Genomic DNA, 57,671 nt, shown 5'->3' on the forward strand with positions numbered 1-57,671 from the left:
TAACAAAGGGTTAATGCGGGTCAGAGCCATGCCTCGGGCTGGCGCGCATAGGCGATATAGAGCGGATGTTTGGGGTGGCCGTCCTTTGTCAGCCCAAGATGCAGCAATTCCCGCCCCGAATCGCGCAGCAGCCGCGCCACCGCAGGCCCCCGGTCCATATGCGCGCCATGCGTCCCCCATGCGCAAACGATGCTGTCCGCCCAGTCCAGCGATTCGCGGATCGCCGCGTCATTACCCGGTCCCACCGGGTCCGCCTGCGCCCGCATCTGGCGCGGGTCGGTGGCGCGATAGGCAAAGATATTCACCACCCGGAACGCACCGTAACCCAAGGTCCGCGCCCGTCGCTCGCAGCGCTCCACGGTGGGGTCGTTCTGATATTCCGTCGCCGTCGAGGGGTTCAGCATCACGAACAGCACCCGCCCCCCCGGTGCCCATTCGCGGGTCAGCAGATAGCGATACCGCTCGCAATCCGAATAAACGGCGGTGGACCGGGTGGTCTCGGTCTGGTGGTGGCGTGTCAGCATCAGCGCAAGAAAAAACCCGCGGAAACCGCGGGTTTTCGCATCAATCCTGCCGGATCAGCCCTGACGGGCCTTGAAGCGGCGGTTGGTCTTGTTGATGACGTAGATGCGGCCCTTGCGGCGCACGACCTGGCAATCGCGGTGACGGCTCTTGAGCGAGCGGAGCGAGTTGCGAACCTTCATCGGTCTTCTCCTCATTCGCGGCGCTCGCGCGCCAAGGGTAAACTGAAACACCCCCGGCAATCCGGGGGCTGCGAAAAAATGGTGGGCGGTACTGGGATCGAACCAGTGGCCACTACGATGTCAACGTAGTGCTCTACCGCTGAGCTAACCGCCCCTGCCGCCACAGGGTCGCCCCTGCTTTGGTTCGCAGGTCTATACAGATACAGTTTCCGGGTTGCAAGAGGCTATCGCCACGGAAAATCCACGCTATGCTGATGCCATTGCGCCGAAAGCTCCGCCGATGGATCAGACCGCCCCCGTTTTCGACCTGCACTGTCCGCCCGACTGGACGGGAATCATCATCGCGGCCCCCCATTCCGGGCGATATTTCCCCGATTGGTTCCTGCGGGAAGCCATCTTACCGCTGCACCTTCTGCGCTCATCCGAAGATCCGTGGCTGGATTTGCTGATCGCAGGCGCGGCACGGCATGGGGCGGCGGTGCTGACGGCGCGGGTCTCGCGGGCGGTGGTCGATCTGAACCGCGCCGATTCGGACCTTGATCCGTTGCTGATTCAAGGGCTGCCGCGCCGGGTGACAGATGCGCGGGTCGCCTCGGGGCTTGGGGTGATTCCCCGCGTGGTCAGCCGGGGCCGGGCCATTTTTCCGCCTTTGCACCGCATCCCGCGTCCCGAAGCGCAGGCCCGGCTGGCGGCGCTGTGGCAGCCTTATCACGCCACGCTGGCGGCGCTGATGGCCCGAGGGCGGGCGCAGTTCGGGCGGGCCATTCTGCTGGACATCCATTCCATGCCGCATGAAGCCGTCGCCAGCCAGCCGCCCCCCATGCCGCAGGTGGTTTTAGGCAATCGTTACGGCGCCTCCGCCACAGCAGAAATCAGCGATACGGTGGCAGAAATCTTGCATGAACAGGGCTTTACCCTGCGCCACAACAATCCGTTCGCGGGGGCGCACATCCTGTCGGCACATGGCCTGCCCCGGATCGGCCAGCACGCGATTCAACTGGAGTTCGACCGCAACCTGTATCTGCAAGCCGACGGGCTGACGCCCTCGGATGGCTATGACGATTTCGCCCGGCGGCTGGATGCGGCGCTGGCCGGGATCATCGCCCGGCTGGCGCCCTCGCAGCGGCTGGCGGCGGAATAGTCAGGGCAGCTCGGCCAGAATCGCCTCTGCCGCCACGCGCGGGTCGGGGGCCTGCCAAATCGGACGACCCACCACGATATGATCCGCCCCCGCCGCAATCGCCGCCGCCGGGGTCTCGACCCGCTTCTGATCGCCCAGCGCCGCACCGGCGGGCCGCACCCCCGGCGTCACGATCAGCCGCCCCGCCGATTCGGGCAAGGCACGGATCAGCGCCGCTTCGCGCGGGCTGGCAATCACACCATCCGCCCCGGCCTCGAAAGCGCGGGCGGCACGGGTCGCCACCAGATCGGGAATATCCCCCGCCACCATCAGCCCGGCGTCCAGATCCGCCCGGTCCAGCGAGGTCAGAACCGTCACCGCAAGGATTTTCAGCCCACTGTCGCCCGCCCCTTCACGCGCGGCACGCACCACATGCGGGTCGCCATGCACCGTCAGGAAATCCAACCCGAATCGTGCGATTCCCCGCACGGCGGCTTCAACCGTGGCGCCGATGTCAAAAAACTTCATATCCAGAAAAATACGCTTGCCGTGGTCCTGTTTCAGCTCATTCGCCAGCGCCAATCCGCCGCCGGTCAGCATCCCCAGCCCGATCTTGTAAAAACCCACCGAATCGCCAAGTTTTTCGGCCAAAGCCAGACCCTGCAACGCATTCGGCACATCCAGCGCGACGATCAGACGGTCATCCATGATTTTCTCCGGCGTTAATCAGATATTCATGCCTGACCTGTAAGGCTTGCAGTCGAATCGGAACAGCCCATAATTCGCCTGCATGAAACGGAGGGTCGGATGTTACAGGAAATCGAGGCCATGACCGGGCTAAGCAGCACGCTGGTCGTGCTGGCGGTGGTGCTGTTCATCGCGGTGATGATGGCGGTGCGCATCGTGCCGCAATCGGAAAAATATGTGGTCGAACGCTTTGGACGACTGCGGGCGGTGCTTGGGCCGGGGATCAACTTTATCGTGCCGTTCATCGACCGGGTGGCGCATAAGATTTCCGTCCTGGAACGACAGTTGCCGACCAGCCGTCAGGATGCGATCACCGCCGATAACGTGCTGGTGCAGGTGGAAACCAGCGTGTTTTACCGGATTCTGGAACCGGAAAAGACCGTTTACCGCATCCGTGACATCGACGCCGCAATCACCACCACCGTTGCCGGTATCGTCCGGTCCGAGATCGGCCGGATGGAGCTGGATCAGGTCCAGTCCAACCGCGCCCAACTGATCGACCGGATCAAGGATTCGTTGGAAAATATGGTTGACGACTGGGGGATCGAGGTCACGCGGGCCGAGATTCTGGACGTGAACCTTGACGATGCAACCCGTGCCGCAATGCTGCAGCAGCTCAACGCCGAACGCGCCCGCCGCGCTGCCGTGACCGAGGCCGAGGGCAAGCGCCGCGCCGTTGAACTGGCCGCCGACGGTGATCTTTATGCCGCCGAACAGACCGCCAAAGCCAAGCGCATCCTTGCCGATGCTGAGGCCTATTCAACCGAGGCCATCGCCCGTGCCATTGCCGAAAACGGGCTGGAGGCCGCGCAATATCAGCTTGGCATCCGTCAGGTCGATGCGCTGACCCAGGTCGGACAGGGACCGGGCAAACAGGTCGTTTTGCTGCCTACCGCCGCACTGGATGCGTTCAGCGACGCCTTTGGCCTGCTGAAAGGGCGGGGGCCGAAAACATGATCTGGACGAATGGCTGGCTGTGGATCATCGCCGGGCTGGTGCTGGCAGGGCTGGAACTGATCCTGCCAGGTTACGTCTTTATCGGCGCGGCCATCGCGGTGGCGATGGTCGGGTTGCTGTTGCTGCTTGGCCTGTGGCCATGGTCACTGCCTGCCGCGCTGGTGCTGGTGGCCGTTCTGACGGCGCTGGTCTGGTGGTGGCTGCGTCGCTCTATGGGGGTGCAAAAGGGTCAGGTCCGCATCTGGGACCGCGACATCAACGACTGATGCCATTGGGATCAGAGTCTCGGGGCGAGGCCCTGTCAGGCGCGAAAATCATCGCCACCTGCGGGCCGGACCTGCTGACCTATCGCCGCGATAATTTCGACCATATCCCTTGGCCCGACCATTGGGACTTGCCCGGTGGCGGGGCCGAACCGGGCGAGGCGGCCGAAGCCTGCGCCCTGCGTGAACTGGCAGAGGAGTTCGGCCTCACCCTGCCGCCCAACCGCCTGCTGATCCGGCAGGATTATACGCCGTCCCATCAGCCGGGGCGCTATGCCGCCATGTTCACCCTCCACCTGACACGGGCCGAAATCGCCAGCATCCGCTTTGGCAATGAGGGGCAGGAATGGCAGATGATGCCAGTCACGGATTACCTGAACCATCCATGTGCCATACCGCATTTCCAGGCGCGCATCCGGGCTATACTGGATCTGCGCTAACCCTGCCAGATCGCCGCAGCCCGCCAGCCCATCAGCGCCATAACCACAACGCCCCAGCCACCCATAGCCTGCCTTGATCCGTCTGCATCCACGGCCAAACCAAGGCCAAGGCATTACGCTTGCCCCTTTCTCGCTCCTGCGTCGTCAGGCCGACGCACCACCGACGAGCGACATCCCTCTGGCGCCTGTCCAAACTCCCAAAGCCCGCCGCAGTCTGCCGATACCCCGGTTCAGCGCAGCAATACCGCCCCCTTTGAACCGAACCACACAACTGGCCTGAATGGTAAAAGGCGCGCGGTTTCAGCCAACCCCAGCAACCTGCGGATCGCATTTCCCGACACGATTTCCCGGCGCGCATCCGGGCCATGCCGGACCTGTCTGGCTATCTCTCGACCAGCCGGACCAAGGGCCGCAGCCCGTCGCCCTTGACCTGCCAACTGACCGAGAACGCCACCGTCGCAAGCGCCTCCAGCCAGAACACCAGCGACCAGCGGGCAATCACCTCACGCGGCAACCAGACCGAGGCCACCGCAATCAGCACCATACACGCCACGATCACCCAGCCGCAGATTCGATACAGGCGATTGCTGGCCCGCTTTTCCGGGGTCTTGCTGCCGCCGCGCACGAACAGCACCAGACAGAACACCGCCAGCGCCGCGAAAAACGCCACCGCACAGGCGTAATGCAACCGGCTGGCCCATGTCACCCCAAGCAGGCATTGCGCCATCGTGCAGACCACCGGCCCCGGCTCTGACGGCAGGGTCGGAATCCAGGCGACGCCCAAGATCCCCAGACTCGCAACGCGGGCGACATTGCGATCATTCAGCCACCGCGTCCCATCCGCATAGCCGCGATAGCTCCACAGAAACACCGACAGGGCGCAGAGCGTGCCGACAAAAACCTCGCGCATCGGGGAATAGTAATAGTCCGAGATCGTCGGCAACAGCCCGCCGCCGAACACCCCGGCATAGGCCAGCAAAGCCGCAGGCAGAAACAGCCCCAACTGACCGATGGCACGGCGCAACGTCAGATAAGACAGCACCAGATGGTTCTGCGCCCGCTGCCCGGCGCCGCTGGATTGATCGGCCATGATGCGCCCTCCCGACCCCAGCCTACAGCCCGCGCCAAACCCGTCAACCGGTCCGCTTGAAAGCCTGCACGGGTATCCCCATCTGCTCAGTATGACCCGCATCGCGCCGTGCCAGATTGGGCGGCGCACAGGCGGGGGCTGCAAAAGGACGCATCACATGAACATTGAAAAGTTCACCGAACGGTCACGCGGTTTCATTCAGTCCGCACAGACCATTGCCATCCGCGAAGAACAACAGCGCGTGCTGCCCGAACATCTGCTGAAGGCCCTGCTGGACGACGATCAGGGCTTTGCCAGCAACCTGATTACCCGCGCCGGGGGCGACGCCGCGGCGATTCTGTCCGCTGTTGACCGGGCGGTTGCCAAACTGCCCAAGGTCTCGGGCGGGGACGGTCAGGTTTATATCGACCCCTCGCTGGTCCGGGTTCTGGATGAGGCCGAGAAACTGGCGAAACAGGCTGGCGACAGCTATGTGCCTGCCGAGCGCATCCTGACCGCGCTGGCCGTCACCAACACCAACGCCCGCGACGCGCTGAGTGCCGGGCAGGTCACGGCGCAAAAGCTGAACGCCGCCATCAACGACATCCGCAAGGGCCGCACCGCCGACAGCGCCAGCGCCGAGGACACGATGGAGGCGCTGAGCAAATATGCCCGCGACCTGACCGAAGCCGCAGAGCAGGGGAAAATCGACCCGATCATCGGCCGGGACGAAGAAATCCGCCGCGCCATGCAGGTGCTGTCGCGCCGCACCAAGAACAACCCGGTGCTGATCGGGGAACCCGGCGTCGGCAAAACCGCAATTGCCGAAGGGCTGGCCCTGCGCATCGTCAATGGCGACGTGCCAGAGAGCCTTCGCAACAAAAAGCTGATGGCGCTGGACATGGGCGCGCTGGTCGCCGGGGCGAAATACCGGGGAGAGTTCGAGGAGCGGCTGAAAGCCATCCTGAAAGAAATTGAAAACGCCGCCGGTGAAATCATTCTGTTCATCGACGAATTGCATGTGCTGGTTGGCGCGGGCAAGACCGATGGCGCGATGGATGCCGCGAACCTCATCAAACCGGCGCTGGCGCGGGGCGAGTTGCATTGCGTTGGCGCGACCACGCTGGACGAATACCGCAAGTATATCGAAAAGGATGCTGCCCTTGCCCGCCGGTTCCAGCCGGTGCTGATTGAGGAGCCGACCGTCGAGGACACGATCAGCATTCTGCGCGGGATCAAGGAAAAATACGAGCTTCACCACGGCGTTCGCATCTCGGATGCGGCGCTGGTGGCGGCGGCGACGCTTTCGAACCGCTATATCACCGACCGCTTCCTGCCAGACAAGGCGATCGACCTTGTGGACGAGGCCGCCAGCCGGTTGCGGATGGAGGTGGACAGCAAGCCCGAAGAACTGGACGCGCTGGACCGTCAGATCCTGCAAATGCAGATCGAGGCCGAAGCCCTGAAGAAAGAGGATGACGCCGCCAGCCGCGACCGTCTGGAAAAGCTGGAAAAAGACCTGTCCAACCTTCAGGACCGCAGCAATGAAATGACCGCCCGCTGGCAGGCCGAGCGTGACAAGCTGGAAGGTTCGCGCAACCTGAAAGAGCAGCTTGACCGCGCCCGCGCCGAACTGGATCAGGCCAAGCGCGAAGGCAACCTCGCCCGCGCGGGTGAGCTGTCCTATGGCATCATTCCGGGGCTGGAAAAGCAGCTTTCGGATGCGGAAACCCAAAGCGATCTGATGGTCGAGGAGGCCGTACGCCCCGAACAGATTGCGGAGGTCGTCGAACGCTGGACCGGCATCCCCACCAGCAAGATGCTGGAGGGCGAGCGCGAGAAGCTGCTGAAAATGGAGGATGTGCTTGGCCAGCGCGTCATCGGCCAGTCCGAGGCCGTGACCGCCGTTTCCAATGCCGTCCGCCGCGCCCGCGCCGGTCTGAACGACGAAAACCGCCCGCTTGGCTCGTTCCTGTTCCTTGGCCCGACCGGCGTCGGCAAGACCGAGCTGACCAAGGCCATCGCCGGCTATATGTTCGACGATGACAGCGCCATGGTGCGGATTGATATGTCCGAGTTCATGGAAAAGCACTCGGTCTCGCGGCTGATCGGCGCACCTCCGGGCTATGTCGGCTATGATGAGGGCGGCGTGCTGACCGAAGCCGTGCGGCGGCGTCCCTATCAGGTGATCCTGTTCGATGAGGTCGAAAAGGCACACCCGGATGTGTTCAACGTGCTGTTGCAGGTGCTGGACGACGGACAACTGACCGATGGTCAGGGCCGCACGGTGGATTTCAAGCAGACGCTGATTATCCTGACCAGCAACCTTGGCTCGCAAGCCCTGTCGCGCCTGCCCGAAGGGGCCGACAGCGACGCGGCCCGCGCGCAGGTGATGGAGGCCGTCCGGGCGCATTTCCGCCCCGAGTTCCTGAACCGTCTGGACGAAATCATCATCTTTGACCGGCTCAGCCGCGAGAACATGGACGGCATCGTGAAAATCCAGCTTTTCCGGCTGGAACAACGGCTGGCACAGCGCAAGATCACGCTGGATCTGGACGCGGCAGCACTGAAATGGCTGGCGGACGAGGGTTACGACCCGGTGTTCGGCGCCCGCCCGCTGAAACGGGTGATTCAGCGCAGCCTGCAAGACCCGCTGGCCGCGTTGCTGCTGTCGGGCGAGGTTCTGGACGGCCAGACCGTCAAGGTCAGCGCCGGTGATGAAGGGCTGATCGTCGGCAATCGCATCGGCCGCGCGGGCCATAAACTTGGCGATGCGGGCAGCGGTCCGGCAACAGACCCGCACCCGATCCACTGACAGAAAAGCCCCCGGTTCGCCGGGGGCTTTTTTCTGACCCGGCTGTTATGTTCCGCCGTATCGGCCAAGGATAATCCGGCTGCTGACCGATGCAATCAGCGGCGACAGCGCAACCCGGTCGGTCAGGGCGGACAGGCTGGCCATATCGGGCAATGTGACCCAGGCGATTGCATCGACCTCACCGGAAAGGGACAGCACCGTTTCAACCCCTTCCTGCGCCGCCAGCCAGCGCAGGGCGGGATCACAGGGCCGCCCGGAAATCTGGATGGTCAGAATTGCCGAAACCAGCCCCACATGCTCTGCAATCCGGGCATGATAGCCCTGAATGATCCCCCGCTGTTCCATCGCCGCCACCCGATCCTGAACCGCCGTCCGGGACAGACCAACCTGCTGGCCGATTGCGGTGGCGCTGATCCGGGCATTTTGCGCCAGCAGGGCCAGAATACGCTTTCCGGTCCGGTCAATATCCATCGAAATACTGCAAATTGCAGGCCATTTCCGTCACTCTGCAAGGTGATCTTCAGGGGTGAATGTCATCATATAACCCCATCAGCAGGAGATGAAGATGCGCAAGATTTCCCCCCTCGATTTCACCGGCACCCGCGCATGGGATGCTTTGCCGGTCGAGACATTCACCGGCACGACAACGGTTCAGCTGCATTGGAGCGATGCGCCCTATAAATGGCACATCAACGATGGTCCCGAAGTCTTTGTGGTGCTGGACGGGATGGTTGACATGCGGACGCGCCAGAACGGCCAGACAGTCACGCACCGGCTGCAACCCGGCGATATTTTTCACGTCGGGAACGGCGATGAGCATGTCGCCCATCCCATCGGCTCCGCCCGTATTCTGGTGGTCGAACGACAAGGCAGCGTCTAGGCCACCCGATCACGGGCCGGCGCTGGGACAGATTGCACAGTCTGGGTTGTCCGGCCCCGTATTCATGCCCGACCGGAACACCCTGACGGATCGTCGTCCTAATGTGTCACCGGTGCCGGATCGTCGTCCTTGGGTGGCCTGACCTTGTAAACCACGCAATACAACGCCGGAACAAAGATCAGCGTAATCAGCGTCCCGGCGATGATCCCGCCCATCATGGCATAAGCCATCGGCCCCCAGAACACCTGCCGCGAAATCGGGATCAGCGCCAGCGAGGCGGCGGCTGCCGTCAGCAGGATCGGCCGCGCCCGGCTGTCTGACGCAACAAAAACCGCGCTCCAGTGATCATGGCCACGTTGCAGCAGAACCTGAACCTCATGCACCAGAATGACCGAGTTTCGGATCAGAATACCGATCAGCGCCAGCACCCCCAGAATGGCGACGAAACCCATCGGCACCCCAAAGGGCAGCAGCGTGGCAACCACCCCGATCAGCCCCAGCGGCGCAGCCATGAACACGATCAGCGACAGCCGGAAGGATTGCATCTGCGCCATGACCAGCACCGCCATGATCAGCAGCATGACCGGCACCACGGCCGCAATCGGGGCCTGCGATTCGCCCGAGGTCTCGACCGTGCCGCCAACGACGATCTGCACATTCGGCGGCAGGCTGGCGGCATAATCCGCCACCCGCTCCGCCATGGCGGCGACCAGCGTCGCGGGCTGATCATTGCTGGCGATGGCGGCCTTGACCGTAACCGTCGGCAGCCCGTCGCGCTGGATCACAAGGGGCTGCTCGGTGTCGAACTCGACCCGCGCCAGGCTCGCCAGCGGGATCGGCGTCCCGGTCGGGGTCGCCAGTTGCAGGTTGCTGACGGCCTCCAGTGATTGCCGGTCGGCCTGATCGCCACGCGCAATCACGTTAATCAGGAAAATCCCGTCACGAATCTGCGTCACCGTCGTGCCTGACAGCATCGCATTCAGCGCCCCGGCAATATCGGTGCTGGTGATGCCCAGTTGCCGGGCCTTGTCCTGGTCGATCTGGATGCGCAGCACCCGCGCCGGTTCATTCCAGTCCAGTGCGATGTCGCGCAGGCGCGGCTCGGTTGCCAGAACCTGCTCCAGCCCCAGCGCCGCATCGCGGGCCACATCCAGATCGGGCGAGGAGACGCGGTATTGCACCGGCTTGCCCACCGGCGGGCCGATTTCAAGGTTCTTCACATAAAGATCGACGCCGGGGAAATGGTCATGGGCAATCTGGTTCAGACGTGCCTTCAGCCGGTCACGGGCGGCCAGATCCGGGGTCTGAATGACGATCTGGCCCATATGCGGCCCCGGCGTCGGCACATCCATCGACAACACGAAACGCGGCGCACCCCGGCCCACATAAGAGGTCCAGAACAGCGCGTCGTCGTCGCCCTGCAAATAGGCCTCCAGCCGGTCCATGTCGTCGCGGGTGCGGGTGATGCTGACGTTCTGGCGTTCGTTGACATCGACAATGATTTCCGTCCGGTCCGAGGTCGGAAAGAACTGCTGCTCGACAAAGCGCATCCCCCAGACGGACACCACAAAAATCAGCATGGTCACGGCCACGGTCGCCCATTTGAACCGCATCCCGACCCGCAGCAGGCGATGGAAACTGCGCCGCAGCCAGCCGGGTTCGGCGCTGTGATGCTTCATCGTCTGCGGCAGCAGCGCCACCCCCAGAATCGGCGCGAACAACACCGCAACGATCCACGAAATCACCAACGACACGGCAATGACGACAAACAGGGAAAAGGTGAACTCGCCCGCAGCCGAGTTGTTCAGCCCGATGGGAATGAACCCCGCCACCGTCACCAGCGTGCCAGTCAGCATCGGAAAGGCAATCGAGGTCCAGGCATAGCTGGCGGCCTCGGTGATATTCTCGCCCAGCTCAAGCCGCGAAATCATGGTTTCAATGGCGATCATCGCATCATCGACCAGCAGGCCCAGCGCGATAATCAGCGCGCCAAGGCTGATCCGTTGCAAGGTGATGCCGTAGAGGTCCAGAATCACAAAGGTAATCGCCAGCACCAGCGGAATGGTCAGCGTCACCACGAACCCCGCCCGCAGGCCAAGGCTGATAAAGCTGACGATCAGCACGATCACCACCGCTTCGATCAGCGCGGTGATGAAATGGCCCACCGCATCCTTGACCACATGCGGCTGATCGGCAAACTTGTGCATCTGGATACCGGCAGGCAGATCAGCGGCAACACGATCCATCAGCGCGTCCAGATCCTTGCCGAACTCAAGGATATTGCCGCCTTCGCGCATCCCGATTTGCAGGCCGATGGCCTCTTGTCCCTTATAGCGGAACAGGCTTTGCGGCGGGTCTTGATAGCCGCGCCGGACGGTCGCCACATCGGCCACGTTAAAGAACCGGTCCCCGATCCGCAGGTTCACGGCGGCGATGGATGCGGCATCGTCGAACTGGCCGCCAACCCGGACAAAGACCCGTTCCGGCCCGGCCTGCACCACACCCGACGAGGCAATCGCGTTCTGCGCCGCCAGCGTATTCATCACCTGCGCCTGATTCAGCCCCAGCGCCGCCAGCCGGGTCGAGGAAAACTCAAGATAGATTTCCTCTTTCTGCTCACCCAGCAATTCGGTCTTGCCCGAGGCAGGCAGGGCCTGAACCTGCTTGCGGATGCTTTCCACCCGGTCGCGCAGCTCGCGCTGGGAAAAGCCGTCAGCGGTAAAGGCATAGATATTGCCGAACACATCCCCGAAATTGTCATTAAACTGAAAGCCCGCGAACTCTTGCGGGAAATCGCCGCGAATATCGCCCATCATGTTGCGCACCTGCTTCCAGACCTCTGGCACCTCAGGACCACGCACAGTCGGCAGCAGCTCCAGATAAACGACCGAGGTGCCGGGCATGGTCACGGATCGGGTGAATTTCAGTTCATCCAGCTCCTCCAGCTTGGTTTCGATGCGGGTCGTAACCTGATTCAGCGTTTCATCAATGGTCGCGCCAGGTAAGGCGGCACTGATAACCATGATTTTGATGGTAAAATTCGGGTCTTCCTCGCGGCCAAGGTTGTTATAGCTGATCGCCCCGGCAATCATGCTGATAATCAGCAGGAACCAGACGAAACTGCGGTGATGCAAGGCCCAGTCTGACAGGTTGAAGCGGTTGATCTTCATGGTTTGACGCTCCTGCCGACAGGTTGGCCTTCGGTCAGCGAATTGACGCCGCGGGTGACGATTTCTTCGCCCGCACTCAGCCCGCTGGCGACGGTGACGCGGCCTTCGATGCTGGCCCCCAGCGTCACCGGGCGGGCCGATACGGTGGCGGTGTCATCGTTGCGGGTGACAATCCACAGATACGGTTCATCGGGGTTACCAGCGATAGCCTGCTGCGGCACGGTCAGCACCTCGGCGCCCTCGCTGGCCAGCCTGGCACGGATCAGCGCCCCCAGCCGGAACGCCTGCGGATCATCCAGCCGCAGGTGCAGCCGCCGGGTGCGGGTCGCGGCATCGGCCATCGGGTCAATCTGGCGCAGGACCGCACCAACCTCATACGGGGCTTGCTCGCCGCTGCTATAAACGACAAAGCGGCTGCCCTCGGCCAGCGCGGCAAGGGCGGAATCGGGCAAGTCGATCACCGCTTCGCGCTCGTTCTCATCGGACAGTTGCAGCACGGGTTCACCAGCACTGACCACCGCGCCGGGGTTCTGGAATGTGGCGCTGATCACCCCGTCGAAGGGTGCACGCATCACCGCGAAACTGGCCGCATCGCGGGCGCGGATCAGTTGCGATTGTGCCTGATCGGCGGCGGCGCGGGCGCTGGCAAGGCCGCGTTCTGCCTGCTCAAGCTGTGCCTGACTGGCGACATTGCGGGCGGCCAGCGCACGGGTGCGGCTGGCCGTCGCCTCAGCGGTGGCAAGCTGTGTCCGGGCCGATTCCACGGCGGCCTCGGCGGCGCGAACGTCACTGTCCAGATCATCCGGGTTCAGTTCGGCCAGCAGATCACCCGTCGCCACCCGGTCGCCCAGATCCACCGGACGCGAGATCAGCCGCCCCAGCGTCTGAAACCCCAGCGCGACCTCGACCCGCGCCGCGATCACGCCGGGAACGGAACGGGCAGCCGGGTCGGTGAGTGCGACAATCTCGCTGACGACCGGCGGCGGCGGAAGCGGCGCGGCAGGTTTCTCACCCCCGCCCCAAGGCAGGGAAATCGCGCCGGAAACCGCAGGGAACAGCGCCAGAACGGCAGCAAAAATCAGGGTTCTGTTCATGGGCGGGCCTCTGGCATGGTGGTCGCGGTGGCGGCAATGTCGATCACCTGACGGCCCGGATAGATCAGTTGCGCACCGGCGGCGATGACCTTCTGACCGGGTTCCACCCCCGCGCCAATCACGATGTCCCCGGTGGTATAGCGCAGCACCTCAATCGGGGCGATCTGCGCACCACCCTGTTCGTCCAGCACCCAGACAGCAGGCTGGTCGCCCGTCTTGGCCAGCGCCGACCACGGCACCGCCAACCCCTCACCGGCAGGCATCTGCACCTGCCCCAGCACCGCCGCACCCAGCATCCCGGCATCGCGGGGCGCATCCTCGTCGATCAGCACCTTGATCGTCACCGAGCCGGTCTGCGGCCCGACCAGAGGCGAGATTTCCGTCACCTGCCCCCGCAGCCCCGGCCCGTCCATATCCAGCAGGGTCATATTCACCGGCATGCCCATCGCCTGATCCAGATGTTGCCGGTCGGGGCTTTGGAACACGGCCTCCAGCGGATGCAGGCTGGCCACCGACAGCGCGGTTTGCGCGGCCCCCATGATCTGCCCCGGCTCGACCGAGCGGGCGGTGATCACACCATCGACAGGTGCGGTCAGGATGGCATCCTCGACCGCGCGCTGCGCCTGTTCGACGCCGGTGCGGGCGCGCTCCAAGGCACCTTCGGCCGAGCTGAGCGCCTCATTCGCGGCATCGCGGGCGGCGCGGGTGCCGACGCCACGGGCCAGCATGGCGCGGGCGCGTTCGGCGGCCTGCGCGGCCTGATCCTGCGTGGCCTGCGCCGAGGCCTGCGCCGCCTCTGCGACCCGCAGCGCCTGTTCCTGTTGCAACGCATCCACCCGCGCCAGCGCCTGCCCCGTCACCACCCGGTCGCCGGCAGAAACCAGCACTTCGGTCACACGCCCGCCCTGCCGGAAGCCAAGGTCCACACTGTCACGCGATTCGATACTGCCGGTCAGGGACAGATCGAAACTCAGCGGGCGTTTCTCGACCTCGACCAGTTGCACGGGCAAAGGCACATCCGCCAATGCGGGCAAGGCCAGCACAACCAGAGCAGCAGCAAGACTGAAACGCAGGCGCATCGGCAGATTCCTTTCGCTTGTCCCACAGTTTTTGCGGCAATCCGCTGCGAAAGGAAAGCCTGCGCAGGTTATCCCGACCTTACGTCATCAGATGTTGACCTGGCAACCGCAGCCTGTGGCGGAATCCGGGCAAGCTGCACCATCAGGATGCCCGCCGCAATCACCGCCGCACCAATGGCGTCGGACAGGCCGAACCGTTCCCCCAGCAAGGCGGCGGCGATAGCCACGCCGAAGAACGGCGACAGAAAGTGAAACGTCGCCGCACGCACCGCGCCGATGCGCGTTACCAGCCGGAACCAGACGAAAGTTGCCGCGATCCCCGGCACCAGCACCGTATAAAGGAACGCCGTCACCAGCCGCGGCGACCAGTCCACAGCCGCAGGCCATTCGGTCAGCGCCGCCACCGGCAGCAGCGCCGCCGCGCCCACGCCCATTTGTAACCCTACGATCATCAGCACATTGCGCCCGCCGCCCGCACCACGCATCGCCAGCGTTGCCGCCGTCAGCGCGATCACGCCGCCAATCGCCAGAATCAGCCCGATCAGGTCCAGCCCGTGCGAGATCCGCACGCTCATAATCACCGCCACGCCGATCATGCCAAGAATCAGCCCGGCAAAAGCCATCGGGCGCAGCGGCTCACGCAGGACCAGCCAGCCGAACAGCGCCACCAGCAGCGGCATGGTCGAGGCCACGATGGACGAGGCCGACGCCTCGATCCGCTGCATCGCCAGCCAGCTCAACCCCAGATACAGCGCGTTCTGGCAGATGCCGAACACCACCACCGCCCGCCATTCGCCCCGCGTCAGCCGCCAGCTTTGCCCCATCAGCCGCGCCAGCCCCACGGCAATCACTGCCGACAGGGCAAAGCGGATCACCAGCGCCGTCAGCGGTGGTGCCGCCAGAACAATCATCCGCGTCGAGGTAAAGGCCGAGGCCCACATGGCCGCAAAAGCGACCCCCATCACGATTGCCCGAATATCCACCGCATCCCCCCTGACATCGGGCCAGCGTGGAAGCACCAGCCCGGACGGTCAACTGCGCCTGTCGCAACCCTGCCATGCGCAAGACACAACAATGCAAAAGGCCGCCCCAAAGGACGGCCCCCGCAACTGTCTGTCAGGCCCGGAAAGGCCCGCACAGAAATCAGCCGTTCACGCTGTCTTTCAGCGCCTTGGCGATGGTGACTTTCACCACTTTATCAGCCGGCTTGGTCATCATTTCCTGGGTCTGCGGGTTGCGGACCTGACGCTCGGGGCGTGCGCGGCAGCCGATTTTACCGACGCCGGGAATAGTCAGCGCGCCGCCTTCCGAGACGGTGCGGGTGATAACAGCGGCAACCGCATCCAGCGCGGCAGCAGCGGTTTTCTTGTCCGACTGCATTGCTTCGGCCAGTTCGGCAACGAATTGGGTCTTGGTCAGCGGCTTGACGGCAGGCGTAGCGGCCATGGTCTGTCTCCTCGGTGGTTTCCCGTCTTGCGGGCATTATTATCCGCCGTTGTCACGGCAATGCGACTGCTGAACATGGTTTCGGAGGCTTTTCAAGTATTTTCCGCATGAAACAGTCGGATTCCCCCACGTCCTGCCCCCCAACCGGCTGGTTTCCGCCCTAAAGAAAGGCCGTTTCGCTGAAACTGCGCAGCTTTCGGCTGTGGATACGCTCCAGCGGCATGTCGCGCAGCTTCTCCATCGCGCGGATACCGATTTGCAGATGGCGGGCGACCTGGGTGCGGTAAAAATCATTCGCCATGCCGGGCAGCTTCAATTCGCCGTGCAAGGGCTTATCGCTGATGCAAAGCAGCGTTCCATAGGGAACCCGGAACCGGAATCCGTTGGCGGCAATGGTGGCGCTTTCCATGTCCAGACCAATGGCACGGGACTGCGACAACCGCTTGACCGGGCCGGACTGGTCGCGCAATTCCCAGTTGCGATTGTCGATGGTGGCAACGGTGCCGGTGCGCATGATGCGCTTCAGCTCATAACCCTCCAGTTGTGTGATTTCGGCAACAGAATCCTGTAAGGCGACCTGCACCTCGGCCAGCGCCGGGATCGGCACCCAAACGGGCAGGTCGTCATCCAGAACGTGATCCTCGCGCAGATAGGCATGGGCCAGCACGAAATCACCCAGAGATTGCGAATTGCGCAGCCCCGCGCAATGGCCGACCATCAGCCAGACATGCGGGCGCAGCACGGCGATGTGGTCGGTGATGGTCTTGGCGTTGGATGGCCCCACACCGATATTCACCAGCGTAATCCCCTGCCCGTCGGCACGTTTCAGGTGATAGGCGGGCATCTGCGGCATTTTCAGCAGCGGCTCGATAGCCGCATCGCTGGTCGTGATCTCATGGTTTCCCGGCGCGACAAAGCCGGTATAGCCCGATGCCGGATCGGCCAGCGCCTGCCGGGCAAAGGCTTCGAACTCATCGACATAGAACTGATAATTGGTGAACAGCACAAAGTTCTGGAAATGCTCGGGCAAGGTGGCGGTATAATGCGCCAGCCGCGCCAGCGAGTAATCCACACGCTGCGCCGTGAACGGGGCCAGATAGCGGATACCGTCAATATCTTCGGCAAAGCCGTTCACGATATCATCGTTCATCGTGTTCAGGTCCGGCACGTCGAACACATCGCGCAGGGAATAGGACAGGACGCCTTCCTGCGGAACCGCCAGATCAGATTGCGAGGCCACGGCGAAATGAATCGGGATCGGGGTCTCGCTGTCACCGACCACCACCGGCACATCATGGTTGCGGATCAGCAAACCGACCTGCTGAATCAGATAGTTACGGAACAGGTCGGGCCGGGTAATTGTCGAGGAATAAGTGCCGGGGTTCACCACATGCCCATAGGACAGGCGCGAATCAGTCTGGCTGTGGCGCGTCGTGGTCAGGCGCAATTCCGGGTAAAAGGCGCGATAACGGGCATCCGGCCTGCGCCCGTCCATCGTCCCGGTGAACCGATCCAGCAGAAACCGGGTCGAGCGGTCATACAGTGCGATCAGCCGGTCAACGGCGGCTTCGGCATGGTCAAAGCTTTGGCGGTCCACATGATCCGGGGTCTCGACGGGCAGAAATCGGCTGTCCTGAGGCATCTTGTCGCTCTCCTCTTTGGCGGACCATGCCACCACGGGGGGGGGGCTGGCAAGCAGGCTGGCGGCATCCTATCTGTGCAATATGACACAGACACAAATCCCCTGGTCGGTTCTTGATCTGGCCCCCGTTCCCGAAGGCGCAACCCCGGCCGACGCCTTTGCCCGCAGCGTTGATCTGGCGCAACTGGTTGAACGCCTCGGTGCCAGCCGGTTCTGGCTGGCCGAGCATCACAACATGCCCGGCATCGCCAGCGCCGCCACCAGCGTGCTGATCGGCCATATCGCGGGCAAGACCAGCCGCATCCGCGTTGGTGCAGGTGGGATCATGCTGCCCAACCACTCCAGCCTGCAAATCGCGGAACAGTTCGGCACTCTGGCGACGCTTTACCCCGACCGCATCGACCTTGGCATCGGGCGCGCGCCCGGCGGCGATCAGGCGGTGATGCGGGCCTTGCGCCGGAATATGGTCAGCGATGATGATTTCCCCACCGATGTGGCGGAACTGCTGGCCTATCTGGGTGATCCGCAGCCGCAAGCGGCGGTGCAGGCACACCCCGGTCAGGGAACGCATGTGCCGGTCTGGATTTTGGGCAGCTCGCTTTACGGGGCGCAACTGGCGGCGGCTTATGGCCTGCCCTATGCCTTTGCCAGCCATTTCGCCCCCTATGCGCTGGATCAGGCGCTAGAGGTTTACCGCACCCGGTTCCGCCCCGGCCCATGGGGCGACAAGCCGCGCTTCATGCTGGCGGCGAATGTGATTGCGGCGGATACCGACGAACAGGCGGCTTTCCTGCACACCAGCGCGAAACAGGCATTCGCGCGGCTGCATATGGGCAAGCCGGGCCTGTTGCCCGCGCCGCGTGCCGACTGGGACCGCGATGTTCCCGAGGCGATCCAGCAGCAGGTGCGCGGCGTGCTGTCCGTGACTGCCTGCGGCAGTCTGGACACGGTGCGCCGCGAGTTGGGCGCGATGATTGCCCGCTGGCAACCGGATGAGCTGATCCTGACCGGCCAGATCCATGACAGCGCCGCCCGGCTGCACAGCTTTGAACTGACAGCGCAGGCGCTGGCCGGATGAAAAATGCACTGATCTTTGGCCATGGCTATTCCGCCGCTGCGCTGACCCGGCGTCTGGTGGCGGAGGGCTGGTCCATCACCGGCACCACCCGGTCACGCCCTGATGCGGTGGCCGCCGCCGGGGCCGTCCCGCTGATCTGGCCGGGCGCGGACGCCACCGAGGCGCTGGCCCGCGCCGATGCGGTGCTGATCTCGACCGCACCGGGACCGGATGGCGACCCGGTGATTGCCGCACTGCGCCCGGCACTGCTGGCGGCGCGGCCCAAATGGGTGGGCTATCTGTCCACGACGGTGGTTTACGGCGACCACGGCGGCGATTGGGTCACAGAACAAACCCCGCTGGAATCCACCAGCAGCCGCGGGCTGGCCCGGATCGCGGCGGAACGCGAATGGCAGGCGCTGGCCGATACGGCGGGCTGGCCGCTGCATATCTTCCGGCTGGCGGGGATTTACGGCCCCGGACGCAGCGCACTGGACAAGCTGCGGGCGGGCAAGTCGCGGCGGATCATCAAGCCGGGGCAGATTTTCTCGCGCATCCATGTCGAGGACATCGGGCAGGCGCTGGCCGCATCCATCACGCAAGGCGGGCCGGGGCGGGTCTGGAACCTCTGCGACGATCTGCCCTGCCCGCCGCAAGAGGTGATCGAATATGCCGCCGCCCGCGCGGGCCTGCCTCTGCCCCCGGCCGAGGATTATGCAACCGCCCCGATGACGCCCATGGCGCGGTCATTCTATTCCGACAGCAAACGGGTTTCCAACGCAGCGATCAAATCCGGGCTGAACCTGCGGCTGATCTTTCCGACCTATCGTGACGGTCTGGAGCCGCTGTTTCAGGGCGCGACCGAACAACAGCCGGTATAGCTTTCGCTGGCCCCCTGTCCTTCGCGCAGGACCAGCGCCCGCAGCCCATAGGCGCGGTCAGACATACCATCGGAACATTGCGCGGGCATCGCGGCAATGGTGATCTTTTGCCCGCCGCTCCAGCCCACGATCATCCGCGCCGGGTCACGGAACCACGCCCCGCCATGCGCCTCATACCGGGGATAGGTCATGCTGCTTTCAGGCGTGGCCCATTCCAGCGCATCGCCCTTGCGGGTGACGGACCAAAATGGCTCGGTGCCATGACAGGCGAAACGGGCAGGCAGTTCATCCGTGTTCCAGACATCGGTGCGGTAATTCAGAAACCGCATCGAAACCCAACCCGAGCCTTCGCCCGTATTGACCAGCCCCCAGCGGCCATCGTCCGATTCCGCAACAACCTCGATCCGGGTGGCATCGGGGGCAAGGCTGCCGATCACCGGCGCAGCGGCATCGGGACGGGCGCGGATGTTCAGCACATCGCCCGAGGCGACCTCTGACACGTCAAACAGCGTCGGCAGCACATATTCCGGCGTCGCCAGCGCCGGGCTGGCAGCAAGGCACAAGGCAAGGGTCACGGGTCTGAACATGGGTCTATCCCACAGCAACGCCGAATATCCGGCCAATCAGCGCGGTGATCGCCATGGCGGCAACACCCCAGAACAGCACACGCAGCACCGTACGCCCCATTGGCGCCCCTCCGGCCCGCGCACCAACGGCGCCAAGGATGGCCAAGGCCAGCAGGGTTGCAACCCAAACCACCGTGATCGCGTGACCGGCAGGGGCCAGCACCGCCCCCAAAAACGGCACCGCCGCCGCAACCGTAAAGGTTGCACCCGAGGCAAAGGCCGCCTGCAACGGATTGGCCGACAGCACATCCGACAGGCCCAGTTCGTCGCGGATATGCGTGCCAAGCGCGTCATGCTCGGTCAGTTCCTTAGCCACCTGCCGGGCGGTTTCGGGTGACAAGCCGCGCTTTTCATAGATTTCGGTCAGCTCCTCCAGCTCCGTATGCGGATCATCCACCAGCGCCCGTTTTTCGCGGGCAATATCGGCACGTTCGATGTCCGCCTGACTGCTGACCGAGACATATTCCCCCGCCGCCATCGACAGCGCCCCCGCCGACAGGCCGGCCAGACCGGCAATGATAATCGCATTGCGATCCGCCCCCGAGGCTGCAACCCCGACCAGCAGCGACGAGATCGACACGATCCCGTCATTCGCCCCCAGCACGGCAGCCCGCAGCCAGCCCGAACGGGAGATATAATGCGGATCGTCAGGGTGGGCGCTTGGGTGGGTATGACGGCTCATGGCGCGACCTTTCCGGGCAGAAGAATCAAGCCCGCAGATTTAGCGCCGAGACCCCCAGCACCTCAAGCACCTTTGCCTCGATCTGCGGGGCATTCATGGCGGCACTGGCATACATGGCGGCAGGGCTGGCATGGTCGATAAACGTATCGGGCAGAACCATGCTGCGGAACCGGAAACCCCGGTCAAACACACCCTGATCGGCCAGAAACTGCGCGACATGGCTGCCGAAACCACCGATAGCGCCTTCTTCAATGGTAATCAGCGCCTCATGTTCGCGCACCAGACGCAGGATCAGGTCATGGTCCAGCGGCTTGGCAAAGCGGGCATCCGCCACGGTCGGGGTGATCCCCCGCGCGACCAGCGATTCGCGGGCCGCCATGACCTCGGCCAGACGGGTGCCAAAAGACAGGATCGCCACCCCGCGCCCCTCGGTCACGATACGGCCGCGGCCGATTTCCAGCGGGATGCCGCGTTCGGGCATCTCGACCCCGGTGCCTTCACCGCGCGGAAAGCGGAAAGCCAGCGGGCCTTCGTCATAGGCCACGGCGGTGGCGACCATATGGCGCAGTTCGGCCTCATCCGCCGCCGCCATGACCACCATACCGGGCAGGCTGGACATGAAACCCACGTCAAATGCCCCGGCATGGGTCGCCCCATCGGCCCCCACCAGCCCGGCGCGGTCGATGGCAAAGCGCACCGGCAGGCGCTGGATCGCCACATCATGCACGACCTGATCATAGCCACGCTGCAAGAATGTCGAGTAGATCGCACAGAACGGCTTCATTCCGCCCGCCGCCAGTCCGGCGGCAAAGGTCACGGCATGTTGTTCGGCAATGCCCACGTCAAAACAGCGACGCGGAAAGCGGTCTGCAAACAGGTTCAGCCCGGTGCCATCCGGCATGGCGGCGGTGATCGCCACGATCTTGTCGTCGCGGCTGGCCTCGTCGATCAGGGTCTTTGCGAAAACGCTGGTATAGCTGGGCGCGTTGGACGCCGGTTTGTGCTGCGTGCCGCTGGCGACATCAAAGGTCGCGGTGGCATGGCCCTTGTCGGCGGCGCGTTCGGCGGGCGCATAACCCTTGCCCTTTTTGGTGATCGCATGGATCAGCACCGGCCCATCAGCCCGCGCCCGCAGCGTGCGCAGCAAGGGCAAAAGCTGGTCCAGATCATGCCCATCCACCGGGCCGATATAGGAAAAGCCCAGTTCTTCGAACAGAGTGCCGCCGATGGTCATGCCTTTCAGCATTTCCTTGGCCCGGCGCGCGCCTTCTTGCAAAGGGGCAGGCAGCAGACCAACCGCGCCCTTGGCGGCGGCTTTCAGCTCCTGGAACGGGCCTTCGGAATAGAGCCGGGTCAGATAGCTGGACAGCGCCCCCACCGGCGGCGCGATGGACATTTCATTGTCATTCAGGATCACGAACAGCCGCTTGCCCAGATGGCCGGCGTTATTCAGTGCCTCAAACGCCATACCGCCGGACATGGCCCCGTCGCCAATCACCGCGATACCATCGCCCGGATCACCACCCAAATTGCCCGCCATCGCCAGCCCCAGCGCCGCGCTGATCGAGGTGCTGGAATGGCCTGCGCCGAACGGATCATAGATGCTTTCACTGCGCTTCGTAAAACCGGACAGCCCACCCTCTTTGCGCAGGGTGCGGATCCGGTCGCGCCGCCCGGTCAGGATCTTGTGCGGATAGCATTGGTGGCCCACGTCCCAGACGATCTTGTCGCGGGGCGTATCAAACACCGCATGAAGCGCCACGGTCAGTTCCACCACCCCCAGCCCCGCGCCCAGATGGCCGCCGGTCTGTGACACCGCGCTGATGGTTTCCGCCCGCAGCTCATCCGCCAGTTGCCGCAATTCGCGGTCCGTCAGCGCCTTGAGGTCGGACGGCAGGCTTACGCGGTCAAGGATCGGGGTGTTCGGGCGATTGTCGGTCATGGCTGGCCTTTGCGGGCGGCTAAGTGTTTCGCGTGACGATAAAGCGCGCAAGCTGGCGCAAGGGTTCCGCCGCTGCACCATAGGGTTCCAGCGCGGCGATGGCATCAGCCACCAGCGTGTCAGAGCGGGCGCGGGCCTGATCCAGCCCCAGCAGCGACACAAAGGTTGCCTTGCCCGCATCGGCATCCTTGCCGACGCGCTTGCCGGTGGCGGCCTCATCGCCGGTCACATCCAGAATGTCATCGGCAATCTGAAACGCCAGCCCCACGGCTGCGGCATAGCGATGCAGCGCATCGGACGAGGCCCCGGCGATCAGCGGGCCAGCGGTAGCCGCAAATTCGATCAGCGCACCGGTCTTGTTGCCTTGCAGGCGGATAATATCATTCAGCCCCAACGGCTGATCCGCAGTTTCGGCAGCAATATCAAGCGCCTGTCCCCAGACCATACCCCGCGCCCCCGCCGCATGGGCCAGCGACGCAATCAGGGCCAGCCGCGCGGATTCCGGCCCGATCAGCGGGTCAGTCAGGGTTTCAAACGCCAGCGTCTGCAAAGCGTCACCGGCCAGAATCGCGGTGGCCTCGGACCATTTCACATGCACCGTCGGCTGCCCCCGGCGCAGGTCGTCATCATCCATCGACGGCAGATCATCATGCACAAGGCTATAAGCGTGCAGCATTTCGACCGCCACCGCCACCGGCATGGCCGCCTGTTCACTGACCCCATGCAGCCGCGCCGATTCCAGCACCAGAAAGGCCCGCAGCCGCTTGCCGCCCGCACAGGCATAGCGCATCGCCTCCGCCAGATCACCGGCGGGAAGATCGGCCAGTGCAAGGTTCAGCGCATCCTGAACCCGCGCCTGCGCCTGCTGCAACTGCTGCTGCATCAAAGCCCCTCGGCCGGGGCGGCGCCAACCGGCTGGCCCGAGGCGTTCAGCGTGATTTTCTCGACCCGCTCCTCGGCAGCTTTCAGCCGGGTTTCGCAATGCGCCCGCAGCTTTGCGCCGCGTTCATAAAGCGCGATGGATTCCTCCAGCGTGGCTTCGCCGTGTTCCAGCTTGCCAACGACGGTCTCCAGTTCCTTCATCGCCTGTTCAAAGCTCAGCGTTTCGATGTCATCCGCCATGTGTTTCCCCCAAGGTTTGCGCGACCTTAACGCCAGTCGCCAGCGGATGCCACCGCTGACCGGCGATCAGCCCGCCCGCAGGCGCTGGCCATCATGGCCCAGGATGCGCACATCCAGCAATGCCCCCTCGGGCATGTCGCGGTCGAATGACACTTCGGTGAATTGCTCCGTCCGCCCCAGACGCGGCCCCTCGGTCAACACCCGATGGGTAACGCCGACCTGCGCCGCCAGATGCGCGGCCAACGCGGCATCCCCCGCCGCCCGCAGCCGCGCCGCACGATCCTTGATCGCCGGCCCCGGCACACGCGGCATCCGCGCCGCAGGCGTCCCCTTGCGGGCGCTGAACGGAAACACATGCAGGAACGTCAGCCCGCAGTCATCCACCAACCGGACCGAGTTTTCAAACATTGCCTCGGTCTCGGTCGGAAATCCGGCGATAATATCGGCCCCAAACACAATATCGGGCCGCAGCCGCCGGGCCTCATTACAGAACCGGATCGCGTCATCGCGCAGGTGGCGCCGCTTCATCCGTTTCAGGATCATGTCATCGCCCGCCTGCAAGGACAGATGCAGATGCGGCATCAGGCGCGGCTCGGTCGCAATCGCCAGCATCAGGTTCTCATCCGCCTCGATGCTGTCAATGCTGCTGATCCGCAGGCGCGGCAGATCCGGCACCAGTCGCAGGATACGCATGACCAGATCGCCCAGACGCGGCGCCCCCGGCAGATCCGCCCCCCATGACGTCAGATCAACACCCGTCAGCACGACCTCATTAAAGCCGCGATCCACCAGCCGCTTGATCTGATCGACCACCACGCCCGCCGGAACACTGCGGGAATTGCCCCGGCCATAGGGGATAATGCAAAAAGTGCAGCGATGGTCGCAGCCGTTCTGGACCTGCACATAGGCCCGGTGCCGCCCGAACCCGTCAATCAGATGGCCCGCCGTTTCGCGCACCGACATGATGTCATCGACCTGCACCTTTTCGGTGCCATAATCCGGCACCGCCAGCCCCGCCCAGGTCGCGGGCTGCATCTTTTCATGGTTGCCGATCACACGCGCCACCTCGGGCATGGCGGCAAAGGTCTCGGGTTCCGTCTGCGCCGCACAGCCAGTCACGATGATCGGCGCACCGGGGTTTTCGCGCGACAGGCGGCGGATTTCCTGACGGGCCTTGCGCACGGCCTCAGCCGTGACGGCGCAGGTATTCACGACGACCGCCCCCGACAGGCCCGCAGCCTCGGCCATCTCGCGCATGGCCTCGGATTCATAGGCGTTCAGACGACAGCCCAGCGTGGCGAAAACCGGCGGCTTCATTGCAGCCATTCCGGCGTCAGCCAGCCTTCGAACACCAGCGCGGTCGGACCGGTCATCCAGACGCCATCCTCGCGCCAGTCGATCTCCAGCGCGCCGCCGTCCACGATCACCCGCACCCGCCGGTCGGTCAACCCGCGCCGAGCCGAGGCCACCGCCGCCGCGCAGGAACACGACCCCGAGGCCAGCGTGACCCCGGCTCCCCGTTCCCAGATGCGCAGCCGGATGGTGCTGCGGTCGATCACCTGCACCACCTCAACATTGGTACGTTCAGGATACAGCGGGTCATGTTCAAACCGCGCGCCAAAGGCAGGCAGATCCACCGATTCCGCATCATCGACAAAGAACGTCGCATGAGGATTCCCCATGCCGGTCGCCACCGGATCACCGTCAATCGGCAGATGCAGCAGGTCCACATCCCGCGCCAGCGGAATCGCCCGCCAGTCCAGCACCGGCGGCCCCATATTGACCCGCGTCAGCCCACCACCCGCATCTTCGGCCAGCAGAACCGCGTGATCCGTCCGCAGCCGCAGCGCAGTCTGGCCAGTCTCATCCATCAGCAGCCGCGCAATGCAGCGCGTGGCATTGCCGCAGGCGCCGCTGCGCGAGCCATCCGCGTTCAGAAACACCAGCCGCGCATCGGCATCCGGGTCCGTCTGAATCAGCGCCATCTGGTCGAATCCCACACCCATATGCCGGTCAGCAATACGCCGCACCAGATCGGACGACGGGGCCGGGCCACCATCGCGCAGATCGAAAATCACGAAATCATTGCCAAGGCCGTGCATCTTGAGAAAGCGCAGGCCGCCTGTTCGCCGCTGTTCCATGCCGGCCTTTTACGCCCATGCAAAAGATTTTGCCAGATGAGTCGTTTTTTCCCTTGACCCCCCGGCACGCCAGCCCTACTAAGCGCCCCTGTTGTGGGCCCATAGCTCAGTTGGTAGAGCAACTGACTTTTAATCAGTGGGTCACAGGTTCGAATCCTGTTGGGCTCACCACTTTTCTTCAGATTGCTGTCAGGTGACATGCGAGTTGTCCATTTGTGACAACTTTTTGTCCATTTTTGACAGATCTTCTGTCCATTGCGCATTCCAGGCTCATTCGACACTAAGTCCATCCGTTTTTCAACATGCCGTCCACTGGGACTGGGCATGTTGAGCGAAGCGAAGGAGGGAAGCGCGGAGACCTCAGCTATCGCAGCGGTTCCCGCCTTCGCGGTTGCGGCGCGCTCGTCATGTTGGGCAGAGAGCCGACACTCGCTGCGGACGGTGCTGACGACCGGCTTCGCGGGACAAGGCTGCCTCCTGATCGTAGAGGCGAATGCCCGCAGCGGCGCGGACTAGTTCGCCACAGACGCGCATGTCGTACTTGGCTGCGGAGCGCATTGCCATTTGTGGAATCTTGTGGCCTCCCGCAGATCGACCATCGAACTATCACCCACATGAGGGCTCTTGCCGTCCAGTCCAAATAGCCATCGGACGAAACTTGCAGAAGTTGACGAAGGTTATTAAAATAGTAATAACCCAATAAGGGTTTTTCTATGGTAAAACTGAAAGTGCGGAAATTCGGAAACTCCCTTGGGGTGGTGCTGCCCAAGAAAGTGATCTCGCGTCTGAACGCACAGGACGGCGCGCCCCTGTATCTGATCGACGCGCCGGATGGCGGCTATCGGTTGGTGCCCTATGATCCCAACTTCGAGCAGAAGATGGCGAAGGCCGAGGACATTATGCGGCGCTATCGTGACACGCTACATGTTCTGGCGCAATGACGGCATTCGCCTGGATGGATGGGCGGAGAACCGACTGACGGCAGTGCCGCGTCGCGGTTGCAGCGAAACTGCATTTTCCCAAAGGTTTGGCTCCCGAGCCTCACCAACTTTGACACGGCAGTCCAGTCAAGATTGATGTCTGCCGAGACAGCGAAGGCGCGAAGCGCAGAGACCTCAGTTATCGTAGCGATTCCCGCCTTCGCCGTTGTGGCGCGCGCGGAAAGCGGTCGTTCGCTTCGGCAGATGCCAATTTCGGGGAAGCGCACCGTTTCTAAGTCGAATACCGCTCTTTTTACTGAAATATCCCCAGCGGAAGATCAGGGACACCTCGCCGCAGGAGATCAATCCGTTCTTTTCCATACTTCTCAATTAGCCGAAGTTCAAAATCAGGCTCAATGTCAATCGCGAATGAAAATAATCCCCTTAGATAAAATAGAACTCCGGGATCAATATCTCCCTTCACCCAATTATGGATCAACGCTTTGATTTCTCTCTTTCGCTCCCGGCCAATCGACAAGGTGTGCTGTGGAGTGACAACGACTCCCGTAATAACTCGGCGATATTTCTTCGAGAGGTAAGCGGTTTTCTGGTGGTTGAGCCTGAGCCGCAGATGGGGAATGCCACGTTTATTGTTAACTATGACTTTCTCTATTCCATCAAGCCGCTCGGGCTCGAAAGATGAAACGAACAGGTCGTCAGCGTACCGTGTATACACCAACCCTTTTGCGTGGCATTCTTCATGCATACGGCGATCAAACTCGAACATCATGGCGTTTGTAATCGCGGGTGAACTTGGCGCACCAATCGTCAATCTACCGTTTCGACAAACTATATTTCCTATGAATTTCAGATCACGCTCCGAAAGCTCGATGCCGATAACCGTTGCTTGCTCATCAATATATTGAACTATCCGCGCCTGAGAGAACGATGGGAAGAAGCTTGCAAAGTCATAGCGATTGGTGAACTTCGTTTTACGGTGACGCTCGGCATTTGCTCTGATTCCTGTACCTTTCCTATAAGCAGTTGCAGATTCATGCAGGGGAAACCGGCTAATAAGTGCACGCACAATCCAACGTTGAATGGCTTTGAGTTCTCGGCTGGGATGCTCAATCACCCTTTCACCACCTGCCCGTTTTGGGATAGTGTAGACCTTGTAGCGACGACTCGCACTTTCCGACAAACTTATCAGCTTGGACTCCGGTATTTTAGCCGTTTTGCTTAGGATTTTGATCAACATATCAAGCTCCTACCAAGGCGCTGAACTCAGGATCTGCGCCAAGATAAATGGCCGAGATATTCAACATCAGAACATCTCGCTCAGTTTTCGCGCCATCTTTGATTTTCAGGATCATATTTTCCGTCCCGCTTGGCTTGAGGTGACCGTAGTCCCCCACCTCAATCAAACGCCCCGAGCCAACAAGGATGGATATAATTTGCTTCGTTTTCGAAGGCGCAATGTGACCTAAGAAAATCCCTTTGAGCACTGCCTCGATGTCTTCAACCGTTGCAATTCCAAGCATCGAAACGAGCATTTGTATTATCGCAAAGAGTTCAAAACTATCCATCTCTGCGAAGGTCCTGATCTGTAGCGCTCGCCGTGTCGCATGAAGTGGCGCTCTATCAATCAGGCGTTGAGAAACGAGATTGAAGTCCGGATTGCTGTAATTAAATTGTATATTCGGTTGGAAAATTGATACATCCGCAATCTTCTTTGCGGGACCTATTGAAATAAAGCTATCCTTCTTCAGGTGAGTGGCATTTATTACAAGTAGTATTTTTGCTGCTATCTCTGGAATGGCAGAGAAATAACCAGTCTCCGCGAGAGAGCCAGGAGCTTCGGGGAAGATCACAATGGAATGCGAGAGCTTGCCTATGAGTTCTTCAAATGTCGTAATGTCAAAGGGTTCATTGTCGCCAAGCTTCCAGTATTTGCGCATGGCAAACTCTGGTTCAAAAAACTCATAACCTGGCAAAAGTTCGTCAAATTCACTTTGGAACCGGCGCCGCATATCTGTCTGCTCACTGCCGCCGCAGACAAATACGATGTTGCTCTGCCTTGGAATGGTGAAGCCGTTTTTGAAAAGGTCGTAGAGTCCCTTGCGCAGTGATTTGTGATCATCACTGCGCAAGGGGTGGTCCATTTATATTCTCTTACTTAAGCGTCCGACTTCGAATGGTTTTGTCGGCGCCGAGGCGAAGACCGGGGCCGACAAAACCATTCGAAGTCGGCGCCCAAAGTCGTTCAATCAAGTGCAGCCTGGCAAATCACCCGGCATAGAGCGTTTTCGGCAAAAACACCCAGCTAAGAGTGGCACCAAGATACCGATTTCTAGGAAAACTGCAATAGGTCCGAAAGGCAAAATCCGTGGTTGCGGGTAGTGAAGCGGCCATACGGCGTAACTATCACGAGAGGCAGCAAAGGGTCGAACCTGCTCTCTGCTCCCATCAAGGGATCCGCTCGCGCAGCGCCTCATACAGCCGTCCCGGGCCCATCAGCGCGGCCTTCAGCCCATCCTGGATCGTCTGTGATTCCAGTGCCTGTCGGCTCATCGCCGAATGGGCATCCAAGGCGTCGATGACCGCATCCATGATTGCTGCCTTTAGCAACGGCGAATTGTCGAACTGGTCCTTCTGGTTGCTGCCAGCCTGCTGGGTGAGGGTTTCGTTCTCCATAAGCTTGCCCTTGATCGCCATGGCGTAGGATAGCTGGTCGTTGTCGGTCACGCCGGTGAACAGATCATTCATCTTGGCAAGGATCTCGGACAGCAGGGCCTTTTCCTTGTCCTGCACCTCGCCCGAGCCAGTCTCTGTCATCGGCTTCAGCTTTTCGGCCGCGCTGCCCAGGGTCAGGTTCGTCTTGTCCTTCGCTGTAAGCTTGTGATGGGTCAGCTCCACCTTGCTCAGGTCCACGCCCTCGCGCTCGCGGCCGAAATCCAGCAACGGGATCAGGCGGCGGTAGAAGATGCTGCGTGCCTCGATGGCGGTGGAGCCATAGTCGAAGATCTGCGACAGGAAGCTGTAGAGCCGCAGGAAGGCGCCCATATTGGCCTTGAACAGGGTGAGCGCGTCCTGCGTCTGTTTAGCGGCGATCGCTGCCCGATCGTCGCCAGCGGCACCGGCTTCGATCCCTGCCTCTTTCGCGGCGCGGAAGGATTTCAGCAGCCGATCCGCCACCGGTTCGATGGCGGCCGACAGACTCGCGTGGCTCGCCCTTGGATCAAGCTCCGCCCGGACCACGCGATCCACCTCGAAATCGTCGTAATAGCCAAGCGCATCCAGCTTAGCGCGCAGGTCCAGCACCTGATCCGGATCGGTGACGGCCTCCAGTTCCGCCGTTTCGTAATAGGTGCGGAAGGCGGTCAGGATGTCTTCGGCGCTGTTGGCGAAATCGAGGATATAGGTCGTATCCTTGATGATTCCGCCCGCAGAATACGCCCGGTTCAGGCGCGACAGCGTCTGCACCGCCTGAATACCCGCCAGCCGCCGGTCGACATACATCCCGCACAAAAGCGGCTGGTCAAAGCCGGTCTGGAACTTGTTCGCGACGATCAGCACATGGAATTCGGGCCCCTTGAAGCTCTCGCGGATGTCGCCGTGCAGGCCGGGGTTCAGCACCTTCGACGTCTCGGTGAAGGGATCGGGGCCGCTGTCGGGGTCGTTCACCTCGCCCGAGAACGCGACCAGCGTGCCGAGGCCATAACCCTTTTCCGCGATGTATTTCTGCATGGCGATCTGCCAGCGCACTGCCTCCTTGCGGCTTTCGACCACCACCATCGCCTTGGCCTGCCCGTCCAGCAGCGGCATCACCATCGCGCGGTAATGCTCGACCACGATGGCCACCTTCTGCGCGATGTTCCAGGGATGCAGCTTCACCCATTGCATCAGCGCCTTCTGCGCGGCACTGCGTTCGACCTCTCGGTCGTCCATTTCCTCGCCGCCATTCGCCAGTTTGAAGGCCAGCGCATAGGGCGTGTAGTTCTTCAGCACATCGAGGATGAAGCCCTCTTCAATGGCCTGCCGCATCGAATAGACGTGGAACGGTTCGGGCAGATTGCCCGGTCCGGCGGGTGCACCAGGGTCGGTACGACGGCCGAACAATTCCATCGTCTTGGCCTTGGGCGTCGCGGTGAAGGCGATGAAGCTGATCCCCCCGGATCCCGCCTTGGCGGCCATGTTCGCGGCCAGCACGTCTTCGGCGCTGATCTCGCCGCCATCCTGCAATTCGGCCAGTTCCTCGGTCGACAGCACCTGCTTCAGCTTGGATGCCGCCTCGCCGGTCTGGCTGGAATGGGCCTCATCGGCGATCACCGCGAAACGCTTACCGCTGGTCGCCGCCAGTTCCTGCACCGCCTTCAGCGCAAAGGGAAAGGTCTGGATCGTGCAGACGACGATCTTCTTGCCGCCCGCCAGCGCCTCGGCCAGTTGCCCGCTTTTCGCCCCGGCCTCGTTGGTGATCGTCGCCACCACGCCGGTAGTGCGTTCAAAGGCAAAGATCGCCTCCTGCAACTGGGTGTCGATCACGTTGCGGTCCGAAACCACAACGACCGAGGAAAAGATCTTCTCGTCCCCCGCGTCATGCAGATCGGCCAGCAGATGCGCGGTCCAGGCGATCGAGTTCGTTTTGCCCGACCCTGCCGAATGCTGGATCAGGTATTTGCCGCCCGGCCCTTCCTCCAGCACCGCCGCCCGCAGGCGCCGCGTCGCATCAAGCTGGTGGAAGCGCGGAAAGATCATGCCGGTCAGCTGCTTTTTTGCATCCCGCATCCCCACCATATAGCGGCCGAGTATCTCCAGCCAGCTATCAAACGCCCAGATCTCTTCCCACAGATAGGCGGTGCGATGGCCCGCCGGGTTGACCGGATTGCCCGCTGCGCCGTGATCGCCCTTGTTGAAGGGCAGAAAGCGCGTTTCTGGCCCGGCAAGCTGCGTGGTCATCATCACCTCGCGGTCGGACACCGCGAAATGCACCAGCGCGCCGCCGGGAAAGGACAGCAACGGCTCGGGCTTTTGGCCCTTTTCCTGCGTCCTGCGGTCAAAGCGGTATTGATCGACGGCATCCTGCACATTCTGGGTGAAATCGGTTTTCAGCTCGACCGTGGCGACCGGAATGCCGTTCAGGAACAGCACCAGATCGAGGCAATTGCCGTTCACCTCGGAATAGCGCAGCTGGCGGATGACGCGCAGGCGGTTGGCGACATAGCGCGCGGTGATGTCGGGGTTCATCCCCATGGCGGGGCGGAACTGGGACAGCGCCAGCGGGGCGCGCAGACCCACAACCTCGATCCCGCGCCGCAGCACGTCCAGCGTGCCACGGATGTTCAACTGCTTGCGCAGCCGGTCAAAGATCGCGTCCTGCCCATGTTTGCCCACCGCCTCGGCCCAGGCCTTGGGCTGGGTGTCCTGAATCCACGCCACCAGATCGGCGGGAAAGATCGCGCGGGCGCGGTCATAGGCGGCGGCATCGCCGGGGGCATAGAGCCAGCCATGCCCCGCCAGATGGTCGCAGATCACATCCTCGAAGCCGATTTCCTTATGCGTGGCCGTCAGGGGAAAAGCCTTCCTGTCTGCGTTTTAGGCCCGGTTCCGTTCGGAACAATATTGTGCCGCTCCATCCAGTCGAGCCAAATGCCGAGATTATCCGCCGTGAACTTCGCGGCTTTCTCCGGGTGCCAGTTTTCCAGCACCTCGCGGATGATATCCGCGCGGTCTGGGCTTTGCTCATCGATCAGGAAGTCGTTCCATGCAGCATAAAGCGTGGCCACCGCTTCGATTCCGGCTTTGGACAGTGAGCCAAGCTGCTCGCTTAGATAATTGAAATGTGTCATCCGGTCGCCAAGGACTGCTGTAAGATCCGCACGCAGCGTCACGACGTCACCATAGAATTCATATTCCACACGAGAGCCGCGACCGCCTTCTTGCTCAACCCGAGCCAGCCCGGCGGCAACAAGTTCAGCCTCAACCCGGCTCTGCAACTCGGCATCAAGCGGTCCAGCAGGCATCCGCACATAATGGCCGTCAATCTCATGGATTCCGGCATGAGCCTGAGCCATGAAGAGAAACTTCTGAACCATCATTCGACCAAAGCCCGCATGGCGGCCATGAGCGGCAATCACCACACCACCCAGCATTGCGCTGATTTTCATGGATTGCGGAGACCTGACTGGAGAGGCGCTTGCCTCACGAACGTCAATCATGCCCGTCACAGCCGCCGAGATCAGCGCTGCGCGGCGTTCCTGCAAGAGGTTATGGCAGAGGTGGCGGTTTCGGTGAGGGCGTCCAGTTGGGGTAATTCCGTATTCAAGCTGGAAACAATCGCATGCTGTTCAGGGCTCGGCTGCGGACAAGATTTTTCGCACACCAGCACTATCGTGAACTGCAGCAGAGTTTCGCGACATTGCTGAATCGGCGCCGCGCCGATCTGGAGCTTGGCAGCCGGAACGAAGCACGAGGGATCGCGGTCATCGGTGATTCAGGGTCGGGCAAAACGACGGCCGTCAGGCGCCTCCTTGCAACGCATCCTGATCTGCAGGTTCTGCAGCCGGGGATCGAAAAGGCAGAGGCTGTCAGCCTCAGTCTGCCCTCACCCGCCAGCGTCAAATTCGTGGGTTTAGCCTGCCTGAACGTGTTGGGCTACCCGCTTCGCCGCGACCGGACCTCTGCCATCATCTGGGACCTGGTCCAGAACAATCTACGACTGCGTCAGACGCTGGTCCTGCATTTCGATGAAGCACAGGATTTTTACATCAACCAGAACGCCCGCGAGATGCAGTCGATGATCAACACGCTGAAGGCGTTGATGCAGAATCCCGACTGGCCGGTCAGCATCGTCCTCAGCGGCATGCCACAGCTTCGCGATCTGATCAATATGGATCCGCAACTGGCCCGACGCTTCACCCCCGTTCATTTCACCAAGCTCGATCCTGCGCAGGACGGTGCGCCAATCATGAAAATGGTTGCAGGTTATGCAGAGGCGGCCGGATTGGAAATGAGCACCGACCTTCATGACAGAAGCTTCGTCCGGCGCTTGATCCACGCAGCGGCAGAAGAGTTCGGGCTGACGGTGGAACTCCTCCTATCCGCGATTGAAATCGCCCTGCGCGCCGAAAAGTCCCAATTGTGCCGTTCAGGCTTTATCCAGGCATTCGCCCGGCGGTCTGGATGCATGCCGGATTTCAACCCTTTCCTGCGCGAGGACTATACTTCGATCAACGCGCGATTGTTGTTGCTTGGCCAGGTTCCTGACGAAGCGAACCCGGAGCCCCAAAAAAAGGGGCGCAAAAAAATGACCCTCGCACTCTCCCTGCAGCCGAAGCCGTTCGAACCTGCGATCAGCATCGCGTCACGCATCGCCATGAAGCTTTGCGTCCCCAGCGTCTCAGACTGCTTGCGCGACCTCGGGGTCAACTGGCCGCTGTTTCGAAGCGGCCAGCCTATGGAAATTGACCATTTCGCAAAAATTATTGGCACTGACAGCGCGGCCCTGCTGCACGAATCCCTTACGCCCCGATCGAGGGGCCAGTTCAGTTTTCGGGGCCACGTTCTTGATCGCCGAACGGTCAATCGCCGGGACGTGAAACTGTGCCCCCGTTGCATTATGGAGGACCATGAGCGCGACGGTCCCCTGGGGCGATACGGTCGGACTTACTGGCAGCTGACCCAATGCCGGACCTGTCCACGTCATGCGGTTCCCGTCATCACACTGCCGCAGACGCCTGCCTCGCAATACGTATTGGACTTTGCCCGTGTGATCGAACGCAATTTTGCAACTGTGCAGCGAGTTGCGGACGCTGCGGTATCTCGACCGCACGGTTTCGAGTCGTGGTTGCTGCATCGCCTGGACAATCACGAATCACGACATTGGCTCGACAAGCTGGAGGTCAGCGTGATCGCCCAGATCTGCGAACGAGCCGGGGCCGTCCTGTGCTTTGGGGCGACAACGGCCCTTCGGCGATTGAGCGAGGAACAACTCGCCACTGCCACGGAGACGGCATTTCAAAAGCTTATAAGAACGGATGACGGCTTCACCCCCCTTCTCCAGGAGATCTGGGATGCCTGCCCGTCTGCCCGGCAAGGCTACTATCCCACCCTTGGCCATTTTTGGACCTGGCTGGACAAGCTCAAATCTGATCCGCGTTATGGGCGGGTTTTGCAGGATACTGCTGATTTCATCTTCTCGCATCAGGCGATTCCGTCCGGCACGAAGTTGCTGGGACAGATATGCAAGCAGCGCCGACGCCATTCCGTTCAAAGCGCCGCTGTCGCCTACGGATTGAACATTTCCCGCACAGATCGGCTGCTCAAGACGTTGATCAGGGACGGTCGGGATCTTGGCGTCGATGCCGTTGATCCGATCCTCTCTCGAATCTCTGCCTGTATACCGCGCGTTCGCGCCGCGAAACATCTTGGTGTTTCGCCGGACGTTTTCGATCGCCTCAAGCGGAGCGGCCAAGTCAGAGCAGCGTTCAGCGGCGAGAAAGTTGCGGATCTGTATGACGTCATGGAACTTGATCGTTTGCGGCACGCGGTGTTCAGCCGTGCACAGATTGTTCGCCAGAGGCCACCAAATTCTTCCCGCGTCGCTGCTGCCGTACGCCTCGTTTCAGTCACTTGCGAAGACATTCTGGGAATGATCGCCGAAGGAAAGCTCGCATTCGTCGGCCAGGAACCTGGCAATCACAACATGTGCGATCTGTACGTCAATCGCGATGAACTCCGCGATTTGGTCTACGGTCCCGAAGAGCCACTTCCCGAAGGCCATTTCACCGTCAACCAGGCGCGCACTGTACTATACCTCAACACGATGACCACCGCATGGCTTATGCGCGAGGGATATCTCCGGACAATACCGCACTGGAACGCTCGGCAGCGGTGCTTCTCCAAGCTTATTACTCTGGCCGAACTGCGAGCCTTCACCGATCAGTACGTCTCCCTCGGCGCGCTCGCAGCCGAGGCTCGCATTCAGGCCAATCATGTTGCCCGCAGATTGGAACGAAACGGGATCATTCCGCTTGATTTTCCCGCGCATCTCAACAAGATTTTTCTGAGGGAGGCTGCGCAGCCGCCCGAGCATGTAGGAAGGCCATAAACAAAATTATGCAATATCAGTAGATTAACATGGACCCCAGAAAATTCGAAACGTTCATTTACCTTGTCATGCATCCAGCACTACTTACGATCGCCATCGTCCATTTTTCGGATCAAACTTGGATACCGTGGGTGCTTGTGATCCCGTATGCCTTCTTCGCGTACATAACCTGGCCTGGCTTGAAACCAAGCACGGAAGCAGGTCTATTTTGGTTCTTCGGCCGGCCTTTTATTTCCGCCATTGCCGGGTATTTGATGCTCAAAGCAAACGGGATGCCAGATCATCTCTCAGTGGTTGCATTGTCGTTTGCAACTTTCAGTATTTACATTTTTTCAAATGTAATCGCCCTGCTGGCTCGTATGACGCCTGTATTGGTAACCACACCTCAACTTCACTATGCCGCGCGAAGAAATCCAGTTGGGCTAGCTATATTGTCAGGGTTGGCGTTCATGATTGTGTATCAGATTCTCAGCTGGCTGCAGATGGCCCTTGGATAGGCTTTCCAATCTGAAAATTGTAAAGCGCGGCTTCTCGGCCGCGTCTTTTTTTGGATGATCTAGTATCAAATGGACAGAAAATTTGTCAAAAATGGACAAACGAATGTCACTGACTCGCAGATGATATAAATAAAAACAATGCCTTACATTTTCAGAAATGGACAAATCCGCTGTCACCCGACAATTGCAGCAGTCCCGCCAGAACCAGCAGGTTTCTGCCGTGCGAGCAGGTTTGCCCGTGGCAAATCATGCACGGATTTCATGCAAAACGTGAATATTATGAAATTGGCGGCGGCAGGATGATCGGTTAAGACAGCCCATTGCCAAGGAAAACCGCCATGACCCTGCCCAAGTCCTCTGTTTTTGATCGTATCCGTGCCGCTGCGGCTGAACGCATCCTGATTTTGGATGGCGCGATGGGGACGCAGATCCAGCAGCTTGGCTTTGCCGAGGATGATTTCACCGGCGCGCATAGCCATGGCGCAGGCTGCGCCTGTCATCAGGCCATGGGCCGCGTGCATGGTGATGGTCAGCATCCGCAGCAGGGCAACAATGATCTGCTGACCCTGACCCAGCCGCAGGCGATTGAGGACATTCACTATCGCTATGCCAAGGCGGGGGCGGATATTGTTGAAACCAACACGTTTTCCTCGACCAGCATCGCGCAGGCGGATTACGGGATGCAGGATGCGGTCTATGACCTGAACTTCCACGGCGCCCGCATCGCCCGCGCCGCGCTGGATCGGGCCACGGCCGAGGACGGGCGCGAACGCTTTGTCGCGGGGGCCTTGGGGCCAACGAACCGCACGGCTTCGATCAGCCCGGATGTGAATGACCCCGGCTATCGCGCCGTGACCTTTGACGATCTGCGTGACGCCTATGCCGAGCAAATCCGCGGGCTGATGGATGGCGGCGCTGACATCATCCTGATCGAGACGATCTTTGACACGCTGAACGCCAAGGCGGCGATTTTTGCCTGTCATCAGGTGTTCACCGAAAAGAACCTTGAACTGCCGGTGATGATTTCCGGCACCATCACCGACCTGTCGGGGCGCACCCTGTCGGGACAGACGCCCACGGCCCTCTGGTATTCGGTCAGCCACGCCAGCCCGCTGACGGTGGGGCTGAACTGTGCGCTGGGGGCGGATGCGATGCGCCCGCATCTGGCGGAACTGTCGGGCGTGGCGGATACGCTGATCTGCGCCTATCCCAACGCCGGCCTGCCCAATGAGATGGGCGCCTATGACCAAAGCCCGGCGGCGATGGCCGCGCAGGTCGAGGGCTTTGCCCGCGATGGGCTGGTGAATATCGTCGGCGGCTGCTGCGGATCGACCCCCGATCACATCCGCGCGGTGGCGCAGGCGGTGGCGAAATATGCGCCGCGCAAGATCCCTGACATCGCGCCCCTGATGCGCCTGTCCGGGCTGGAGCCGTTCACCCTGACCGACGACATCCCCTTTGTGAACGTGGGCGAGCGCACCAACGTCACCGGCAGCGCCCGGTTCCGCAAGCTGATTACCAACCGCGATTATGCCACCGCGCTGGACGTGGCCCGCGATCAGGTGGAAAACGGTGCGCAGATCATCGACATCAACATGGACGAGGGGCTGATCGACAGCAAACAGGCGATGGTCGATTACCTGAACCTGATTGCCGCCGAACCTGACATCGCCCGCGTGCCGGTGATGATCGACAGCTCCAAATGGGAGGTGATCGAGGCCGGCCTGAAATGCGTCCAAGGCAAGGCGATCGTGAACTCGATCAGCCTCAAGGAAGGCGAGGCGCAATTTCTGGAACAGGCGCGGCTGTGCCGGGCCTATGGCGCCGCCGTCGTGGTGATGGCCTTTGACGAGACCGGCCAGGCCGATACCGAAAACCGCAAGGTCGAGATCTGCGCCCGCGCCTATGACATTCTGGTCAATCAGGTGGGCTTCCCGCCCGAGGACATTATCTTTGATCCCAATGTCTTTGCCGTGGCGACCGGGATCGAGGAGCATGACAATTACGGCGTCGATTTCATCAACGCCACCCGCCGCATCATCCAGACGTTGCCGCATGTGCATGTCTCGGGCGGGGTGTCGAACCTGTCGTTTTCCTTCCGCGGCAACGAACCCGTGCGTGAGGCGATGCACGCGGTCTTTCTGTATCACGCCATTCAGGCGGGCATGGATATGGGCATCGTCAATGCCGGTCAGCTTGCCGTCTATGACCAGATCGACCCGGCGCTGCGCGAAGCCTGTGAAGACGTGGTGCTGAACCGCCGCCCGGATGCGACCGAACGCCTGCTGGATCTGGCCGAGCGTTTCCGGGGCGAGGGCGGCACCAAAGCCCGCGAAAAGGATTTGTCATGGCGCGAATGGCCGGTCGAAAAGCGGCTGGAACATGCGCTGGTCAATGGCATCACCGAATATATCGAGACCGACACCGAGGAGGCCCGCCAAGCCGCCGAGCGCCCGCTGCATGTGATCGAAGGCCCGCTGATGGCCGGGATGAATGTCGTGGGCGATCTGTTCGGCGCGGGCAAGATGTTCTTGCCGCAGGTGGTCAAATCTGCCCGCGTGATGAAACAGGCCGTGGCCGTTCTGCTGCCCTATATGGAGGAAGAAAAGCGCCAGAATGGCGGCGATGGCCGGGGCAGCGCGGGCAAGGTGCTGATGGCCACGGTCAAGGGCGATGTCCACGACATTGGCAAGAACATCGTCGGCGTCGTGCTGGCCTGCAACAATTACGAGATCATCGACCTTGGCGTGATGGTGCCTGCCACGAAGATTCTGGAAACCGCGCGGGCCGAACAGGTGGACATCATCGGCCTGTCCGGGCTGATTACCCCCAGCCTTGATGAAATGGTGCATGTCGCATCCGAGATGGAACGCGAAGGCATGGATATTCCCCTGCTGATCGGCGGGGCGACGACCTCGCGCGTGCATACGGCGGTGAAAATCAACCCGCGCTATGGCAAGGGTCAGACCGTTTACGTCACCGACGCCAGCCGGGCGGTGGGGGTGGTGTCCTCGCTGCTGTCGGATCAGAAAAGCGCCTATGTCGAAAATATCCGCGCCGAATATGCCGATGTTGCCAACCGCCATTCCCGCGACGAGGCCGCCAAGGCCCGCCTGCCGCTGGCGGATGCCCGCGCCAATGCCGTGCCGGTGGACTGGTCGGCCTATCGCCCGGTGACGCCGCAATTTTTGGGCGCGCGGGTCATCGACGACTGGGATCTGGCCGATCTGGCGCGTTACATCGACTGGACGCCCTTCTTCCAGACTTGGGAGATGAAGGGCGTCTATCCCCGCATCCTCGACGACGCCAAACAGGGCGAGGCGGCGCGGGCGCTGTTTGCGGATGCACAGGCGATGCTGGCCCGGATCATCGAAGGCAAATGGTTCAAACCCCGCGCGGTCGTGGGCTTCTGGCCCGCCCATGCGGTGGGCGATGATATTCACCTGTTCACGGATGACAGCCGCCAGCAGGAACTTGCGACACTGTTCACCCTGCGCCAGCAGATGCCGAAACGCGACGGCCGCCCGAATGTGGCACTGGCCGATTTCGTTGCGCCTTCGGGCGATTACGTTGGTGGTTTCGTGGTGACAGCCGGTGCCGAGGAACAGGCGATTGCCGACCGGTTCAAGGCCGAACATGACGATTATTCCGCGATCATGGTGCAGGCGCTGGCCGACCGTTATGCCGAGGCGCTGGCCGAGGCTCTGCATGAACGGGTGCGGCGTGAGTACTGGGGCTATGCGGCGGATGAAGCCTTTGGTCCGCAGGATCTGATCGGTGAACCCTATCAGGGTATCCGCCCCGCCCCCGGCTATCCGGCCCAGCCGGACCACACGGAAAAGGCGACGCTGTTCCGCCTGCTGGACGCCACCGCCGCCACCGGGGTCGAGCTGACCGACAGCTATGCGATGTGGCCGGGGGCTTCGGTGTCCGGCCTCTATATCGGCCACCCCGACGCCTATTATTTCGGCGTCGCCAAGGTCGAGGAAGATCAGGTGCGTGATTATGCCGCGCGCAAGGGCATGTCGCTGACCGAGGTCGAACGCTGGCTGGCCCCGATTCTGAACTATACGCCGCGCCCTGCGGCGGTTGCCTGAAATGGAAAGGGGGCGTTTTCGCCCCCCTTTTCCGACAGCTTCACAAACCTGTCATATAACCGCAACATAGCTGTCACGCCCGGCCGCTACCCCTCGCCCCGAAGTTTCAACGGAGCGACTCCCATGACCCGATTCCTTCTGTCCACCGCCGCTATGCTGGGCCTGTCCACCGCCGCCATGGCGCAGGATCTGCCGCAGGCTGACACCGACTGGTTCAAGAACGCACAAAAGACCATCGAAGAACGTCTGGCCGTGCAGCCGATCACCGGCAAAGCCAAGAACGTGATCCTGTTCACCGCTGACGGCAACGGTATCGGCACCAACTATGCCATCCGCCTGTATACGGGCCAGCTTGAGGGCGGCCTTGGCGACGATTACGTTCAGCCGCACGAGCGGTTCCCGAACGTCGCCCTGTCCAAGACCTATACGTCCAACGGCCAGACCGCAGACTCGGCTCCGACTGCGGGCGCGATGAACTCGGGCGTCAAGGGCAAGAACGGCATGATCAACATTCTGGATCATGTCTCGGTTGGCGACTGCGCCGCCGGTGCCACCGCCGGAACCAAGATGTTCTCGGAAATCGTGTCGGAAATGGGCAAGTCGGTCGGTGTCGTGTCCACCGCCCGCATCACCCACGCCACCCCGGCGGCGGTTTATGCCCGCACCGTGAACCGCGATTTCGAGGACAACTCGCTGCTGCCGGAAGGCTGCGACCAGAAAGACATCGCCGCACAGTTGATTGACCAGATGCAGGCTGGCGTGATTGATCTGGCGCTGGGCGGTGGTCGCCGTCACTTCCTGCCGACCGATGTCACCGATGTCGAAGGCAAGAACGGCCAGCGCACCGACGGCCGCAATCTGGTCGAGGAAATGCAGGCTGCCGGCGCGCAGGTCGTCTATGGCGACGAAGACTTTGCCGCGCTGAACCTGACCGGGAACAACGCGCCGATCCTGGGCCTGTTCGAATCCAGCCATATGAAATACGACATCGACCGCACCGGCGAGCCGTCGCTGGCCGAAATGACCGAAGCCGCGATCAAGGCGCTGTCGAACAACGAAAACGGCTTCTACCTGTCGGTCGAGGGTGGCCGCGTTGACCACGCCAACCACGACGGCAACCTGCACCGCACTGTGTCGGACGGCAAGGCATTCGCTGACGCCATCGCCAAAGCGCTGGAAATGACCGATCCGCAGGAAACGCTGATCATCGTCACCGCCGACCATGAGCACGCCATCGCCTTCAACGGCTATTGCGGCCGCGGCTCCAACATTCTGGGCCTATGCATGGAAGAAAACGAACAAGGCGTCGAACACACCGGCAAGCCGAATCTGGCTGCTGACGGCAAGCCCTACACCGTTGCCGGCTTCCTGAACGGTGCTGGCTCGGTTCTGGTTCAGCAGGAAGGCAGCGATGTGTTCGCCGCCCCGGAAGGCCGTCCGGTCGTGACCGAGGAACAGGCGACCGACGTTGACTATCTGCAACAGGCGCTGATCCCGATGACCTCGGAAACCCATGCAGGCACCGATGTCGGCATCTTTGCCTACGGCCCCTGGGCGCATCTGTTCGGCGGCGTGGTCGAGCAGAACGTGATCTTCCACGTTATGAACTATGCCGTAAACGCGGAATAATCACCGCTTGCCAAAACACGCAGGCCCCGGAACCGTCCGGGGCCTGTGCCATTGACCGAAAGGACCAGAGCCATGAACCGCCGGAACCTGCTTGCCGCCCTGCCGCTGACCCTGATGGCCCCGCGCCTGCTGGCCGCAGATACTCCTGCCCGGCTGCGTGACCTGTATAACAAGGATCTGAGCTTTTCGGATTTCGCAAATGAATCCAAAGGCAAGCGCACCATGATCATGGGCTATATGGCACCGCCGCTAAAGGCGGATTCGGTGTTTTTCGTGCTGACCAACCGCCCGATGGCGGTTTGCCCTTTTTGCGAACCGGGGATGCCCTGGCCCGATGATATTCTGGCCGTCTATGCCAAGCGCACCGTCAATGTGATTGCCTTTAACGTGCCGATCCATGTGTCCGGCGTGCTGGAGCTTGGCGATTATGTGGACCCGGAACTGGGTTTTTATTCCAAGGTCCGGCTGGTGGACGCGACCTATGAGCGCGCCTGAACTGCGGATCGAGGCGCTGCGCGTCAACGCATCTGATGGCCGCCTGCTGCTGGATGTGCCGGCGCTGACCATCCCCGCCGGGCAGAGCCTTGCGCTGTCTGGTCCCTCTGGCGCGGGGAAATCGACCTTTCTGCACGCGCTATCAGGGCTGGTGCGCCCGGCCTCGGGTCAGGTGATATGGGGTGGGCAGGACATTGCCGCGCTGTCCGAGGACGCCCGCGCCCGGTTTCGCCGCGAAACCCTTGGTATGATCTTTCAGGACAGTCATTTGTTCGAGGAGCTTTCGGCGCTGGGCAATGCTGCGCTGGCGGCGGCCTTCAGCCCCGCGCCCGCACGCGCCGGAATCCGGCAGCGGGCAGCGGATTGGCTGGCCCGTCTGGGGCTGGATCACGCGGGCAGCCGTGCCGTGGACAGCTTTTCCGGCGGCGAGCGTCAGCGTATCGCCGTGGCCCGCGCCCTGTCAGGCGATGCGCCGGTGATTCTGGCCGATGAGCCAACCGCCGCGCTGGACCGCGCCAATGCCGATGCGCTGACCGATCAGCTTGTCGCGCTGACCGCCGATCATGGCCGCACGCTGGTCGTCGTGACCCATGATCCGGCACTGGCCGGACGGCTGGACCGGCGCATCACGCTGGTGGATGGGCAGATTGCGGGGGACGATCATGCGTGAGTTTTGGCTGAACCTGCCCGCGCTGACGCAGGATATTCTGCTGCTGTTGACGCTGATTGCGCCGGGGCTGATCGCCGGGTTGCTGGTGCTGCGCGGGCTGCGGGCATGGCCGCTGGCAGGGGCAATGCTGCGCCGCTTTGCCTGGGTGAATGTGCTGTTCGTGGCGCTGATCGCCATTTCCGTCGGTGTCGGCGTGGCGCTGCTGGCGCAGGAACGCGGGTTACGCCAAGGCTCGGCGCGGGCTGCGGAAAAGTTCGACCTGATCGTGGCCGCCCCCGGCAGCGAAGTCACCGCCATGCTGGCCGCTGTTTACCTGCAACCCTCGGATATGGCGCTGATTTCTGGCGCGCAATATGATGAGATCGCCAAGACCGAAGGTGTCGCACTGGCCGCCCCGATCGCCTTTGGCGACAGCTATCAGGGCGCACCCGTGGTTGGCACGACGGCGGATTTCGTCACCCATCTGGCCGGGGATCTGGCCGATGGGCGTATCTTTCAGACGGAATCTGAGGCCGTCGCCGGTGCCTTCGCCCCGGTGGCTCTCGGCGAGGAGATCACCCCCGCCCACGGCCACGGCCCGGCAACCGAGGATGACGCCCATGCCGGTGCGCATTACACCATCACCGGGCGCATGGCCCCGACCGGCAGCCCGTGGGACCGCGCGATTCTGGTGCCGGTCGAAGGCGTCTGGTCGGTGCATGGCCTGCCCAACGGCCATGCAGCGGGCGACAGCCGCATCGGCCCGCCCTTCGTCGCGGAATATATGCCCGGCACCCCCGCCGTGCTGGTCCGGGCGCAGGAACTTTGGGGCAATTACGCGCTGAAATCCCGCTTTACCCGTGACGATATGATGGGGTTTTTCCCCGGCACCGTGCTGGCGCAGCTTCACGGCCTGATGGGCGAGGTCCGCAGCGCCATGTCGCTGATGTCGGTGCTGACGCAGGTGCTGGTCACGCTGTCGGTGCTGATCGGGCTGATGATCCTTGTGCGGCTGATCGCGCGCAGCCTTGCACTGTTGCGGGCAATCGGCGCACCTTTGCGCTTTGTCTTTGCGGTGGTCTGGTCCTATTCCGCCGCGCTGATCGTGACCGGCGCGGCGCTGGGGCTGGGTTTCGGCGTGGTGATGGCGCGGGTGATTTCCGGCATCGTCACCGCCCGCACAGATGTGCTGGTGCAAGCGGGCCTGAGCTGGCCGGAGCTGCATCTGGTCGCCGGTTTCGTCAGCCTGACCCTGCTGATTGCCCTGATCCCGGCATGGGCCGCCACCCGCCGCCCGCTGCTGTCTGACCTGCGCAACTGACGAGGTTTCCCATGCGCCTGCTGCCCGCTTTGACCCTTGCCTTGCTGCCGCTGGTGGCCCGGGCCGCCGACGATCACCATGTTGCACAGCGCGACGGCATCCGCATTGTCCACGTCTGGACCAACGCCCGTCCCGCCGGGGCCGAGGCACTGATCTATCTGGAAATCGAGAACCGCACCGGGCATGAGGCCGTGCTGAACGGCGGCAGCCTATCCGGTCAACCGCTGGAGATCGTGGGCTTTACCTATGGCGCGGCGGGCGGCAACTGGACCCCGCTGCCCGCCCTGCCGGTCGCCCCCGGCACCAAGATCACATTGGTCCCGAATGAGGTCGCCCTGCGCCTGCCACGTTTGCCGGAGGGGCTGGCCAAGGGGCAGGAACTCACACTGGACATCAGCATCGACAACACCCCCATCACCGCCCATGCCGAGGTGATGGACGCCAGCGCGACGACCCATAGCCACGCCGGACATAGCCACTGAGCATTCTTCGTGCATGGCTCGGGCCGGACCATGCGCAGAACCGGCATCAGCCCTGACGTTCCCACAAATGCCCCCGGTCAGAGCGCGTCACCCTTGGTAATGCCGCCCCTTGCTGACACGATCCAAAACGATGAGCGATTCTTTCATCCGTGAAGGTCAGTTCCATTTTTCAACCCAAAGTAGTGATTGGCAACATTTCTTAAACGTGCATTTTAATACGGAATTGTTTGCTTTGGGCTTGTGGAAAGCAGATTGCACGAACGCGTCGCGTAAATCAATTTTGGGTTGAAAAACAAACCCGCCAGATCAGAAATACCCCGCGGAAATGCAGTCATAAGGGACAATTAAGGTTAACAATTGATTCCAAAGCATTTATGCTGCGTTCAGGGAGGAATGACCCACCCAAAATTTCAGCCGATTTCAACGACGAGGGCGTGATGACGTATTATTATGGCAGCGGATGGTATGGCGGCTCTTATTATGGCGGCTCTTACGGCGGTTCCTATGGAAGCTCGTGGTATAGCGGCACGAAATACAGCAGCACTTACACCAGTAAATATTGCTACACCGGAAACCGCGCATCGAATGACACCGGATCGGTGAATGATGATTCCAGCGTCACGCTGAACATCCTTGCCAATGACAGCCTGAAAACGGGCGTGTCGGGCATCATCGTCGGCAATAACGTCCTGTGCCGCGTCGGCCAGACGGTCACGCTGGACAGCGGCGCAACGGTGACGCTGAACAAGAACGGGTCGCTGACCTATAACACCAATTCGGCCTTTGATCTGGCCTGCAACGAAAGCACCATTGATTCGTTCAGCTATAAAATCGTGGATTGCTATGGCAAGACCTCGAACCTTGCGACCGTCGATGTGACGGTCAACAGCACCTCGACGGGCCACACCGACATTCCGTCCTCGCTGCCGGAAACCATCGGCTTTACCATCGTTGACGAGAACATGCCCGCCGGCACCTCGGATGCGGCCTTTACCATGATGCTGACCAGCGCGGATGCGCGTTTTGACGGGCTGGTGGTCGAGGCGGCTTACTGCATCGACACGTCTCAATCCTATATCACCGACACCGCACTGACCGGGCATATTTATCTTGCCGACCCGGACCACATCCCGGCAGGTGTGATGGCGGATGACATCATGGCCAATCTGGACGTTCTGAACTGGATTCTGAATCAGGATTTCACCACCATCGACAACGGCGACGGCACCGGCCAGACCTATACCGACGCCGAGGTTCAGGGCGCCATCTGGGGCATCACCAATGACCGCGTGTTCGTGGCCAATGGCGGCGGCACCGCCGCGAACGCGCGTGAGATCATGGATCTGGCACTGGCCAATGGCGAAGGGTTCGAGGCCGGCGCAGGGGATCTGGTCGGTCTGATCGTGGCCGGCGACACCGATGCCATCAATCAAGGCCATATGCAGCCGTTCCTGATCGCGGTTGAATATGACTCGCTGATCTTCTGCTAAGACGGTCGGGGCGGCCTGAACCAGCGGGCCGCCCCAAACTTGACGCGTCAGGCGTTCACCTGCATATCCTCGGGCCGGGACAATTACCCCCGCGGAAAGCAGGAAGACATGACCGACACCCTTTTCGATTTTCCGCCGCTGGATAGTCCCCATTTCCCGATGCCGCGCACCCGCGCCGTCACTGGCGAGGTCACGCCGCTGCCCAAACAGGACTGGCTGGACGCGCTGAAAGCCAGCCTGCTGCCGCTGCAATCCGAGATGGTCGAGGAAAAGCGGGTCAAGCTGAACGGCAAGCCGCTGATCTGGCAGCGCCATCTGGTTCATGTCACCAACCGCAACGGTCAACTTGTCAAGATGGCCGTGCAACTGGTGCGCAACGCCGACCCGGCACTGAACAGCCGCTATGCCGCAGGTGAAATGCACCTTTTGCGGTTCAGCGCCAGAACCACAGCCGAAGGCTGCCACCTGCAAGCCTGGCTGAATGGCGCATTGCTGCTGGATTACACCGACCCGCCCGAGGTCGCGCTGACCGGCGGTGCGCCCGGCATCTGCGCTTTTGGCGAAGGCCCGGACCGGGTCGAGCTGAACAGCTTTGACGGCGGCCCGTTGTGACACCCGGCGGCATCGCAGCCCGGTTGCTGCGGTGCCGGTCCTATGCCGCCAGATACAGTCCGGCGACCACGACCAGAAACCCCCAGATCGCCAGCCCGAACCCCCGCCGCCAGCGCGGCGCATCGCGCAGATGCAGGTAATCGCACAGGATCGCCACGGCCTTCAGCCCGGCCAGCAGCAGGATCACCAACCCCGCGCCCTTGAGCGCCAACCCGGATATATGCGGCAACACCAGTGCCACCAGCGTTGAACCGGCACAGAGCACCAGCAGCCACAGATATGCGCGGTTCAGCCGGTCCATGCGCTACCTCAGCAGATAAATGACCGGGAACAGCAGCACCCAGACCAGATCGACCATATGCCAGAACTGGCTGCCGGCCTCGACCCCGCTGCGGGTAGGGCGGATAGCGACCAGCGCCAGAATAGCGATCCCGGCCAGAACATGCGCGGCATGAAATCCGGTCAGCAGGAAATAAAACGTGTAGAACGTGCCGCTTTCCAGCCCGATTCCCTGCCGGAAAGCATCCGCATATTCCACGCCTTTCAGCACCAGAAACAGCGCCCCCAGCCCCATTGCACCCGCCAGCCAGACCCGGCAGGCGCGGGCCTGATCCACCACCGCCAGCGCCCGCGCTGCACACCAGCCTGATGTGACCAGCACCACCGTATTGATCGCCGCAGATGCGCGGTGCAGATGATCCTGCGCCTCGGCAAAGCCTGCCGGGTCCATCAGCCGCAGCGACAGAAACACCAGCAGTCCCGCACCGAACACCGCCAATTCGCTGATAATCAGCACCCAGAGGATCAGCTCCCCCGGCAGTTCGTCCAGAAGGCTGCGGCGCTCGGTCATGCCCCCACCAATTCGCGGTAAATCATCGGCAGCGCCTCGGTCAGCTTGTCGGGGTGCGGGATCAGCGCAAAGCCACCCTGCCCGAAAATCCGGGGGAACCAGCTTTTTGCGTCCTTGTCCACGGTGATCCCGAATACCGAATGACCGGCGCGGCGGGCTTCGCGCACGGCCATGGCGCTGTCCTCAATACCGTGGCGGCCTTCGTAATGGTCCAGATCATTCGGCTTGCCGTCGGTGATAACCAGCAGCAACCGTCGCTTGCGCGCCTGTTCGGACAAGCCCGCGCTGGCGTGGCGGATACCCGCGCCCAACCGGGTATAAAACCGGGGCCGCAGCGCCGCGATGCGGGTTTCAACCGCGCGACTCATCGGTTCGTCAAAGCGTTTACATTCGGTCAGGAACACCCGGTCGCGTTTCAGCGAGGAAAAGGCGTTGACCGCAAACGTATCCCCGCAAGCGTCCAGCCCCCATGCCAGCGCGGCCAGTGCCTCGCGCTCAATGTCGATCACCGCACGGCCCGTCACCGCACTTTCGGTCGAGCGCGACACGTCCAGCAGGATCGACACCGCCAGATCCCGCGCCACCGGCCGGGTCTGCCGCCAGATCCGGTCGCTGCCCTGCCCCGAGGCCCGCAGCTCGACCGCCGAGCGCACCGCCAGTTCCACATCCAGATCGTCGCCATCGCGGTGGCCGGTGGTGATAACACGACCGGGGCGCAGGGCCTCGAACTGGCGGCGCACCGCACGGATGCGGCGCTGCGCGGCAGGGTCGTCCAGCACGCCGGTATCCTCGCCCCCCTCAGCCTCATTCACCAGCACCCGGACGTGATCGGGCAGATACCGCCCACGCCGCGCATCCCATTCGGGATAGGTCACAATCCCCGCCACGGCCTCAAGGTCGGCATCCTCGGGCGCAAGGTCCAGATGCAGTTTCAGCCGCGTGGCCGGGGCCTTGCTGATCTGGCCAAGGCCGATTTCCTCGGTATCATCCGCCGCCTTTTTGGCGCTGTCGTCATCATCATCCTCAATCCGCCGGTTCAGGTTCAGGAACTCGGCCCAGGACAGGATCGCCTCCAGCCGGTAAAGGATCAGGCTGTCTTTACGCTCGGCCTGATCCGAGGCCCGGCGGCGGGCGCGGACGGTGCGTTCGTTCTGGTTGCTTTCCTCGGGCGCGCCTTCGGTTTCGCGGGTTTCGACCGTCGAGGCGGCGGATGTTTCCGGTGCCACCATCTGCGGCCACAACACCACGGGCCGCATCGGGCGATAGCCGCGCGGGGCCACCTGCGCCGCCGGATCATCCAGCGCCGCCAGCAATTCCTGCGCCCGAGGTGACAGCGCCGCCTCATCGCCCAACAAATGCCGGATCACGGATTCCAGCGCCGCCTCATCCGGGGGCAGCGCGGGCGTGGGCCGCAGGGACAGCACCACCGCCGACAGATCACGATAAAGCCCGCGCAGGCCGGGCGCGGATTCCAGCGTTGCGGCCACCGTCTGCCGCGCCGCAACCAGCGCCCGCAGGTCAGCCCGCAGCGCGTCGTCATCACCCGCAGGCCGCACCGCATGGGCCGCCGATGCCGCCAGCCAGATATACAGCGCCCCGTTCGCCTCATGCGTGGGGAACATATCCAGCACCGCAGGCAGGCGCACTGCCTCGCCATCAAATGTGGCCTGCGGCAACGCCTCGGCATCGGTTCCAAGACGGCGCAGCCAACTGATGCGGTGCCGCCCGGTCTGATCCAGCGCCGGGCGCATCACCACCGATTCATCGCCACCAAGGCCCCGGAACAGAACGGAAAGCCGCCCCGCCACCTGCTCCAGCGGCACGGCAGCTTCGGGAAACCGCGCCGGTGCGCCCAAGGTCGTCGCATAGGCGTGCCACAGCTTGCCGACGGATTCTTCCGGCTCCCACGGCTCGATCTCACGCCACTCGGGTTTCATCTTTTGTCCTTAAATATCCTCGGGGGCTTCGGAGCGCCCGGAAAATGGTCCAGTGGACCATTTTCAGCGTAGAAGGGGCCGGCAGGCCCACGGGGGCAGACAGCCCCCGCTGCGACATCAGCCAATCACCGCAACGACCAGATCCATCAAGCCGCGCTTGACATCTTCATCATCGGTCAGCGGTTCGATCATGGCCGCCTCAATGGCGCGGTTCATGCCCATGCCTTTGGCGACCAGACTGGCGGCATAGACCACCAGACGGGTGGACACACCTTCTTCCAGATCCTGACCTTTCAACCCGCGCAGCTTGCCCGCCAGTCGCACCAGCAGGGCGGCACGGGATTCGTCCAGCCCGGATTCCGCCACCACCACCTGCGTTTCCAGCGCGGGTGCGGGAAAGTCGAAATCCATCGCCACGAACCGCTGCCGGGTCGAGGGTTTCAGCGTTTTCAGGATATTCTGATAGCCGGGGTTGTAAGACGCCACCAGCATGAAGCCGGGCGCGGCCTCCAGCTCCTCGCCGGTGCGGTCGATGGGCAGGATGCGACGGTCATCGGTCAGCGGGTGCAGAACCACGGTGACATCCTTGCGGGCCTCGACCACCTCGTCCAGATAACAGATCGCGCCTTCGCGCACCGCGCGGGTCAGCGGGCCATCGACCCAGACGGTTTCCCCGCCTTTCAGCAGATAGCGCCCGATCAGATCCGCCGCCGACAGGTCGTCATGGCAGGCGACGGTATAGAGCGGGCGGCCCAGACGCGCCGCCATATGGGCGACAAAGCGGGTCTTGCCAACGCCGGTCGGGCCTTTCAGCAGCACCGGCAGGTCCAGCGCAGCGGCCGCCTCGAACACCGCAACTTCATCGGTTTGCGGAAGATAGAAGGGGGCCGTAGCCCCCCCCTGCATGTTGTCTTGCATGGTCATGGCTTACTCCGCCGGCTCATATTGGCCGTCTTTCGACCGCTGGACAGGACCGGGCTGCACGACCTCGCGGCCCGGCACCAGCACCGCCCAGATGAACAGCAGCGCACCCAGCACCACCGCAACGCCCGAACCGAAGCGCATCCAGTAGAACAGCGCCAGCCCGTCCTGCACATCCATGTAGCCCATGCCCTCGACCCGTTGCAGGTGCGTCTGAACGGTGCCTGCAAAGGTCAGGGTAAAGGTCATAAACAGCATCCCGCCCGACATCAGCCAGAACGACGCCATGTTCAGAACCTGATTGTAGGGATCACGGTTCTTCATAATCGGCATGGCATAGCTGACGATCGCCAGCACCAGGCAGACATAGGCGCCATAGAAGGCCAGGTGGCCGTGGGCAGCGGTGATCTGCGTGCCATGGCTGTAATAATTGACCCCGTGCAGCGTGTGCAGGAAGCCCCAGATACCGGCACCAAAGAAGGCCAGAACCGAGCAACCCAGCGACCACAGCAGCGCGGCCTTGTTCGGGTGATCGCGGCGGCCCTTCCAGACCATCACGAAGGCAAAGGCCATCATGGCAAAGAACGGCACCACCTCGAAGGACGAGAAGATCGAGCCGATCCACTGCCAATAGGCAGGCAGACCGATCCAATAGTAGTGGTGGCCGGTGCCAAGGATGCCCGAGAACAGCGCCGTGGCGACGATGACATACAGCCATTTTTCCACGACTTCGCGGTCAACGCCGGTCAGCTTCAGCATCAGGAAGCCAAGGATGGCCGCCATGATAAGCTCCCACACGCCTTCCACCCAAAGGTGAACGACCCACCACCAATATTGCTTGTCCAGCACAAGGTTCGACGGGTTGTAGAAGGCGAACAGGAACAGCAGCGCCAGCCCCCACAAACCGATCAGCAGGATGTTGCTGATCGAGGTCTTGCGGCCCTTCAGCACCGTCAGGGTGACGTTGTAAAGGAAGATCAGCGCGGCGACGACGATCCCGACCTTGACCCATTTCGGCTGTTCCAGAAACTCGCGCCCTTCCAGCCCCAGCAGCCAGTTACCCTGGAACAGGTTGAACGCATAGGTCAGGACCGCGCCTGCGGTGCCAATCACCAGAATGGCCAGTTGCAGCCATGCCAGCGTTTCGGAATGGATCTCACGCTCGGCTTCTTCGGGAACCAGATAATAGGCCGAACCAAAGAACCCCAGCAGCAGCCAGACGATCAGCGCGTTGGTATGTAGCATACGAACGACGTTGAACGGCAGCAGTTCAGAAAGGAAGTTCGGGCTGACATAGATCCAGCCCATCACAAGCCCCATCGTCACCTGCACGGCGAAAAGCGCCATGGCGACGATGAAATAGGCATAGGCGATACGTTGCGATGCGTATTTCATGGCGTTTTCTTCTCCTTAACCGGCGTCGTTGGGGGGCCAGTTCTGGGTGTTGATGGTGCCGACCCACAGCAGGAAGTCAGACAGCTCGCGGTATTCCTGATCGGTCAGGTTGAAATGCGGCATCTGGCGACGGCCTTCGACACCCGTAGGCATCGCGTCCATCCAGCTTTTCAGGGTATCGGCCGCCGCGACAGGATCATCCTGCACGCCCCAGCGGCGCATCACATTGCCCACCTCGGGCGCGAAATAACCGCCCTCACCCAGAATGGTGTGGCAGTTCACGCAGGCATGGCGTTCCCAGATATGTTTCCCGGCCGCAACGCTTTCGGTCAGGGTTTCCTTGTTGGTTGATGTATTGACGGCATAGATGTGGCTATGCACCGTCAGGGCGACAAAAATCGCAATGAAAAAGAGCGACCCGCCGTAAAACACGTTGCGGGCCATGCTCTTGGTCATGATATCACTCATGACGCGGGTCCCCTTTCATATCGACTCAGATAACAGGTTAATCGCGCAAGCGTGATTCTGTCTCATTGACCAAAGTCAACGGCGCAGAAAACTTGTGTCAAAGCGGCAGGGCCAGTTCGATCCGGCAATCCGGCAAAGTGGCCAGCGCGGCATCAGCCTCGGTCGCGGTCATCAGGCAAAGCGCGGTGGACAAACCATCGGCCAGCGCCGCCGAAGGGGCGCTGGCGCTGACCGTATCCCACAGCGCAGCCCGGCCATCCGGACCAAGGATATGCGGCAGCCCCGCCCCGATCCGGGTCCCATAGGCCGAAGATGTCGCCAGCGCCCGGTCGCGCAGGGTGATGCGGCGCAGACTGCGGCCCTGCGGATCGGCCAGCCCGGCCTGCCAGTCGCGCGGGCCAAGGGCGCGGATTTCGCCGGTATCCAACAGGACTTCGGTCAGGTCATGCCGCGCCGCCAGTGCCGCCAGCCGGTCGGCGGCATAGCCCTGCGCAATCCCGTTAAAGGTCAGCGCCATGCCGGGACGCAGGCGGATGCCCTGATCGCGGCGGACCTGATCCCAGCCAACCACCAGCCCGGTTTCATCGCGGCCATTGGCGCGGGCCAGATAGAGCGGCTGCACCGTCGGATCGAAAGCTCCGCCAGTCGCGTGGTAAAGCTGGTCCGACAGATCCATCACCTGCACCAGCGCATCGGGCGGCCAGTCCAGACGGCCCGTCCGATTCAGCCGGGTCAGGTCCGAATCGCGGTGCAGGGAAAAAACGCGCTCGATATGCGCCAGTTCGTGTACGGCAGCCGCGAAAAAGGCGCGGGCCTGACGCGGGGTCGCACCCTCCAGCCGCAGCGAGACCCCGGCCCCCATGGCGCGGCCGGTCCATATCTGCGGGCTGGCCGCAACAGGCGTGGCCAAGGCGCAGGCGCTCAGGGTCAGAAAGCGGCGGCGATTCATCATGCGCCCCCCTGACCGGCGCGGGGGGCAAACCAGATCGGCCACAGCGCCACCAGATACAGGGCAAAGGCCGCAATCCAGATCAGCCCCGATGCAATCGTGCCGGTATAATACATCATCCCCGGCCATTCCGCCGCGCACCAGCGCAGAACCACCGCCAGCGGCATCAGCCCATAGGCCAGCGCCACCGGGCCGGGCGCGACCAGTTCGCGGCCCGAATGGCCAATGGTGGCGCGGCTCATCACGGCAAGGGTCATGCCGCCGACCGCACCGATGGCCAGCACATGCAGCCCGCCGATCTCGGACCCGATGCCCAGCCCAGCCAGCCCCCACAAGATCAGCCCCAAGGCCAGCATCCCGTAACCCAGATGCAGCGCCCAGACGATCGGCTGACCGGGCAGCGCTAGCCCGCGCCAGCCCGCCAGACGCGCCGCCGCGACCAGGCCCGTCACCAGCGCCAGCACGCCCGCCCATGCATCCGGCAGCGCCGCCAGCACCGCCAGCGGCGTCACAATCGACAGAACGATTCCGGCCCTGTCCAGCGGCGCATGGCTGACCGGCAGGCGATCCTCACGCCCTTCGCGCAGCATGGCGTTGCGGGTAAAGGCAGGGGTCACGCGCCCGCCAAGCACGGCAATCATCGCACAGACCGCCAGCAAGCCGCCGCGCGTCCCCTGCCAGCCGGTCTGGGCCAGCCCCATCCAATCCAGATGCACCATGAGATTTCCGGCCCAGACCATGCTCAGCAGCAACAGGAACAGCATGTTCTGCGGTTTGGGCCGGGCCAGAAGCTGCGTCAGGATCTTGGCACCAAGCACCGGCAGAAAAGCCAGATCGACCACAGCCACCAGCCAGGGGGGCAGGATGGCCGAAAACCAGATCACCAGCCGCCCGGCCAGCCACAGCCCGGCCACCAGTGCGATGAACCGTTCCGGCGCAGCCTTGGCCCCGGTCCAGTTCGGCACCGCTGTCAGAAAGAACCCACCCAGAGCCGCAGCCGCAAAGCCAAAGATCATCTCATGCGCGTGCCAGCCCTGCGCGGCCATCGGCAGATTCAGGATCGCATCACCCCCGCTGGCCTGCGTCGCCAGCCAGAACAGCCAGACCGCCATCGCAGCGACGGCCCAAAGACCCGCCGCCCAGAAAAACACCCGCCAGCCTGCGGAAAAGACGCGGTTCATTTGGATACCTCGGTTTGCGCCGCCCCGCGCGCCCGGCGTTTCAGCACCGGGCAGGTGGCGGCATCGTTCATAATGACCTGACAACGCAGGCACAGCACACATTCATTCGGATTGATCCGACCCAGGGGGTCGATGGCGCCGACAGTGCATTTCGTCTCGCACAGGCGGCACTCACGCCCGCATTGCGGTCGGCGCTTGAGCCAGTCAAAGATCTTCAGCTTGGCCGGAATCGCCAGACCAGCCCCCAGAGGGCACATATAACGGCAATAGAACCGCTCGATGAACAGCCCCGCCGTCAGGATGGCCACGACGAACAGCACGAATGGCCAGGCCCGCAGGAAACGCATGGAAATAGCGGTCTTGAACGGCTCGGCCTCGGCCAGCACCAACGCCTGCTCCATACTGTAAAAGGACAGGGCGACGATGGCGACGAACAGCGTGTATTTGATGACCCACAGCCGTTCATGCAGGGCTTGCGGCACCGCGATCTGACGCACACCAAGCCGTTGTGCAAGGTTGTTGGTCAGTTCCTGCAAAGCACCAAAAGGACACAGCCAGCCACAAAACACGCCCCGGCCCCAGAACAAAAGGCCCAGCGCCACGGCGGACCATAGCATGAAGATCACCGGCTCGATCAGGAAGGTTTCCCAGCGGAACCCGGCCAGCAGGCTGTTCAGAAACGCCACCACCTGCACCACCGAAAGCTGCCCGTTCAGCCCCCAGCCCAGCACGAACAGCGTTGTCGCCAGAAAGCCCACACGCACCCGCCGCCACAGTTTCGGGCTGCGCACCAGCCATTCCTGCGCAAACAGAATCACCCCCAGCGCCGCCAGCATCACCGCGACAATCGCGATGGCGGGCTTTTTCTGATGCCAGAAGGACAGCCACAGCGGCTGATCCTGTTCCGGCGCGGTCTGGAACTGTTCGGGCAGGCTGACCCGCAGCGCAACCGGCAGGGACAGGGTGCTGCCATCCGCGCCGGGGCGGGCGGCAGTGATGATGACCTCGAACGGCTGGCGCGGGTCGATGCCGCCGGTATCGGGGTTGGCGTTGATGCGGAACAGGCTGGCCTCACGCAGATCCGGCGCAGCTTCGGCGCGGATCGTGGCCGAGGTGAAATCATCCGCCGCAGGACGCAGGCGCGTGGCCCCCTGCACGACCTCGATCCGGTCAAAGCTGCCGCTGCGCCGCCATTCGGTGCCGCGATGGGAATAGACCCCTTGCGAGATCACCGCCAACAGCGCCTCATCCGGTTGCAGCGGCCCGGTGGCGGCGGTGAAATCCGCCGCACCGATCAGATTGCGGCCCACGGTCGGCGTGTCGATCAACCCGGCCCAAACCTCGATAAACGGCTGATCCGAAGGCGTCAGCGGCTGACGCGCACCGGCAAAACCCGCTGCCGCCTCGGCCATGCTCATGCGGGCGTGATTCAGCGCCCCCATCTGGATCAGCGCATCCCATGTGGCGGGCGCATAGCTGACCCGATCAATCGCCCCGCCGCCAATGCCTTGCGCCTGCGCCAGCACGCGGGCGCTGCGCAGGATGCCGTCGCGGATCACCCCGGTGGAAACCGTGGCACGGGAAATCACATCGGGCAGTTGCGGATCAGATCCCAGCGCCGAATCGTGGCGGATGGTCACATCTACCCCCACGAAACCGCCGACATAGGCGGCAATGTCCGATTCCGATATGCCCAGCGTCAGCACGGGTTCCGACTGGCGCATCAGCCGCGTGCCGACAATCACCCCCTGCGGGTTCACCGCCACCAGCGCATCCAACGGCTGCCCGGAATAGCCCGTGGACCCGGCAATTTCCCAGGTCGAACCGATCATCCCCAGCGAATCAGCACCCGAGGACACCCGCCAGCCCGGCACCGGCGCATCCTGCCGGGTCAGCAGCACCGGCACCCCTTCGGGCAACGAAAACAACGCGGCAGCAAGCGATTCGTCAGGCCGGGCGGCGGCAACAGGTTCAGCCCCCGCACCGAAAGGCGCGGCAAATGTGCGCAGCACAAAACCCGGCGCCAACAGCGAAAACGCCACAACCACCAGCGAAAGCACGAACAAAGAGCGCAAAACAGGACGCATGGAACCCCGGCCAGCGAATATCTGGTCCGCTTTTCATGCACCTGCGACAAGTTGGCCTTAACCAAGGTCAAGGCACGATCAGGTTTTCGTGATCTAGGCTGTCTGCGGACCATCCTCATGCATACGGAGATAGCCAGCATGACTAACCAGAACCCCAAGCTGAAACCGATGCTTCTGGCCTCGGCAGCTCTGGCGCTTGCTCTGGGCGCAGGCGCGAGCTTCGCGCAGCAAGCGGCTCCGGCGGAAACCACCCCGCCGGCAGCCGAGGCGGCCAATACGGACGCCGCCCCCTCGCTCGAACAATCGATCGAGGATCACAAGAAAACCGGCCTTCAGGACGAATACCAGCCGACGATGGACAATCTGGCCGAACAGGTCGGGGACGTCGCGGCCCCCGGTGCGCCGGACGGTGTTCCGACCCTGACCGACGCCGAATACACCGAAGCGAACAAAATCTATTTTGAACGCTGCGCAGGCTGCCATGGCGTGCTGCGCAACGGTGCGACCGGCAAGGCGCTGACCCCGGACCTGACCCGCGAACTGGGCTTTGATTACCTGCAAAGCTTCATCAACTATGGTTCGCCGGGCGGGATGCCGAACTGGGGAACCTCGGGCGAACTGACCGCCGAGCAGGTCGACCTGATGGCCAAATATGTGATGCTGGACCCGGCTTCGCCGCCGGAATTCGGCATGAAGGAGATGAAAGAG

Annotated in this window: 51 protein-coding genes and 2 tRNA genes (1 of these 53 running past the window's edge); 21 read left to right on the forward strand and 32 right to left on the reverse strand. The window is 62.4% G+C overall.

The features are described from left to right. Positions 1-20: 20 nt before the first annotated feature. From Q4G24_RS04990 to Q4G24_RS05000, 3 genes are all read right to left on the reverse strand, one after another. Positions 21-524, reverse strand: a complete 504-nt coding sequence (locus tag Q4G24_RS04990) for a DUF1643 domain-containing protein (protein WP_303365408.1) — start codon at positions 522-524, stop codon at positions 21-23. A 54-nt stretch (positions 525-578) separates the two neighbouring features. After that, the gene (ykgO, locus tag Q4G24_RS04995; protein ID WP_042245282.1) at positions 579-704 is read right to left on the reverse strand and encodes a type B 50S ribosomal protein L36; all 126 of its coding nucleotides are present in this window, start codon (positions 702-704) and stop codon (positions 579-581) included. 79 nt (positions 705-783) lie between these two features. Continuing rightward, positions 784-858 (reverse strand) — tRNA-Val (locus Q4G24_RS05000). A 126-nt stretch (positions 859-984) separates the two neighbouring features. On the opposite strand from Q4G24_RS05000, the gene Q4G24_RS05005 reads away from it, so the two are divergent. Further along, entirely contained in the window at positions 985-1,845 is an 861-nt protein-coding gene (locus Q4G24_RS05005) for an N-formylglutamate amidohydrolase (RefSeq protein WP_303365409.1), read from the forward strand. Here Q4G24_RS05005 and pyrF read toward each other — a convergent pair whose 3' ends face one another. Next, positions 1,846-2,532 (reverse strand): orotidine-5'-phosphate decarboxylase, encoded by a 687-nt coding sequence (pyrF, locus tag Q4G24_RS05010; protein WP_303365410.1) that lies wholly within the window; start codon positions 2,530-2,532, stop codon positions 1,846-1,848. Between the two features lie 99 nt (positions 2,533-2,631). On the opposite strand from pyrF, the gene Q4G24_RS05015 reads away from it, so the two are divergent. Genes Q4G24_RS05015 through Q4G24_RS05025 form a run of 3 tightly spaced genes read left to right on the forward strand, consistent with a single transcriptional unit; the run spans position 2,632 to position 4,231 of the window. Then, positions 2,632-3,528, forward strand: coding sequence for an SPFH domain-containing protein (locus Q4G24_RS05015; protein ID WP_303365411.1), 897 nt, complete (start codon positions 2,632-2,634; stop codon positions 3,526-3,528). Then, positions 3,525-3,794 carry an NfeD family protein gene (locus Q4G24_RS05020; protein ID WP_303365412.1) on the forward strand — a complete coding sequence of 90 codons (270 nt, stop codon included), beginning with the start codon at positions 3,525-3,527 and terminating at the stop codon, positions 3,792-3,794. Before Q4G24_RS05015 ends, Q4G24_RS05020 begins: the two co-directional genes overlap by 4 nt. Beyond that, the gene (locus Q4G24_RS05025; RefSeq protein ID WP_303365413.1) at positions 3,794-4,231 is read left to right on the forward strand and encodes an NUDIX hydrolase; all 438 of its coding nucleotides are present in this window, start codon (positions 3,794-3,796) and stop codon (positions 4,229-4,231) included. Before Q4G24_RS05020 ends, Q4G24_RS05025 begins: the two co-directional genes overlap by 1 nt. Positions 4,232-4,613: 382 nt before the next feature. Here Q4G24_RS05025 and Q4G24_RS05030 read toward each other — a convergent pair whose 3' ends face one another. Further along, entirely contained in the window at positions 4,614-5,321 is a 708-nt protein-coding gene (locus tag Q4G24_RS05030) for a hypothetical protein (RefSeq protein ID WP_303365414.1), read from the reverse strand. Positions 5,322-5,478: 157 nt separating this feature from the next. Here Q4G24_RS05030 and clpB point away from each other — a divergent pair, with 157 nt between their 5' ends. Further along, the gene (gene clpB / locus Q4G24_RS05035) at positions 5,479-8,115 is read left to right on the forward strand and encodes an ATP-dependent chaperone ClpB (protein ID WP_303365415.1); all 2,637 of its coding nucleotides are present in this window, start codon (positions 5,479-5,481) and stop codon (positions 8,113-8,115) included. Between the two features lie 45 nt (positions 8,116-8,160). Here the strand turns inward: clpB and Q4G24_RS05040 are convergent, their stop codons facing one another. After that, complete coding sequence (locus Q4G24_RS05040; protein WP_303365416.1) at positions 8,161-8,586, reverse strand: Lrp/AsnC family transcriptional regulator; 426 nt, start codon at positions 8,584-8,586, stop codon at positions 8,161-8,163. Positions 8,587-8,680: 94 nt separating this feature from the next. Between Q4G24_RS05040 and Q4G24_RS05045 the strand changes: the two genes are divergently transcribed. Then, positions 8,681-8,995: a cupin gene (locus Q4G24_RS05045; protein WP_303365417.1), complete on the forward strand. Its 315-nt coding sequence runs from the start codon at positions 8,681-8,683 to the stop codon at positions 8,993-8,995. A 98-nt stretch (positions 8,996-9,093) separates the two neighbouring features. Here the strand turns inward: Q4G24_RS05045 and Q4G24_RS05050 are convergent, their stop codons facing one another. The 6 genes from Q4G24_RS05050 to Q4G24_RS05075 all read right to left on the reverse strand — a co-directional run bounded on the left by Q4G24_RS05050 (position 9,094) and on the right by Q4G24_RS05075 (position 17,426). Next, complete coding sequence (locus Q4G24_RS05050) at positions 9,094-12,165, reverse strand: efflux RND transporter permease subunit (protein WP_303365418.1); 3,072 nt, start codon at positions 12,163-12,165, stop codon at positions 9,094-9,096. After that, positions 12,162-13,259 (reverse strand): efflux RND transporter periplasmic adaptor subunit, encoded by a 1,098-nt coding sequence (locus Q4G24_RS05055; RefSeq protein WP_303365419.1) that lies wholly within the window; start codon positions 13,257-13,259, stop codon positions 12,162-12,164. Before Q4G24_RS05055 ends, Q4G24_RS05050 begins: the two co-directional genes overlap by 4 nt. Then, the gene (locus Q4G24_RS05060) at positions 13,256-14,338 is read right to left on the reverse strand and encodes an efflux RND transporter periplasmic adaptor subunit (protein ID WP_303365420.1); all 1,083 of its coding nucleotides are present in this window, start codon (positions 14,336-14,338) and stop codon (positions 13,256-13,258) included. Before Q4G24_RS05060 ends, Q4G24_RS05055 begins: the two co-directional genes overlap by 4 nt. 68 nt (positions 14,339-14,406) lie before the next feature. Next, on the reverse strand, positions 14,407-15,321 hold the full coding sequence (locus Q4G24_RS05065; protein WP_303365421.1) for a DMT family transporter: 915 nt from the start codon (positions 15,319-15,321) through the stop codon (positions 14,407-14,409). 160 nt (positions 15,322-15,481) lie between these two features. Then, positions 15,482-15,784: an HU family DNA-binding protein gene (locus Q4G24_RS05070; protein ID WP_303365422.1), complete on the reverse strand. Its 303-nt coding sequence runs from the start codon at positions 15,782-15,784 to the stop codon at positions 15,482-15,484. Between the two features lie 160 nt (positions 15,785-15,944). Further along, entirely contained in the window at positions 15,945-17,426 is a 1,482-nt protein-coding gene (locus Q4G24_RS05075; protein ID WP_303365423.1) for an AMP nucleosidase, read from the reverse strand. Positions 17,427-17,508: 82 nt separating this feature from the next. On the opposite strand from Q4G24_RS05075, the gene Q4G24_RS05080 reads away from it, so the two are divergent. Both Q4G24_RS05080 and Q4G24_RS05085 read left to right on the forward strand, forming a co-directional pair. Beyond that, the gene (locus tag Q4G24_RS05080; RefSeq protein WP_303365424.1) at positions 17,509-18,504 is read left to right on the forward strand and encodes an LLM class flavin-dependent oxidoreductase; all 996 of its coding nucleotides are present in this window, start codon (positions 17,509-17,511) and stop codon (positions 18,502-18,504) included. Then, entirely contained in the window at positions 18,501-19,364 is an 864-nt protein-coding gene (locus Q4G24_RS05085; protein ID WP_303365425.1) for an SDR family oxidoreductase, read from the forward strand. The genes Q4G24_RS05080 and Q4G24_RS05085 overlap by 4 nt, the downstream gene beginning before the upstream one ends. Here Q4G24_RS05085 and Q4G24_RS05090 read toward each other — a convergent pair. From Q4G24_RS05090 to dapF, 7 genes are all read right to left on the reverse strand, one after another. Then, positions 19,334-19,951 carry a COG3650 family protein gene (locus Q4G24_RS05090; RefSeq protein ID WP_303365426.1) on the reverse strand — a complete coding sequence of 206 codons (618 nt, stop codon included), beginning with the start codon at positions 19,949-19,951 and terminating at the stop codon, positions 19,334-19,336. The genes Q4G24_RS05085 and Q4G24_RS05090 overlap by 31 nt on opposite strands. Before the next feature lie 4 nt (positions 19,952-19,955). Continuing rightward, the gene (locus Q4G24_RS05095) at positions 19,956-20,672 is read right to left on the reverse strand and encodes a VIT family protein (RefSeq protein WP_303365427.1); all 717 of its coding nucleotides are present in this window, start codon (positions 20,670-20,672) and stop codon (positions 19,956-19,958) included. A gap of 25 nt (positions 20,673-20,697) precedes the next feature. Then, the gene (gene dxs / locus Q4G24_RS05100; protein ID WP_303365428.1) at positions 20,698-22,614 is read right to left on the reverse strand and encodes a 1-deoxy-D-xylulose-5-phosphate synthase; all 1,917 of its coding nucleotides are present in this window, start codon (positions 22,612-22,614) and stop codon (positions 20,698-20,700) included. Between the two features lie 19 nt (positions 22,615-22,633). After that, positions 22,634-23,497, reverse strand: a complete 864-nt coding sequence (locus tag Q4G24_RS05105; RefSeq protein ID WP_303365429.1) for a polyprenyl synthetase family protein — start codon at positions 23,495-23,497, stop codon at positions 22,634-22,636. After that, a complete protein-coding gene (locus Q4G24_RS05110; RefSeq protein WP_303365430.1) occupies positions 23,497-23,736 on the reverse strand; it encodes an exodeoxyribonuclease VII small subunit in 240 nt (79 codons plus the stop codon). The genes Q4G24_RS05105 and Q4G24_RS05110 overlap by 1 nt, the downstream gene beginning before the upstream one ends. A gap of 66 nt (positions 23,737-23,802) precedes the next feature. After that, positions 23,803-25,053, reverse strand: coding sequence for a tRNA (N(6)-L-threonylcarbamoyladenosine(37)-C(2))-methylthiotransferase MtaB (mtaB, locus tag Q4G24_RS05115; protein ID WP_303365513.1), 1,251 nt, complete (start codon positions 25,051-25,053; stop codon positions 23,803-23,805). Next, the gene (gene dapF, locus Q4G24_RS05120; protein WP_303365431.1) at positions 25,050-25,877 is read right to left on the reverse strand and encodes a diaminopimelate epimerase; all 828 of its coding nucleotides are present in this window, start codon (positions 25,875-25,877) and stop codon (positions 25,050-25,052) included. Before dapF ends, mtaB begins: the two co-directional genes overlap by 4 nt. A gap of 95 nt (positions 25,878-25,972) precedes the next feature. Here dapF and Q4G24_RS05125 point away from each other — a divergent pair. Further along, positions 25,973-26,048 (forward strand) — tRNA-Lys (locus tag Q4G24_RS05125). A 542-nt stretch (positions 26,049-26,590) separates the two neighbouring features. After that, a complete protein-coding gene (locus tag Q4G24_RS05130; protein WP_303365432.1) occupies positions 26,591-26,818 on the forward strand; it encodes a transcriptional regulator in 228 nt (75 codons plus the stop codon). A 292-nt stretch (positions 26,819-27,110) separates the two neighbouring features. Here the strand turns inward: Q4G24_RS05130 and Q4G24_RS05135 are convergent, their stop codons facing one another. From Q4G24_RS05135 to Q4G24_RS05150, 4 genes are all read right to left on the reverse strand, one after another. Further along, complete coding sequence (locus tag Q4G24_RS05135) at positions 27,111-28,055, reverse strand: retron St85 family RNA-directed DNA polymerase (protein ID WP_303365433.1); 945 nt, start codon at positions 28,053-28,055, stop codon at positions 27,111-27,113. A gap of 1 nt (position 28,056) precedes the next feature. Beyond that, on the reverse strand, positions 28,057-28,959 hold the full coding sequence (locus Q4G24_RS05140; protein ID WP_303365434.1) for a retron St85 family effector protein: 903 nt from the start codon (positions 28,957-28,959) through the stop codon (positions 28,057-28,059). A gap of 304 nt (positions 28,960-29,263) precedes the next feature. Next, positions 29,264-32,329: a type I restriction endonuclease subunit R gene (locus Q4G24_RS05145; protein WP_303365435.1), complete on the reverse strand. Its 3,066-nt coding sequence runs from the start codon at positions 32,327-32,329 to the stop codon at positions 29,264-29,266. Between the two features lie 32 nt (positions 32,330-32,361). Next, positions 32,362-33,012, reverse strand: a complete 651-nt coding sequence (locus Q4G24_RS05150; protein ID WP_303365436.1) for a hypothetical protein — start codon at positions 33,010-33,012, stop codon at positions 32,362-32,364. A 122-nt stretch (positions 33,013-33,134) separates the two neighbouring features. On the opposite strand from Q4G24_RS05150, the gene Q4G24_RS05155 reads away from it, so the two are divergent. The 10 genes from Q4G24_RS05155 (at position 33,135) to Q4G24_RS05200 (ending at position 47,175) form a co-directional block, all read left to right on the forward strand. Next, positions 33,135-35,903 carry a TniB family NTP-binding protein gene (locus tag Q4G24_RS05155; protein WP_303365437.1) on the forward strand — a complete coding sequence of 923 codons (2,769 nt, stop codon included), beginning with the start codon at positions 33,135-33,137 and terminating at the stop codon, positions 35,901-35,903. Positions 35,904-35,932: 29 nt separating this feature from the next. Beyond that, a complete protein-coding gene (locus tag Q4G24_RS05160) occupies positions 35,933-36,400 on the forward strand; it encodes a hypothetical protein (RefSeq protein ID WP_303365438.1) in 468 nt (155 codons plus the stop codon). Between the two features lie 338 nt (positions 36,401-36,738). Next, positions 36,739-40,497 carry a methionine synthase gene (metH, locus tag Q4G24_RS05165; RefSeq protein ID WP_303365439.1) on the forward strand — a complete coding sequence of 1,253 codons (3,759 nt, stop codon included), beginning with the start codon at positions 36,739-36,741 and terminating at the stop codon, positions 40,495-40,497. Between the two features lie 123 nt (positions 40,498-40,620). Next, a complete protein-coding gene (locus tag Q4G24_RS05170) occupies positions 40,621-42,126 on the forward strand; it encodes an alkaline phosphatase (RefSeq protein ID WP_303365440.1) in 1,506 nt (501 codons plus the stop codon). 72 nt (positions 42,127-42,198) lie between these two features. Beyond that, the gene (locus tag Q4G24_RS05175; protein WP_303365441.1) at positions 42,199-42,621 is read left to right on the forward strand and encodes a hypothetical protein; all 423 of its coding nucleotides are present in this window, start codon (positions 42,199-42,201) and stop codon (positions 42,619-42,621) included. Then, positions 42,608-43,291, forward strand: coding sequence for an ABC transporter ATP-binding protein (locus tag Q4G24_RS05180; protein WP_303365442.1), 684 nt, complete (start codon positions 42,608-42,610; stop codon positions 43,289-43,291). Before Q4G24_RS05175 ends, Q4G24_RS05180 begins: the two co-directional genes overlap by 14 nt. Beyond that, entirely contained in the window at positions 43,284-44,591 is a 1,308-nt protein-coding gene (locus Q4G24_RS05185) for an ABC transporter permease (RefSeq protein WP_303365443.1), read from the forward strand. Before Q4G24_RS05180 ends, Q4G24_RS05185 begins: the two co-directional genes overlap by 8 nt. An 11-nt stretch (positions 44,592-44,602) precedes the next feature. Next, positions 44,603-45,073 (forward strand): hypothetical protein, encoded by a 471-nt coding sequence (locus Q4G24_RS05190; RefSeq protein WP_303365444.1) that lies wholly within the window; start codon positions 44,603-44,605, stop codon positions 45,071-45,073. A gap of 437 nt (positions 45,074-45,510) precedes the next feature. Next, the gene (locus Q4G24_RS05195) at positions 45,511-46,563 is read left to right on the forward strand and encodes an Ig-like domain-containing protein (RefSeq protein WP_303365445.1); all 1,053 of its coding nucleotides are present in this window, start codon (positions 45,511-45,513) and stop codon (positions 46,561-46,563) included. 108 nt (positions 46,564-46,671) lie between these two features. After that, positions 46,672-47,175 carry a hypothetical protein gene (locus tag Q4G24_RS05200; RefSeq protein WP_303365446.1) on the forward strand — a complete coding sequence of 168 codons (504 nt, stop codon included), beginning with the start codon at positions 46,672-46,674 and terminating at the stop codon, positions 47,173-47,175. A gap of 40 nt (positions 47,176-47,215) precedes the next feature. Here the strand turns inward: Q4G24_RS05200 and Q4G24_RS05205 are convergent, their stop codons facing one another. The 9 genes from Q4G24_RS05205 to Q4G24_RS05245 all read right to left on the reverse strand — a co-directional run bounded on the left by Q4G24_RS05205 (position 47,216) and on the right by Q4G24_RS05245 (position 56,963). Further along, positions 47,216-47,476, reverse strand: coding sequence for a cytochrome C oxidase subunit IV family protein (locus Q4G24_RS05205; protein ID WP_303365447.1), 261 nt, complete (start codon positions 47,474-47,476; stop codon positions 47,216-47,218). A gap of 3 nt (positions 47,477-47,479) precedes the next feature. After that, complete coding sequence (locus tag Q4G24_RS05210) at positions 47,480-48,025, reverse strand: cytochrome c oxidase subunit 3 (protein ID WP_303365448.1); 546 nt, start codon at positions 48,023-48,025, stop codon at positions 47,480-47,482. Beyond that, entirely contained in the window at positions 48,022-49,962 is a 1,941-nt protein-coding gene (locus Q4G24_RS05215; protein ID WP_303365449.1) for a nitric oxide reductase activation protein NorD, read from the reverse strand. The genes Q4G24_RS05210 and Q4G24_RS05215 overlap by 4 nt, the downstream gene beginning before the upstream one ends. A gap of 117 nt (positions 49,963-50,079) precedes the next feature. Continuing rightward, positions 50,080-50,886, reverse strand: a complete 807-nt coding sequence (locus tag Q4G24_RS05220; RefSeq protein ID WP_303365450.1) for a CbbQ/NirQ/NorQ/GpvN family protein — start codon at positions 50,884-50,886, stop codon at positions 50,080-50,082. 3 nt (positions 50,887-50,889) lie between these two features. Continuing rightward, complete coding sequence (locus tag Q4G24_RS05225; protein ID WP_303365451.1) at positions 50,890-52,278, reverse strand: cbb3-type cytochrome c oxidase subunit I; 1,389 nt, start codon at positions 52,276-52,278, stop codon at positions 50,890-50,892. Between the two features lie 15 nt (positions 52,279-52,293). Further along, positions 52,294-52,746 carry a cytochrome c gene (locus Q4G24_RS05230; protein ID WP_303365452.1) on the reverse strand — a complete coding sequence of 151 codons (453 nt, stop codon included), beginning with the start codon at positions 52,744-52,746 and terminating at the stop codon, positions 52,294-52,296. Positions 52,747-52,843: 97 nt separating this feature from the next. Beyond that, on the reverse strand, positions 52,844-53,698 hold the full coding sequence (locus Q4G24_RS05235; RefSeq protein ID WP_303365453.1) for an FAD:protein FMN transferase: 855 nt from the start codon (positions 53,696-53,698) through the stop codon (positions 52,844-52,846). Further along, a complete protein-coding gene (locus Q4G24_RS05240) occupies positions 53,695-54,876 on the reverse strand; it encodes an NnrS family protein (RefSeq protein WP_303365454.1) in 1,182 nt (393 codons plus the stop codon). The genes Q4G24_RS05235 and Q4G24_RS05240 overlap by 4 nt, the downstream gene beginning before the upstream one ends. Next, the gene (locus Q4G24_RS05245) at positions 54,873-56,963 is read right to left on the reverse strand and encodes a NosR/NirI family protein (protein WP_303365455.1); all 2,091 of its coding nucleotides are present in this window, start codon (positions 56,961-56,963) and stop codon (positions 54,873-54,875) included. Before Q4G24_RS05245 ends, Q4G24_RS05240 begins: the two co-directional genes overlap by 4 nt. Positions 56,964-57,101: 138 nt before the next feature. Between Q4G24_RS05245 and Q4G24_RS05250 the strand changes: the two genes are divergently transcribed. After that, positions 57,102-57,671, forward strand: partial view of a nitrite reductase gene (locus tag Q4G24_RS05250; protein WP_303365456.1) — the start only. The gene runs 1,269 nt beyond the window's last position; 570 of the gene's 1,839 nt are visible here — the first part of the coding sequence; the start codon lies at positions 57,102-57,104; the stop codon falls past the right edge of the window.

This window comes from Paracoccus sp. (in: a-proteobacteria) (genome assembly GCF_030538695.1).
In the GTDB taxonomy this organism is placed as follows: domain Bacteria; phylum Pseudomonadota; class Alphaproteobacteria; order Rhodobacterales; family Rhodobacteraceae; genus Paracoccus.

Bases quoted from the DNA above. Each gene is read 5' to 3' on its own strand.
- Q4G24_RS04990 (WP_303365408.1), bottom strand. From the start codon at position 524: ATGCTGACACGCCACCACCAGACCGAGACCACCCGGTCCACCGCCGTT.
- ykgO (WP_042245282.1), bottom strand. From the start codon at position 704: ATGAAGGTTCGCAACTCGCTCCGCTCGCTCAAGAGCCGTCACCGCGAT.
- Q4G24_RS05005 (WP_303365409.1), top strand. From the start codon at position 985: ATGGATCAGACCGCCCCCGTTTTCGACCTGCACTGTCCGCCCGACTGG.
- pyrF (WP_303365410.1), bottom strand. From the start codon at position 2,532: ATGGATGACCGTCTGATCGTCGCGCTGGATGTGCCGAATGCGTTGCAG.
- Q4G24_RS05015 (WP_303365411.1), top strand. From the start codon at position 2,632: ATGTTACAGGAAATCGAGGCCATGACCGGGCTAAGCAGCACGCTGGTC.
- Q4G24_RS05020 (WP_303365412.1), top strand. From the start codon at position 3,525: ATGATCTGGACGAATGGCTGGCTGTGGATCATCGCCGGGCTGGTGCTG.
- Q4G24_RS05025 (WP_303365413.1), top strand. From the start codon at position 3,794: ATGCCATTGGGATCAGAGTCTCGGGGCGAGGCCCTGTCAGGCGCGAAA.
- Q4G24_RS05030 (WP_303365414.1), bottom strand. From the start codon at position 5,321: ATGGCCGATCAATCCAGCGGCGCCGGGCAGCGGGCGCAGAACCATCTG.
- clpB (WP_303365415.1), top strand. From the start codon at position 5,479: ATGAACATTGAAAAGTTCACCGAACGGTCACGCGGTTTCATTCAGTCC.
- Q4G24_RS05040 (WP_303365416.1), bottom strand. From the start codon at position 8,586: ATGGATATTGACCGGACCGGAAAGCGTATTCTGGCCCTGCTGGCGCAA.
- Q4G24_RS05045 (WP_303365417.1), top strand. From the start codon at position 8,681: ATGCGCAAGATTTCCCCCCTCGATTTCACCGGCACCCGCGCATGGGAT.
- Q4G24_RS05050 (WP_303365418.1), bottom strand. From the start codon at position 12,165: ATGAAGATCAACCGCTTCAACCTGTCAGACTGGGCCTTGCATCACCGC.
- Q4G24_RS05055 (WP_303365419.1), bottom strand. From the start codon at position 13,259: ATGAACAGAACCCTGATTTTTGCTGCCGTTCTGGCGCTGTTCCCTGCG.
- Q4G24_RS05060 (WP_303365420.1), bottom strand. From the start codon at position 14,338: ATGCGCCTGCGTTTCAGTCTTGCTGCTGCTCTGGTTGTGCTGGCCTTG.
- Q4G24_RS05070 (WP_303365422.1), bottom strand. From the start codon at position 15,784: ATGGCCGCTACGCCTGCCGTCAAGCCGCTGACCAAGACCCAATTCGTT.
- Q4G24_RS05075 (WP_303365423.1), bottom strand. From the start codon at position 17,426: ATGCCTCAGGACAGCCGATTTCTGCCCGTCGAGACCCCGGATCATGTG.
- Q4G24_RS05080 (WP_303365424.1), top strand. From the start codon at position 17,509: ATGACACAGACACAAATCCCCTGGTCGGTTCTTGATCTGGCCCCCGTT.
- Q4G24_RS05085 (WP_303365425.1), top strand. From the start codon at position 18,501: ATGAAAAATGCACTGATCTTTGGCCATGGCTATTCCGCCGCTGCGCTG.
- Q4G24_RS05090 (WP_303365426.1), bottom strand. From the start codon at position 19,951: ATGTTCAGACCCGTGACCCTTGCCTTGTGCCTTGCTGCCAGCCCGGCG.
- Q4G24_RS05095 (WP_303365427.1), bottom strand. From the start codon at position 20,672: ATGAGCCGTCATACCCACCCAAGCGCCCACCCTGACGATCCGCATTAT.
- dxs (WP_303365428.1), bottom strand. From the start codon at position 22,614: ATGACCGACAATCGCCCGAACACCCCGATCCTTGACCGCGTAAGCCTG.
- Q4G24_RS05105 (WP_303365429.1), bottom strand. From the start codon at position 23,497: ATGCAGCAGCAGTTGCAGCAGGCGCAGGCGCGGGTTCAGGATGCGCTG.
- Q4G24_RS05110 (WP_303365430.1), bottom strand. From the start codon at position 23,736: ATGGCGGATGACATCGAAACGCTGAGCTTTGAACAGGCGATGAAGGAA.
- mtaB (WP_303365513.1), bottom strand. From the start codon at position 25,053: ATGAAGCCGCCGGTTTTCGCCACGCTGGGCTGTCGTCTGAACGCCTAT.
- dapF (WP_303365431.1), bottom strand. From the start codon at position 25,877: ATGGAACAGCGGCGAACAGGCGGCCTGCGCTTTCTCAAGATGCACGGC.
- Q4G24_RS05130 (WP_303365432.1), top strand. From the start codon at position 26,591: ATGGTAAAACTGAAAGTGCGGAAATTCGGAAACTCCCTTGGGGTGGTG.
- Q4G24_RS05135 (WP_303365433.1), bottom strand. From the start codon at position 28,055: ATGTTGATCAAAATCCTAAGCAAAACGGCTAAAATACCGGAGTCCAAG.
- Q4G24_RS05140 (WP_303365434.1), bottom strand. From the start codon at position 28,959: ATGGACCACCCCTTGCGCAGTGATGATCACAAATCACTGCGCAAGGGA.
- Q4G24_RS05150 (WP_303365436.1), bottom strand. From the start codon at position 33,012: ATGATTGACGTTCGTGAGGCAAGCGCCTCTCCAGTCAGGTCTCCGCAA.
- Q4G24_RS05155 (WP_303365437.1), top strand. From the start codon at position 33,135: ATGCTGTTCAGGGCTCGGCTGCGGACAAGATTTTTCGCACACCAGCAC.
- Q4G24_RS05160 (WP_303365438.1), top strand. From the start codon at position 35,933: ATGGACCCCAGAAAATTCGAAACGTTCATTTACCTTGTCATGCATCCA.
- metH (WP_303365439.1), top strand. From the start codon at position 36,739: ATGACCCTGCCCAAGTCCTCTGTTTTTGATCGTATCCGTGCCGCTGCG.
- Q4G24_RS05170 (WP_303365440.1), top strand. From the start codon at position 40,621: ATGACCCGATTCCTTCTGTCCACCGCCGCTATGCTGGGCCTGTCCACC.
- Q4G24_RS05175 (WP_303365441.1), top strand. From the start codon at position 42,199: ATGAACCGCCGGAACCTGCTTGCCGCCCTGCCGCTGACCCTGATGGCC.
- Q4G24_RS05180 (WP_303365442.1), top strand. From the start codon at position 42,608: ATGAGCGCGCCTGAACTGCGGATCGAGGCGCTGCGCGTCAACGCATCT.
- Q4G24_RS05185 (WP_303365443.1), top strand. From the start codon at position 43,284: ATGCGTGAGTTTTGGCTGAACCTGCCCGCGCTGACGCAGGATATTCTG.
- Q4G24_RS05190 (WP_303365444.1), top strand. From the start codon at position 44,603: ATGCGCCTGCTGCCCGCTTTGACCCTTGCCTTGCTGCCGCTGGTGGCC.
- Q4G24_RS05195 (WP_303365445.1), top strand. From the start codon at position 45,511: ATGACGTATTATTATGGCAGCGGATGGTATGGCGGCTCTTATTATGGC.
- Q4G24_RS05200 (WP_303365446.1), top strand. From the start codon at position 46,672: ATGACCGACACCCTTTTCGATTTTCCGCCGCTGGATAGTCCCCATTTC.
- Q4G24_RS05205 (WP_303365447.1), bottom strand. From the start codon at position 47,476: ATGGACCGGCTGAACCGCGCATATCTGTGGCTGCTGGTGCTCTGTGCC.
- Q4G24_RS05210 (WP_303365448.1), bottom strand. From the start codon at position 48,025: ATGACCGAGCGCCGCAGCCTTCTGGACGAACTGCCGGGGGAGCTGATC.
- Q4G24_RS05215 (WP_303365449.1), bottom strand. From the start codon at position 49,962: ATGAAACCCGAGTGGCGTGAGATCGAGCCGTGGGAGCCGGAAGAATCC.
- Q4G24_RS05220 (WP_303365450.1), bottom strand. From the start codon at position 50,886: ATGACCATGCAAGACAACATGCAGGGGGGGGCTACGGCCCCCTTCTAT.
- Q4G24_RS05225 (WP_303365451.1), bottom strand. From the start codon at position 52,278: ATGAAATACGCATCGCAACGTATCGCCTATGCCTATTTCATCGTCGCC.
- Q4G24_RS05230 (WP_303365452.1), bottom strand. From the start codon at position 52,746: ATGAGTGATATCATGACCAAGAGCATGGCCCGCAACGTGTTTTACGGC.
- Q4G24_RS05235 (WP_303365453.1), bottom strand. From the start codon at position 53,698: ATGATGAATCGCCGCCGCTTTCTGACCCTGAGCGCCTGCGCCTTGGCC.
- Q4G24_RS05240 (WP_303365454.1), bottom strand. From the start codon at position 54,876: ATGAACCGCGTCTTTTCCGCAGGCTGGCGGGTGTTTTTCTGGGCGGCG.
- Q4G24_RS05245 (WP_303365455.1), bottom strand. From the start codon at position 56,963: ATGCGTCCTGTTTTGCGCTCTTTGTTCGTGCTTTCGCTGGTGGTTGTG.